This is a genomic window from Pseudomonas sp. NPDC089554, from assembly GCF_050280645.1.
Classification (GTDB): domain Bacteria; phylum Pseudomonadota; class Gammaproteobacteria; order Pseudomonadales; family Pseudomonadaceae; genus Aquipseudomonas.
In genome coordinates this window covers 1-56885 of sequence record NZ_JBNNVR010000018.1, presented here as the reverse complement: position 1 = coordinate 56885, position 56885 = coordinate 1, and the positions used below count along the sequence as shown (strand labels likewise).

Annotated in this window: 48 protein-coding genes and 2 pseudogenes (1 of these 50 running past the window's edge); 21 read left to right on the top strand and 29 right to left on the bottom strand. The window is 65.2% G+C overall.

Features of this window, described 5'->3' with window-relative positions; genetic code table 11:
- From ACQKPE_RS08305 to ACQKPE_RS08260, 10 genes are all read left to right on the top strand, one after another.
- Positions 1–1550 carry the 3' portion of a TonB-dependent receptor family protein gene (locus ACQKPE_RS08305; protein WP_427664831.1) on the top strand. The gene continues 442 nt to the left of window position 1, outside the view, so the window shows 1550 of its 1992 coding nt (coding positions 443–1992); its start codon lies off the left edge, out of view; its stop codon occupies positions 1548–1550.
- Positions 1551–1607: 57 nt separating this feature from the next.
- The gene (locus tag ACQKPE_RS08300) at positions 1608–3338 is read left to right on the top strand and encodes an ABC transporter substrate-binding protein (RefSeq protein ID WP_427664830.1); all 1731 of its coding nucleotides are present in this window, start codon (positions 1608–1610) and stop codon (positions 3336–3338) included.
- Positions 3335–4267: an ABC transporter permease gene (locus ACQKPE_RS08295; protein ID WP_427664828.1), complete on the top strand. Its 933-nt coding sequence runs from the start codon at positions 3335–3337 to the stop codon at positions 4265–4267. Before ACQKPE_RS08300 ends, ACQKPE_RS08295 begins: the two co-directional genes overlap by 4 nt.
- Positions 4264–5673 (top strand): acyl-CoA dehydrogenase family protein, encoded by a 1410-nt coding sequence (locus ACQKPE_RS08290; RefSeq protein WP_427664827.1) that lies wholly within the window; start codon positions 4264–4266, stop codon positions 5671–5673. The genes ACQKPE_RS08295 and ACQKPE_RS08290 overlap by 4 nt, the downstream gene beginning before the upstream one ends.
- Complete coding sequence (locus ACQKPE_RS08285; RefSeq protein ID WP_427664825.1) at positions 5670–7016, top strand: LLM class flavin-dependent oxidoreductase; 1347 nt, start codon at positions 5670–5672, stop codon at positions 7014–7016. The genes ACQKPE_RS08290 and ACQKPE_RS08285 overlap by 4 nt, the downstream gene beginning before the upstream one ends.
- Positions 7017–7054: 38 nt before the next feature.
- Positions 7055–8110 (top strand): NADP(H)-dependent aldo-keto reductase, encoded by a 1056-nt coding sequence (locus ACQKPE_RS08280; RefSeq protein ID WP_427664824.1) that lies wholly within the window; start codon positions 7055–7057, stop codon positions 8108–8110.
- 19 nt (positions 8111–8129) lie between these two features.
- Positions 8130–9014 (top strand): ABC transporter permease, encoded by an 885-nt coding sequence (locus ACQKPE_RS08275; RefSeq protein ID WP_427664822.1) that lies wholly within the window; start codon positions 8130–8132, stop codon positions 9012–9014.
- A complete protein-coding gene (locus ACQKPE_RS08270; RefSeq protein ID WP_427664820.1) occupies positions 9011–10669 on the top strand; it encodes a dipeptide ABC transporter ATP-binding protein in 1659 nt (552 codons plus the stop codon). Before ACQKPE_RS08275 ends, ACQKPE_RS08270 begins: the two co-directional genes overlap by 4 nt.
- Before the next feature lie 101 nt (positions 10670–10770).
- On the top strand, positions 10771–11973 hold the full coding sequence (locus tag ACQKPE_RS08265) for an acyl-CoA dehydrogenase family protein (protein WP_427664818.1): 1203 nt from the start codon (positions 10771–10773) through the stop codon (positions 11971–11973).
- 59 nt (positions 11974–12032) lie between these two features.
- Positions 12033–13868, top strand: a complete 1836-nt coding sequence (locus tag ACQKPE_RS08260) for an ABC transporter ATP-binding protein (protein WP_427664816.1) — start codon at positions 12033–12035, stop codon at positions 13866–13868.
- A gap of 10 nt (positions 13869–13878) precedes the next feature.
- Here the strand turns inward: ACQKPE_RS08260 and ACQKPE_RS08255 are convergent, their stop codons facing one another.
- The 11 genes from ACQKPE_RS08255 to ACQKPE_RS08205 form a co-directional block, all read right to left on the bottom strand.
- Entirely contained in the window at positions 13879–14982 is a 1104-nt protein-coding gene (locus ACQKPE_RS08255) for a sigma-54 interaction domain-containing protein (RefSeq protein ID WP_427664815.1), read from the bottom strand.
- 8 nt (positions 14983–14990) lie between these two features.
- On the bottom strand, positions 14991–16211 hold the full coding sequence (locus tag ACQKPE_RS08250; protein WP_427664814.1) for an acyl-CoA dehydrogenase family protein: 1221 nt from the start codon (positions 16209–16211) through the stop codon (positions 14991–14993).
- Positions 16212–16390: 179 nt separating this feature from the next.
- The gene (locus tag ACQKPE_RS08245) at positions 16391–16606 is read right to left on the bottom strand and encodes a hypothetical protein (protein ID WP_427664812.1); all 216 of its coding nucleotides are present in this window, start codon (positions 16604–16606) and stop codon (positions 16391–16393) included.
- Positions 16607–16736: 130 nt separating this feature from the next.
- Positions 16737–16952 carry a type II toxin-antitoxin system PrlF family antitoxin gene (locus ACQKPE_RS08240; RefSeq protein WP_427664810.1) on the bottom strand — a complete coding sequence of 72 codons (216 nt, stop codon included), beginning with the start codon at positions 16950–16952 and terminating at the stop codon, positions 16737–16739.
- Positions 16953–17211: 259 nt separating this feature from the next.
- The gene (locus tag ACQKPE_RS08235; RefSeq protein WP_427664809.1) at positions 17212–18444 is read right to left on the bottom strand and encodes an MSMEG_0569 family flavin-dependent oxidoreductase; all 1233 of its coding nucleotides are present in this window, start codon (positions 18442–18444) and stop codon (positions 17212–17214) included.
- Between the two features lie 18 nt (positions 18445–18462).
- Positions 18463–18789, bottom strand: coding sequence for an MSMEG_0570 family nitrogen starvation response protein (locus ACQKPE_RS08230; protein ID WP_427664808.1), 327 nt, complete (start codon positions 18787–18789; stop codon positions 18463–18465).
- A gap of 1 nt (position 18790) precedes the next feature.
- A complete protein-coding gene (locus tag ACQKPE_RS08225; protein WP_427664806.1) occupies positions 18791–19777 on the bottom strand; it encodes a sll0787 family AIR synthase-like protein in 987 nt (328 codons plus the stop codon).
- Positions 19767–20330 (bottom strand): MSMEG_0567/Sll0786 family nitrogen starvation N-acetyltransferase, encoded by a 564-nt coding sequence (locus ACQKPE_RS08220; protein WP_427664804.1) that lies wholly within the window; start codon positions 20328–20330, stop codon positions 19767–19769. The genes ACQKPE_RS08225 and ACQKPE_RS08220 overlap by 11 nt, the downstream gene beginning before the upstream one ends.
- Positions 20331–20343: 13 nt before the next feature.
- Positions 20344–21435 (bottom strand): MSMEG_0568 family radical SAM protein, encoded by a 1092-nt coding sequence (locus tag ACQKPE_RS08215; protein ID WP_427664802.1) that lies wholly within the window; start codon positions 21433–21435, stop codon positions 20344–20346.
- Positions 21428–22372: a Nit6803 family nitrilase gene (locus tag ACQKPE_RS08210; protein ID WP_427664801.1), complete on the bottom strand. Its 945-nt coding sequence runs from the start codon at positions 22370–22372 to the stop codon at positions 21428–21430. Before ACQKPE_RS08210 ends, ACQKPE_RS08215 begins: the two co-directional genes overlap by 8 nt.
- Positions 22373–22448: 76 nt before the next feature.
- On the bottom strand, positions 22449–22931 hold the full coding sequence (locus ACQKPE_RS08205) for an MSMEG_0572/Sll0783 family nitrogen starvation response protein (RefSeq protein WP_427664799.1): 483 nt from the start codon (positions 22929–22931) through the stop codon (positions 22449–22451).
- Between the two features lie 237 nt (positions 22932–23168).
- Between ACQKPE_RS08205 and ACQKPE_RS08200 the strand changes: the two genes are divergently transcribed.
- Positions 23169–25070, top strand: a complete 1902-nt coding sequence (locus tag ACQKPE_RS08200) for a sigma 54-interacting transcriptional regulator (RefSeq protein ID WP_427664797.1) — start codon at positions 23169–23171, stop codon at positions 25068–25070.
- Positions 25071–25174: 104 nt separating this feature from the next.
- Here ACQKPE_RS08200 and ACQKPE_RS08195 read toward each other — a convergent pair whose 3' ends face one another.
- The 3 genes from ACQKPE_RS08195 to ACQKPE_RS08185 all read right to left on the bottom strand — a co-directional run bounded on the left by ACQKPE_RS08195 (position 25175) and on the right by ACQKPE_RS08185 (position 29294).
- Complete coding sequence (locus tag ACQKPE_RS08195; protein WP_427664795.1) at positions 25175–26659, bottom strand: PepSY domain-containing protein; 1485 nt, start codon at positions 26657–26659, stop codon at positions 25175–25177.
- Positions 26659–28809 carry a TonB-dependent receptor gene (locus ACQKPE_RS08190; RefSeq protein ID WP_427664794.1) on the bottom strand — a complete coding sequence of 717 codons (2151 nt, stop codon included), beginning with the start codon at positions 28807–28809 and terminating at the stop codon, positions 26659–26661. Before ACQKPE_RS08190 ends, ACQKPE_RS08195 begins: the two co-directional genes overlap by 1 nt.
- Positions 28810–28889: 80 nt before the next feature.
- Positions 28890–29294, bottom strand: a complete 405-nt coding sequence (locus ACQKPE_RS08185) for a DUF2946 family protein (protein WP_427664792.1) — start codon at positions 29292–29294, stop codon at positions 28890–28892.
- Positions 29295–29490: 196 nt separating this feature from the next.
- Here ACQKPE_RS08185 and ACQKPE_RS08180 point away from each other — a divergent pair, with 196 nt between their 5' ends.
- On the top strand, positions 29491–29964 hold the full coding sequence (locus tag ACQKPE_RS08180) for a MarR family winged helix-turn-helix transcriptional regulator (protein ID WP_427664791.1): 474 nt from the start codon (positions 29491–29493) through the stop codon (positions 29962–29964).
- Here the strand turns inward: ACQKPE_RS08180 and ACQKPE_RS08175 are convergent.
- The 5 genes and pseudogenes from ACQKPE_RS08175 to ACQKPE_RS08155 form a co-directional block, all read right to left on the bottom strand.
- On the bottom strand, positions 29951–30970 hold the full coding sequence (locus ACQKPE_RS08175; protein WP_427664789.1) for a zinc-dependent alcohol dehydrogenase: 1020 nt from the start codon (positions 30968–30970) through the stop codon (positions 29951–29953). The two genes, ACQKPE_RS08180 and ACQKPE_RS08175, sit on opposite strands and share 14 nt — an antisense overlap.
- A gap of 4 nt (positions 30971–30974) precedes the next feature.
- Positions 30975–31406, bottom strand: coding sequence for a PaaI family thioesterase (locus tag ACQKPE_RS08170; protein ID WP_427664787.1), 432 nt, complete (start codon positions 31404–31406; stop codon positions 30975–30977).
- Between the two features lie 139 nt (positions 31407–31545).
- Positions 31546–32445: an alpha/beta hydrolase gene (locus ACQKPE_RS08165; RefSeq protein WP_427664857.1), complete on the bottom strand. Its 900-nt coding sequence runs from the start codon at positions 32443–32445 to the stop codon at positions 31546–31548.
- Positions 32446–32503: 58 nt separating this feature from the next.
- Entirely contained in the window at positions 32504–33439 is a 936-nt protein-coding gene (gene choX, locus ACQKPE_RS08160; RefSeq protein ID WP_427664786.1) for a choline ABC transporter substrate-binding protein, read from the bottom strand.
- Positions 33440–33596: 157 nt separating this feature from the next.
- Positions 33597–34863, bottom strand: a pseudogene (locus ACQKPE_RS08155) (OprD family porin).
- Between the two features lie 340 nt (positions 34864–35203).
- Here ACQKPE_RS08155 and mqo point away from each other — a divergent pair.
- From mqo to ACQKPE_RS08120, 7 genes are all read left to right on the top strand, one after another.
- On the top strand, positions 35204–36847 hold the full coding sequence (gene mqo, locus ACQKPE_RS08150; RefSeq protein WP_427664784.1) for a malate dehydrogenase (quinone): 1644 nt from the start codon (positions 35204–35206) through the stop codon (positions 36845–36847).
- A gap of 182 nt (positions 36848–37029) precedes the next feature.
- Entirely contained in the window at positions 37030–37596 is a 567-nt protein-coding gene (locus ACQKPE_RS08145; protein ID WP_427664782.1) for a TetR/AcrR family transcriptional regulator, read from the top strand.
- A complete protein-coding gene (locus tag ACQKPE_RS08140; protein WP_427664781.1) occupies positions 37593–38804 on the top strand; it encodes a multidrug effflux MFS transporter in 1212 nt (403 codons plus the stop codon). The genes ACQKPE_RS08145 and ACQKPE_RS08140 overlap by 4 nt, the downstream gene beginning before the upstream one ends.
- 197 nt (positions 38805–39001) lie before the next feature.
- A complete protein-coding gene (locus tag ACQKPE_RS08135) occupies positions 39002–40342 on the top strand; it encodes a cytochrome C (protein WP_427664779.1) in 1341 nt (446 codons plus the stop codon).
- Between the two features lie 4 nt (positions 40343–40346).
- Positions 40347–40838 (top strand): sorbitol dehydrogenase, encoded by a 492-nt coding sequence (locus ACQKPE_RS08130; protein ID WP_427664777.1) that lies wholly within the window; start codon positions 40347–40349, stop codon positions 40836–40838.
- Entirely contained in the window at positions 40835–43057 is a 2223-nt protein-coding gene (locus tag ACQKPE_RS08125) for a GMC family oxidoreductase (protein ID WP_427664775.1), read from the top strand. The genes ACQKPE_RS08130 and ACQKPE_RS08125 overlap by 4 nt, the downstream gene beginning before the upstream one ends.
- Positions 43058–43478: 421 nt before the next feature.
- The gene (locus tag ACQKPE_RS08120; RefSeq protein ID WP_427664773.1) at positions 43479–44363 is read left to right on the top strand and encodes a hypothetical protein; all 885 of its coding nucleotides are present in this window, start codon (positions 43479–43481) and stop codon (positions 44361–44363) included.
- Between the two features lie 178 nt (positions 44364–44541).
- On the opposite strand, the gene ACQKPE_RS08115 is transcribed toward ACQKPE_RS08120, so the two are convergent.
- The 9 genes from ACQKPE_RS08115 to ACQKPE_RS08075 form a co-directional block, all read right to left on the bottom strand.
- Positions 44542–44814: a DUF3077 domain-containing protein gene (locus ACQKPE_RS08115; RefSeq protein WP_427664772.1), complete on the bottom strand. Its 273-nt coding sequence runs from the start codon at positions 44812–44814 to the stop codon at positions 44542–44544.
- A gap of 16 nt (positions 44815–44830) precedes the next feature.
- Positions 44831–45079, bottom strand: coding sequence for a hypothetical protein (locus ACQKPE_RS08110; RefSeq protein WP_427664770.1), 249 nt, complete (start codon positions 45077–45079; stop codon positions 44831–44833).
- A gap of 357 nt (positions 45080–45436) precedes the next feature.
- Entirely contained in the window at positions 45437–46990 is a 1554-nt protein-coding gene (locus ACQKPE_RS08105; protein ID WP_427664769.1) for a methyl-accepting chemotaxis protein, read from the bottom strand.
- Between the two features lie 25 nt (positions 46991–47015).
- Positions 47016–47783: a class II aldolase/adducin family protein gene (locus tag ACQKPE_RS08100; protein WP_427664768.1), complete on the bottom strand. Its 768-nt coding sequence runs from the start codon at positions 47781–47783 to the stop codon at positions 47016–47018.
- A gap of 14 nt (positions 47784–47797) precedes the next feature.
- Positions 47798–48784, bottom strand: a complete 987-nt coding sequence (locus ACQKPE_RS08095; protein WP_427664766.1) for a ketopantoate reductase family protein — start codon at positions 48782–48784, stop codon at positions 47798–47800.
- A gap of 52 nt (positions 48785–48836) precedes the next feature.
- Positions 48837–49628: an ABC transporter ATP-binding protein gene (locus ACQKPE_RS08090; protein ID WP_427664764.1), complete on the bottom strand. Its 792-nt coding sequence runs from the start codon at positions 49626–49628 to the stop codon at positions 48837–48839.
- Entirely contained in the window at positions 49628–51427 is a 1800-nt protein-coding gene (locus ACQKPE_RS08085; RefSeq protein WP_427664762.1) for an ABC transporter permease subunit, read from the bottom strand. Before ACQKPE_RS08085 ends, ACQKPE_RS08090 begins: the two co-directional genes overlap by 1 nt.
- The gene (locus tag ACQKPE_RS08080; RefSeq protein WP_427664760.1) at positions 51424–52461 is read right to left on the bottom strand and encodes a branched-chain amino acid ABC transporter permease; all 1038 of its coding nucleotides are present in this window, start codon (positions 52459–52461) and stop codon (positions 51424–51426) included. Before ACQKPE_RS08080 ends, ACQKPE_RS08085 begins: the two co-directional genes overlap by 4 nt.
- Before the next feature lie 100 nt (positions 52462–52561).
- On the bottom strand, positions 52562–53710 hold the full coding sequence (locus ACQKPE_RS08075; RefSeq protein WP_427664758.1) for an ABC transporter substrate-binding protein: 1149 nt from the start codon (positions 53708–53710) through the stop codon (positions 52562–52564).
- A gap of 927 nt (positions 53711–54637) precedes the next feature.
- Here ACQKPE_RS08075 and ACQKPE_RS08070 point away from each other — a divergent pair.
- A complete protein-coding gene (locus ACQKPE_RS08070) occupies positions 54638–55918 on the top strand; it encodes an OprD family porin (RefSeq protein ID WP_427664756.1) in 1281 nt (426 codons plus the stop codon).
- 56 nt (positions 55919–55974) lie between these two features.
- Positions 55975–56598 (top strand): NIPSNAP family protein, encoded by a 624-nt coding sequence (locus tag ACQKPE_RS08065; RefSeq protein ID WP_427664754.1) that lies wholly within the window; start codon positions 55975–55977, stop codon positions 56596–56598.
- A 9-nt stretch (positions 56599–56607) separates the two neighbouring features.
- On the opposite strand, the pseudogene ACQKPE_RS08060 reads toward ACQKPE_RS08065, so the two are convergent.
- Positions 56608–56885: pseudogene (locus ACQKPE_RS08060) on the bottom strand (hypothetical protein); the annotation flags it as partial.

Genomic DNA, 56885 nt, shown 5'->3' with positions numbered 1-56885 from the left:
TGGGCAGCTTCGGTTGGCGCAAACAGCAACTGAGCACCGGGGGCGTGGAGGGCAAGGCCGACTACTACATCAGCCTGAGCAATTCCGAACGCGATGGTTACCAGGACTACACCTTCACCAAGGCCAAGGGCGTGGTGTCCAACTTCGGCTACCGCTTCAACTCCAAGCTCGACACACGCCTGATCGTGCGTTACCGCGAGCAGTACCACGAGAACCCCGGCACCCTGACCCGCGCGCAGCTGAAGGACGATTCGTCCCAGGCCAACCTGACCACTGTGGCGCAGCGCGGCGACTCGACCAAGAATGGTTCGATCTGGGTCGGCAGCAAGACCACCTACACCTTCGATGACGACTCCCAGCTGGAGCTGGGGCTGGTCTACCACAACTACCGGCAGATCCTCAGCGAGAAGAGCCTGGTCACGCCCAACCACTGGCAATGGCGCGATTTGAACACCTCGCTGCGCTACCTGCGCAGCGACCAGTGGTTCGGCCACCAGAGCAACACCACCTTCGCCTTCAGCAACACCCTGCACGACCGCGCCGAGGTCAAGACCTACAGCGGCACCACCCGGGCGCTGCTCAAGGACACCCGCTTCAGCGGCTCGTTCGACACCGTGTTCTCGGTCGGCAACGACCTGGAGCTGACCGAGCGCCTGTGGCTGAACAGCGGCCTGTCGCTGGTCAACATCTTCCGCGATGTGGACGTGGAGTTCTCCGATCGCCCCAACGTCAGCCCGTTCCCGCAGCACTACAAGTACGACAACTGGAGCCTCGCGCCACGCCTGGGCCTGCGCTACTACCTCACCCCGGATATCCAGCTGTTCACCAACGTCAGCCGCTCCATCGACCCGCCCAGTGCCTGGTCGATCTCACCGTCCGGCCCCACCAACAACTACACCAAGACCCTGGTGGAGCAGAAGGCCAACACCTTCGAAGTGGGTATCCGCGGCTCCCACGGCATCTACAAGGGCAGCCTGGCCTTGTATCGCTCGTGGGTGCACAACGAGCTGCTCAACGTCGAGGTGATTCCCGCCGCTGGCCTGAACCCGGCGGTGACCTCCACCAACAACGCCAGCCCGACCATTCACCAAGGTGTCGAGGCGGGGCTGGATGTAGAGCTGTGGCAGAACGGCAATGGCGACAACCTGGTGCTGCGCCAGGCCTACACCCTGAACGATTTCTACTACCGCAACGACGACACCTTCCACGCCAACGAACTGCCTGGCCTGCCCAAGCATATCTACCAGGCGGAGCTTAAGTACCAGCACGCCAGTGGCTTCTACGCCGGGGTGGATGTGCGCAGCGCATCGAGCACCCCGGTGGACTATGCCAACAGCTTCAACGCCCCGTCCTACGTGGTCTGGGGCGCGAAGATCGGCTACGAGGCGCCGGGGCAACGCTGGCAGGTGTTCCTCGACCTGAGAAACCTCACCGACGAGGACTACGCCACCGCGGTGCTGCCGACCTACAACGCCCAGGGCCGCGATGCTTCGTCGCTGTACGCCGGCGACGGCTTCGGCGCCTTCACCGGCGTGGCGTTTCGCTTCTGACCTTGCGGCGGCGCGGGGTTGCGCCGCCGTTCACCCGCTTCATCAGGAAAATGCGTCATGCAACGAATCGTAAGTGGAGTTTCGCGCAAGGTGGTCGGCGGGCTGGTTGCCGTGCTGGGGGGCTTGCTGCTGGCCGGCTGCTCGCCCAGCGAGGCACCCAAGGCGGCCTCGAGCGGCGCACAAGCAGTGGTGGTCGATGGCGTGCTCAGCTACCCGGCCAGCGACTACCAAGAGCAGGCACCCGGCAAGCCCGGCGGCACCTTGCGCGCCTCGGTCACCCTGGATACCGGCACCTTCGACGTGCACGCCATTTCTCACGGCAACGTGCAGTGGCTGGGGCGCATCCTCTACGACGGGTTGGTCTACCAGGACGAGCAGGGCGCCATTTCACCCTGGCTGGCCAAGGCCTGGGAAATTTCCACCGACGGCACCGTCTACACCTTCCACCTGCGCGATGACGTCACCTTCAGCGACGGCACCCGGTTCAACGCCGAGGCGGTGCGGGTGAACCTCGAGCACATGCGCGACCCGGCCACCAAGTCACCGCTGGCGGCGGCCTACATCGCCCCCTACCTGCGCGGCCGGGTGGTCGACGAGTACACCTTCGAGGCGACCCTGCGCGAGCCTTACTCGGCGTTTCTCGACGTGCTGGCGCAGTCCTGGTTGAGCATGATCTCGCCCAAACAGATTCTCGAAGACCCCAAGTCCATCGCCGAAAAACCCATCGGCAGTGGCCCCTTCGTGCTGCACAGCTACACCCGCGAGCAGGGCGCAAGCTTCGTGCGCCGCGAGGACTACCACTGGGCACCACCCGTTACTCGTCACCAGGGCCCGGCCTACCTCGAACGCATCGAGCTGGCCTTCGTGCCGGAGTCGATGATCCGCTACAGCTCGCTGCTTGCCGGCCAGCACGACTTCACCCTGGATGCGCCCACGCAGAATGCCGCTGCGATCCGTGCCAACCCCGAGCTGGTGCTGCACAGCCGCATCCGCAAGGGCAACCCGTTTCGCAGCGTGACCTTCAATGCCGAGCGTTTCCCGTTCGATGACGTGCGGGTGCGCAAGGCGCTGACCCAGGCCATCGATCGCGAAGGCCTGGCCTGGGTCAGCGGTTTTGGTGAGTACCAGGCCAAGAGCGACTTCCTGGCGATCAACACGCGCTTCTACGACCCCTCCTTCACTGATGCCTTGAAGTACGACCCGCAGGCGGCCGCACGCCTGCTCGACGAAGCCGGCTGGAGCGCGCGTGATGCCGATGGCATTCGCATAAAGGACGGCCAGCGCTTGAGCGTGAGCCTGTTGATGAGCGAAAACCCGGCGTTCCCCAGCAGCGTTGCCGTGGCGATCCAGTCCGATGCGCGCAAGCTCGGCATGCAGATCGACCTGAACGTGTTGCCCCTGGTGCAGACCACCGAGCGCCGGTATGCCGGCGACTATCAATTGCTCGGCGGCGGCTACTGGCACAGCAACACCCCGGACGGGCTGTTCATGCTCTACCACAGCGCGTCGATTCCCACCGACAAGCTGCTGGGGCAGAACGTCGGGCGCCTGCGCGACGAAACCCTCGACCGCCTGCTCAGTGACGCGCGCCGCAGCGTCGACCCGGTGCGCCTGCAACAGCTCTATTCGCAGGCCCAGCAGCGCCTGACCGAACTGGTGCCGGCCGCGCCTTCCTACGAAAGCCACCACATCGTCGCGCACCACGCCTATGTGAAGGGGTTGATCTTCGACACCTCGCACAACACCCCGTTCTTCACCAGCGTATGGCTGGACAAGGAGCAGCCATGAGCCTCCTGCAACCTGTGCTTTGGCGGCTGCTGTCCGGGGTGTTGGTGCTCTGGGGCGCAGCGACCCTGACTTTCGTCGGCCTGAACCTCACCGGCGGTGACCCGGCGCTGGCCATTCTCGGCGGCCCGGAGGCCATGCCCACGCCGCAGGTGCTGGCGCAGGTGCGCCAGGAGTACGGCCTCGACCAACCCTTGCTGGTGCAGTACGGCCAGTACCTGGGGCGGTTGGCCCAGGGCGATCTGGGCGAGTCCTATCGCCTGCGTATTCCGGTCACCCGGGCCATCGGCGAGCACCTGGGCGCGACCTTGCAGCTGGCGTTTCTCGCCGCCTTGCTGGCGGTGCTGCTGGCCATCGTCGTGGCCGTGCTCACGGCGCGGCGCGGGCGTTGGGTCGGTTCGCTGTCGTCGGGTAGCGAGCTGGTGCTGTCGTCGATGCCGTCGTTCGTGCTCGGTATCCTGCTGCTGCTGGTGTTTTCCTTCCAACTGCGCCTGCTGCCGCCGAGCGGCTCCAGCGGCTGGCGCACCCTGGTGCTGCCGACCCTGACCCTGGCGCTGCCGCTCGCGGCGGTGTTGACCCAGGTGCTGCGCCAGGAGCTCGAAGAAATCCTCGAACAGCCCTTCATCATGATGGCCCGCGCCCGCGGCCTGACCGAGGCCGGTGTGCGTCTGGGCCACGCCCTGCGCCATGCGTTGATTCCGCTGGTGACCTTGTCCGGTTTCATCCTCGCCAGCCTGCTCGGCGGTGCGGTGATCACCGAGACCCTGTTCGCCCGCCAGGGCGTCGGCCGGCTGATGCTCGAGGCGGCCAATACCAAGGACGTGCCCATGGTGCTCGGCATCACCCTGCTGGCGGCGCTGATCTATGTGCTGGTCAACCTCGTCGTCGACCTGCTGCTGCCGCTGATCGACCCCAGGGTGAACCCACGATGAGCATGAACAGCGAGACCGCCCTGGTCTATCTGCGCGCCTTGTTCGACGAGGACAGCGCCCCGCCAGCCCTGCAACTTTCCGCTACCCGCAAGGACTCCGAGATGATCTTCAGCCAAGCCGATACGCCCCCTGTGGCGCTCGATGAGCCGGTCGCAGCGCCCAGTGATGCGCAGCTGCTGGCCATCTTCCAGCCGGTCTTCGACCGCATCGCCGAGGGCGCCATCGACCGTGAACAGCACCGAGAGCTGCCTTACGACGCCGTGAACTGGCTGCGCGAGGCAGGCTTCGCTCGCTTGCGCGTGCCGCAGCGCCATGGCGGCTTCGGTGTCAGCCTGGAGCAGCTATTCCTGCTGGTCAGCCGCTTGGCCGAGGCCGACTCCAACCTACCGCAGATTTTCCGCGCGCACCTGGGCTTCGTCGAAGGCCGCCTCAACGACGAGGACGAGCAGGGCAATGCCCGCTGGTTCCAGCACGTGGTCAACGGTGAGCTGTTCGGCGCGGCGATGGCCGAGCGCACCGAGACCACTGGCAACAGCGTCAACCTGAGCGAGCACGGCGAAGGCTGGCGGCTGGACGGCGAGAAGTACTACTGCACCGGCACCCTCTACGCCGACTGGATCGCCGTCTCGGCCAACCAGGGCGAGGAGCACGTGGCCATCGCCGTGCCCACCACCGCGCCCGGGGTTACTCGCCTGGATGACTGGGACGGCTTCGGCCAGCGCCTGACCGCCAGCGGTACCACACGCTTCGAGCAGGTCGACGTCGACAGCGCGCAGGTCTTCCGCCGCTTCAAGCTCGGCGAGGGGCGCAGCGATTCCTACATCAGCGCCTTCTACCAACAGGTACACCTGGCGACCCTGGCTGGCATTGCCCGTGCCGTGCAGCGCGACGCCATCGCCTTCGTCCAAGGCCGCACGCGCACCTTCGGCATTCCCGGGCAGTCCAGCCCCCGTCACGACCCCCTGGTGCAGCGTGTGGTCGGGCGCCTGGCGAGCCTGGCCTTTGCCAGCGAGGCGCTGGTCGAGAAGGTTTCGCGCAACCTCGACCAACTGTGGCAGGCCTGGCGCGCAGGCATGGCCACGCCGGAGCAGTACGCCGAGGCCGACATCCATACCTTCCAGGCGCAGCAGGTGGTCATCGGCCAGGTGCTCGAGGCCACGACCTTGCTGTTCGAGGTCGGTGGCGCCTCGGCCGCCAGCGCCGCGCGCCGCCTCGACCGGCACTGGCGCAACGCCCGCACGCTGGCCTCGCACAACCCGGCGATTCTGCGCGAGGCCTACCTGGGCGACTACTACCTCAATGGCACCGTGCCGAGCAAAGCCTGGGCCGAGCGCTTCGCCGAGGCCAAGGCCAAGGACTCGGCGCAACAGGCACAGCCCGCCGTCAACGAAGGAGACCTGGCATGAGCACTGGCAAGCGGCAGATGAGCATCGGCATGAACATCCTCGGCTTCGGCGCGCATTCCGCTGCCTGGCGCGAGGCTGAGGCGCCCGCCAAGGCGTTGACCGACCTTGCCTACTTCACCGAGATCGCCAAGGTGTCCGAGCGCGGCACCCTGGATGCGATCTTCCTGGCCGATGGCCCGGCGCTGGCGGGGGATGTCGCGCAGCAACCTTCGGGGCGCCTGGAGCCGACCGTGCTGCTGACGGCCATCGCCTTGGCCACCCGCCATATCGGGGTGATCGCCACCGCCTCGAGCACCTTCAACGACCCCTACAACCTGGCGCGGCGCCTGGCCTCGGTGGACCACCTCAGCGGTGGGCGCGCGGCCTGGAACGTGGTCACCACCTACAACGACGCCGCCGCGCAGAACTTCGGCCAGGCCGGTTCCGCGCTGCATGCCGAGCGCTATGGGCGGGCCGAGGAATTCGTCGAGGTGGTGCGCAAACTCTGGGACAGCTGGGAAGACGACGCCATCGTCGGCGACGTGGCCGCAGGGTTTTTCGCCGACCCGGCCAAGGTGCACACCATCGACCATGTCGGCGCGCACTTCTCGGTACGTGGCCCACTCAACGTGCCGCGCTCGCCGCAGGGGCGGCCGGTGATCGTCCAGGCCGGTTCGTCCGAGGGCGGCAAGACCCTGGGCTCGCGCTACGCCGATGCCATTTTCACCACCCAGACCACCTTGGCCGACGGCCAGGCGTTCTACCAGGAGATGAAGCAGCGCGCCCGCGCCTGGGGCCGTGACCCCGAGCAGCTGAAGATCATGCCGGGGCTGTCCACGGTGATCGGCAGCACCGAGGCCGAGGCCCAGGCACGTTTCGACCGGCTCAACGCCTACCTGGGCGATAACACCCTGGCCCAGCAGATTGCCTTTCGCATTGGCATCCCGCTGGCCGAACTCGACCTGGACGCCGAGCTGCCCTGGCAGCGCATCGGCCCGGTCAGCGAGTTCAAGGGCTCCCATGGCTTCCTCGAAGCACAGCTGAACCTGGCGCGCCGCGAGAGGCTCAGCGTGCGCGAGCTGTCCCGGCGCATCCTGGTCGGCCATCGGCTGCTGGTCGGTACGCCGGAGCAGGTCGCGGACACCCTCGAGCAGTGGTTCCTGGCCGGCGCCGCCGACGGCTTCAACATCATGCCGGACATGTTCCCCTCCGGGGTCGAGGTGTTCGTCGACGAGGTGGTGCCGCTGCTGCGCAAGCGTGGGGTGTTCCGCCACGAATACACCGGCACCACCCTGCGCGAGCACCTGGGGCTGGCGTATCCGCGCAGCCAGTACCAACGCCACCCGCACGCCGCCTCGGCCTGAACCGACCCCGACAACCGCCCTTGCGTGAGAACCCACCCATGAAATACCGCCCACTCGGCAACAGCGACATCCAGGTCAGTGTCATCGGTCTCGGCACCATGACCTGGGGGCACCAGAACAGCGAACGCGATGCCCACCACCAACTCGACTATGCGCTGTCCCAGGGCGTCAACCTGGTGGACACCGCCGAGATGTACCCCACGCCCACCCGTGGCGACACCTGGGGCAGCACCGAGCGCTTCATCGGCACCTGGCTGGCCAAAAGCAAACGCCGCCAGGACATCGTGCTGGCCAGCAAGGCCGTAGGCCCGGCCCGTACCCCGGCGCAGCAGCACATTCGCGATGGCCGCTCGCGCCACGATGCGAAGAACCTGCGGGCCGCGCTGCTGGGCAGCCTGGACCGCCTGCAAACCGATTACCTGGACCTCTACCAACTGCACTGGCCGGACCGCAGCACCAATTTCTTCGGCCTGCGTGACTACCCCTGGGTCGAGGACGAGGAAAGCGTAGCTATCGAAGAAACGCTGGCGGCCCTGGCCGAGCTGGTCAAGGAAGGCTTGGTGCGTCATGTGGGTGTGTCCAACGAAACGCCCTGGGGCGTGGCGCAGTTCCTCAAGGCCGCCGAGCGCCAGGGCTTGCCACGCATCGTCAGCATCCAGAACCCCTACAGCCTGCTCAACCGGCTGTATGAGGTCGGCCTGGCCGAGTTCAGCCACCGTGAAGGCGTGGGGCTGCTGGCCTATTCGCCGATCGCCTTCGGCGTGCTCAGCGGCAAGTACCTCGACGGCGCACAGCCCGCCGGTGCACGGCTGTCGGAGGGTTCGCCCTATGGCCGCTTCGCCCGTTACACCAGCGAGCAATCGCAGCAGGCAGTACGCGCCTATGTGGAACTGGCGCGCAGCCGCAGCGTTTCACCGGCGCAGTTGGCACTGGCCTTCGTCGCCAGCCGGCCCTTCGTCAGCAGTGCGCTGAGCGGCGCCACCAGCCTTGCGCAGTTGCAGGAGAACCTGGGCAGCCTGGCGTTGCCCCTGGACGACGAGCTGCTGGCAGCGCTGGACGCCATTCATGCGCGCCTGCCCAACCCGGCGCCTTGAGCCAGTGGAGAAGCCTGCGATGAGTCTTTCTTCTTCCGATGCGCTCAACGGCCTGCGCCCCAGCGCCCGGCTGCGTTTGCCGGGCTGGTCGCTGCTGGCCCTGCGCCGCCCTGGGTTGCTGCTGGCCGGGCTGTTCGTGGCGCTGCTGGTGCTGGCCAGCTGCGAGCCGAGTTGGCTGGTGCACAGCGACCCGCTGGCTGCCAGCGCCCGCGATGCCTTCCGTGCGCCCAGCGCGGCACATTGGTTGGGCACCGACGAGAATGGCCGCGATGTGCTGGCGCGCTTGGTGCACGGCGCCCGCGCATCGTTGCTGATGGGCGTTGCGGCCACGCTTATCGCCTTGCTCGGCGGGGCGCTGCTGGGGTTAGCCGCAGGCCTTGGCCAGCGCTGGCTGGATGCGACGATCATGCGTTTCATCGATGTGCTGCTGGCCTTTCCCGACCTGCTGCTGGCGCTGCTGATCATCACCTTCTGGGGCCAAGGCCTGCTCAACGCGGTGATCGCCATCGGCATCGCCGGCATCCCGCGTTTCGCCCGCATGGTGCGCGCGCAAACCCTGGTGGTGCGCCGTGCACCTTATGTCGAGGCGGCACTGACCCTGGGCCTGTCACGGGGGCGGGTGACCCTGCTTCACGTACTGCCCAACGCGGTCAAGCCGATCCTGATCCTGGCCACCATCAGCGTCGGCGGCAATATCGCCGCTGGCGCTTCGTTGAGTTTCCTGGGCTTTGGCGCAGCACCACCGGCGTCGGAGTGGGGCGCCATGCTGTCGGTGGGGCGCAACTTCCTGGCCAACGCCTGGTGGCTGGTGGCCGCGCCCGGCATCGCCGTGACCCTCACCGTGGTGGCCATCACCGCACTGGGCCGCGCCCTGCTGCGTCATAGCGAGGGCAAGGCAACATGAGCGAATCGATTGACGAAACCCGTCCGCTGATCGAGGTCAGCGACCTGCACGTGGGCTTCGCTGGGGCCGCACCGGTGGTCAAGGGCGTGTCCCTGCAGCTGTACCGGGGCGAGTGCCTGGCGCTGGTCGGCGAGTCCGGCTCGGGCAAGAGCGTCACCTCGCGCACCTTGGTCGGCCTGGCCGGGCAGGGCGCGCGGGTCCAGGCCGCGCGCTTGCGTTTCGACCAGCACGACCTGCTCAGTTGCCGCGCCCGCGACTGGCAGGGCATCCGCGGTGGGCGTATCGGCTTCGTCATGCAGGATGCCCTCGGCTCGCTCGACCCGCTGCGCCCGGTAGGCCGCGAGATCGACGAAGCGCTGCGCCTGCACACCCGGCTGAACCGCGAGCAACGTGAGGCGCGGGTCATCGAGCTGTTGCGATCGGTGGGGGTGCCGCAGCCAGAGCTGCGTGCCCGTCAGTACCCGCACCAGCTGTCCGGCGGCCTGCGCCAGCGTGCCCTGATCGCCTCGGCGATTGCCTGCGAGCCGGACCTGCTGATCGCCGACGAACCGACCACGGCGCTGGACGCCACGGTGCAGGCCCAGGTGATGGACCTGCTGGAATCGCTGCGCAGCAGCGAGCGGGCGATGCTGGTGGTCAGCCACGACATGGCCGTGGTGTCGCGCCTGGCCGACCGTGTGGCGGTGATGCGCAATGGCGAGATCATCGAGCAGGGGCCGGTTGGGCAGGTGCTGTATGCACCGCGCGAGGCCTATACCAAGTCCCTTCTGCGCGCTGCGGCGGCGGTGCACGTGCGCCGCGACCCTGCGCTGAGCAGCGACAACAGCGATGCCTTCGCCGAGCGACCCACCGTGGTCGAGGCGCGTGGCCTGAGCAAGCGTTTCGTCGGCCCCGACGGCCAGTCGCGCACGGTGGTCGAGCCCACCTCGTTCAGCCTGCGCGCTGGCGAGACCCTGGGCATCGTCGGTGAGTCCGGTTCGGGCAAGACCACCCTGACGCGCATGCTGCTGGCGCTGGAGCGACCCGACAGCGGCCAGGTGCTGCTGCGAGGCCAGCTCTGGCACAGCCTGTCGGGCGCCCAGCAGCGCCTCGAGCGCAGGCGTATCCAGGTGGTGTTCCAGGACCCGCTGAGTTCGTTCGACCCGCGCTACACCGTGCAGCGCGTGCTCGACGAAGCCCTGGCCGTGGCCGGTGTGCCCCGTGGCGAAGCGCGCCGCCTGCGCGCCGAGGCGCTGCTGCGCCTGGTGCAGCTCGACCCGGCGCTGCTGACGCGACGGCCAATCGAGTTGTCCGGCGGCATGCGCCAGCGCATCGCCATTGCCCGCGCGCTGGCCGCCGAGCCGCAGGTGTTGGTGTGCGATGAGCCGGTGTCGGCGCTGGATGTCTCGGTGCAGGCGCAGATTCTCCAACTGCTCGCGCAGCTCAAGCAGCGCCTGGGCCTGGCTTGCCTGTTCATCTCCCACGACCTGGGCGTGGTGCAGCAGGTCAGCGACCGCGTGCTGGTGATGAAGGACGGCGCGGTGGTGGAGAGCGGCCCGGTGCGCGAGGTGTTCGCCCGGCCCCAGCACGCCTACACCCGCACGCTGCTGGCGGCGATCCCGTTCCTGTACATCCACGAGGAGCGCGGGGTCCGCGTCGATGCGATCGCCCATTGAGCGGCGTCGGCTGCCCAGACATGACCATGAGAAAGAAACTAAGACCGGGGACCCAGCGCACTGTCGCGTCGCTGCTGTCCCCCCGCATTGGAATAGTGGATATGAGCCTTCAGGCCAACAACATCACCGCCAACCAAACCCTCAGCGTCGACGACCTGCGGCGGCTTGCCGGCATTCGCTTGGGCACGATCGCCGAGGGCGTTGCCGAGCGCGAGCGCCAGCGGGTCTTGCCGCACCAGCAGGTGCGTGACCTGGCCGCCGACGGCCTGCTGACCTGGCGCATTCCCCAGGCCTATGGCGGCAGCGGCGCCAGCGTGCGCGAGGTGGTGCAGTTCGTCATCGATCTTGCGGCGGTGGACTCCAATATCGCCCAGGCGCTGCGCCCAAGCTTTTCCTTCATCGAAGGCCTTCTGGTTCGCGGTACGCAAGAAGAGCGCGAGCGCTGGTTTGCCCGCTACCTGGCAGGCGAGGTGTTCGGCAACGCAGGCTGGGAGATCGGTGGCGCCAACGGCGCGATCAGTGCGCGCATCGTGCGCGAGGGCGAGCACTACCGGGTCAATGGCAGCAAGTTCTACAGCACCGGTTCGCTGTATGCCGACTGGGTCAGCGCCGTGGCGCTGGATGAACACCAGCAGCCGGTGTCGTTCATCCTGCCGCGCGAGCGCGAAGGGCTGGAGCTGGTCGATGACTTCGACGCCATGGGCCAGCGGCTGACCGCCAGTGGCACCACTCATCTGCACGGTGTCATCGTGCATCCGCACGAGATCCGCACGCGCATCACCGAGGAGGGCCAGCGCTCCATTGTCCCGCCGTTCTTGCAGGTGTTTCTCGCGGCGGTGGAGGCAGGCATCGCGCGCAATGCGCTGAACGACGCGGTGCAGTTCGCCCGCGAGCATGCCCGGCCGATCAAGCACAGCACGGCCACGCGCTCGGTGGACGACCCCTACGTGCAGTTCTCGGTGGGCGAAATCTCGGCCCGCGCCTTCGCTGCCGAGGCCCTGGTACTGCGCGCCGCCGAGAGCATCGATGCGGCATGGGCCGAGGGGCTGTCCGAGCAGGCGATCACCCGCGCGGCGGTGGACGTGGCGCAGGCCCAGTACCTGGCGGTGGAGTCGGCGCTCAAGGCTGCCGAGCTGCTGTTCGATGTCGGCGGCGCCTCCACCACCGGGCGCGCCCACAACCTCGACCGCCACTGGCGCAATGCACGCACCGTGGCCAACCACAACCCGCGCCACTGGAAGGCCGCCGTGGTCGGCGCCTGGCAGCTCACAGGCACCCAGCCGCCGACCTCCGGGCTGTTCTGAGGGGTTAGCCACGCACCACCTGTCACGACATCCTTCCTATCCGCAAGGACAGCCACACCATGAGTGTTTTTCGATTCATCCCCCAACCCCCGAGCGCCATGCGCGACTGGAACATTCGCAGCCTGCCGGATACCCCCTTGAGGTTCGTGCTGTTCTTCGTCGGGCACTACAGGCCCTGGTACCTGGCCATCCTGCTGCTGCAAATGGCGGCGGTGGTCTGCACGCTGCTGGTGCCATGGGCGCTGGGGCAGGTCGCGCGTCTGGTCAGCGAGGGGGTGGCTGCCGAGCAGGCCTGGCAGGTGCTGCAATGGCCGGTGTTGTCCTTCAGCGCCGTGGTGCTGCTCGAGGTGCTGTTCACCCGTGGCGCCACCGGGGTGCATATTCGCGTGTTGCCGCAGCAGCGGCGTACCGTGACCCACGCTGTGTTCGCCTACCTGCAACAGCATTCGCACCGTTTCGTCAGCAGCGAGTTCGCCGGGGCGCTGGCGCACCGGGTGTCCGAGGTGGCGCTTGGGGTCAACCAGGTCCTCAGTATCCTGTTGTTCGACCTGATCCCGCTGGTGGTGACACTGAGCCTCGCGACCCTGCTGCTGTGGACGGCTTCGTCGCTGCTGGCGGCCTTCATGTTCGGCTGGTCGGTGCTGTTCATCCTGGCCTGCTACCACCTGGCCAAGCGCAGCCACCCGCTGGCCCAGCAGTATTCCTCGGCGCGCAGCACCAGCACCGGCAAGGTGGTGGATGCGGTGACCAACCTCACCAACATCCGCCTGTTCGCCCGCCACGCCTACGAGCATCGCTACCTGGGCGACTTTCTGGAGCGCGAAGTGGGCGCGGCTTATCGCTCGTTCGACTACATGGAGAAGATCCGCTGGTTCCAGTCGGTGTCGGGCATGCTGCTGAAGGTCGGTGTGCTGCTGTTGTCGCTGTACCTGTGGCGAACCGGGCAGATCAGCATCGCCACCTTCGTCATGTCCACCAGTCTGTCGCTGCTGATCATCAACGACGTGGCCAGCCTGTCGCGGCGTTTTCTGGAGTTCTTCGAGGCCACCGGCAATATCGCCAACGGCGTGCGCACGCTGGTCCGTCCGCATGAGGTGGTGGACAAGCCTGGTGCCCATGAGCTGAAGGTGAGCCGGGGGCGGGTGGAGTTTCGCAATGTGAGGTTCGGCTATGCGCCGGACAAACCGATCTTCGAACAGCTCGACCTGGCCATCGAGGCCGGGCAGCGAGTGGGGTTGGTGGGCGCGTCCGGCTCGGGCAAGTCGACGCTGCTCAACCTGCTGCTGCGTCTGTATGACGTGGACGACGGCCAGGTGCTGATCGATGGCACCGATGTGCGTGAGGTGACCCAGCATTCGCTGCACCAGCAGATTGGCCTGATCCCGCAGGAGCCTGGGCTGTTCCACCGCAGCATCCGCGAGAACATCCACTACGGCCACCTGGATGCCACGCCGGACGAACTGGCGGCGGCCATCCAGCGCGCCGGTGCCAGTGCCTTCATCGAAACCATGGACAAGGGCTACGACGCCCTGGTCGGTGAGCGTGGGGTAAAGCTTTCCGGCGGCCAGCGCCAGCGCATCGCCATTGCCCGGGTGCTGCTCAAGAATGCGCCGATCCTGGTGATGGACGAAGCCACTTCCAGCCTGGACTCGATCACCGAGCGCTTCATCCAGGACAAGCTGGACGAGATCATGGACGGCAAGACGGTGATCGTCGTGGCCCACCGTTTGTCCACGGTCGCTCACCTGGACCGTATCGTGGTGTTCGACCGGGGGCGTATCGTCGAGGATGGTAGTCACCAGGAACTGCTGGGCAAGCGTGGTTACTACCATCGCCTGTGGAGCCGGCAATCCGATGGAATGTTTGCCGAGCAGCAGCCCGCCGAGGTGGGTTAAGTGTCCGCCCCTATATCGATAACTGCACAGCCCGATTGGCGTGCACCTGCACCTCTGGCCGGCGCCGGTTGACCACCAGCTCGCCGATGGCGATCAGCCGCGCGCGGGTGACGTTGCGGCTCAGCCCCAGCAGGCTGGCGGTGTGCACCTGGTTGCAATGGCAGAAACGGTAGGCGGCGCGCAGCAGGCTGTCCTCGATCTTTTCGTGCAGGCCGCCGGCCTGCTCTTCGAACAGGCGGTGGAAGGCGCGCAGCAATTGTTCGTCGACGCTCTCGACCACGGCGGCCGCAGGTTGATCGTGGCGCTCGATGCGCAGGTGCGACAGGCGCAGGTCGTCGTCCTGTACCAGCCCGTTGCGGCACACCAGCAGGGTGTGGTGGATGACGTTCTCCAGCTCGCGAATGTTGCCCGGCCAGTCGTAGCCCACCACCTTGCGTTCGGCCTCCGGGGTCAGGCGCACTTCGCCGTAGCCGAGGCGGTTGCAGTAGGTCCTGATGAAGTGGCGGGTCAGCGGCAGGATGTCGCCCGGCCGTTCGCGCAGCGGGTAAAGCTGCAGGCTGACCACGTTGAGGCGGTAGTACAAATCCTCGCGAAAGTTGCCGGCGCCGATGGCTTTGTCCAGTTGCACGTTGGTGGCGGCGACCACGCGCACATTGATCGGGATGCTCTTGCGCGAGCCCAGGCGCACCACTTCGCGCTCCTGCAACACGCGCAGCAGCTTGACCTGGATGGCCATCGGCAGGTCGCCGATCTCGTCGAGGAACAAGGTGCCGCCGTTGGCTTCCTCGAACCAGCCGGCCTTGGCGGCGAGGGCGCCGGTGAAGGCGCCTTTCTCATGGCCGAACAGCTCGGCCTCGACCAGCGATTCGGAGAAAGCGCCGCAGTTCACCGCCACGAACGGGCCGTCGCGTCGACCGCTGAGGTTGTGGATATGGCGCGCGACCAGCTCCTTGCCCGTGCCGGTCTCACCGATGATCAGGACGCTGGCCTCACTGGGGGCGACCTGTTGCAAGTGGGCGAGCAGCGCCTGCGATCTAGGGTCTTCGAAGACCTGTGCGGTCGCCCGGATCGAGGTAGCCAGTGTCGGCGAGGGGGGGAGGGTCAGCAGTTGCATAGGCATCTCTACGAATAGAAAGAAGGTGTAGGGCGTGTCTGGCTCAGGGCCCACTCACCCAGCTCGTGGAGCTTGTAGTCCACTGGGTCGTGCAGGCTCTGGGTACGCAGGTTGCGCCAGTAGCGGTCCAGGCGTAGCGAGGCATGGGTGGCGCGGGCGCCGGTCACTTCGAACAGGCGGTTGCAGATATCCAGTCCGGTGCGCGCGGCCGCCACCTTGGCCGTGGCGATGGACAGCGCCAGCTGCGCACGCTCCTCGGCGCCCAGGGCGTGTTCCTTCTGCCAGGCCGTGTCGAGCTGCTCGGCGGCGCGTTCCACCAGCAGCCGTACGCCTTCCAGGCTCACCCAGAACTCGCCGTAGTGACGCAGCACGTAAGGGTCTTCGCTGACGTGCTGGGCCTTGGAGCGGAACCACGGACGACCCTCCTTGAGGGTGTACTGGCGCGCCTCGTCCAGCGCCCCTTCGGTAATGCCGAGGAAGATATGGGCGAAGTGCAATTGCGCGATCAGCGGGCGCAGACAGGCGAAGGGCGTGCTCAGCGGGCCGGGGTCGAGCAGCAGCTCGTTCTCTTCCACCCGCACGCGTTCGAAGGTGGCGCTGCCGCTGTCGGTCTGGCGCTGGCCCATGTTGTTCCAGTCGTCGTGCAGGGTAATGCCGGTGCGCCCGGTGGGGATCGCGGCGATCAGCAGCTTGCCGCCCGCGCTTTCATCGACCGCGGAGGCGATCAGCATTTCCGAGTCGCTGGCACCGGAGCAGAAGCTTTTCTTGCCGGAGAATTCGCGCCAGCCATCGAAGGTCTTGACCACCGTGCGGGTGTCCAGCGGGTTCAGCGCATTGCCCCAGAACCAGTGCTTGCGCGCCGTCTGCTCGAACCAGGGTTGCCACTGGTCGGGGCGGGCGAACAGGCGCACGGTGGCCAGCATCAGGTGCTGGAAGCCGAACACATGGGCCACCGAGCTGTCGACCTTGGCGAACTCGCGAACCACGCCGAGGGTCTCGCTCCAGCTGGCGCCGAGGCCGCCGAACTGAGTGGGGATGCTCAGCGCCAGCAGGCCGCTCTGGCGAATGGCATCGCGTTGGGCCTTCGGGGTGCCGCCGGCTTCATCGCGTTCCACGGCGGTTTCGGCGAATTCGCCCGCCAGTCGCTGGGCGGTCTGCAAGGGGCTGAGCACGGAGGCTTGCTGGTGGGTTCTCACTGACGGGTCTTCCTGACGGATGATGTGGCTCATGCGCGCTCCTCGGGCGATCGCGCATCGGGGAGTGCGATACGGTTGAGGTCCAGGTCGGCCAGGGTGGCGAAGGCGGGGTGTTGGCGAAGATCGATAGGCATGTTCCACATCCGAAAATGTCGGCGATAGACAATGGCTGCGTGGGTGGTTGACTCCTTATAAAGGTATTTGCTTATTACTCAAACGAAGAAAAATAAATATTGATATTCGATTTGGTTTTTTTCTGGTAGCGCCACTGAGATTCGCCTTGCGTTTAGCCTATTGAATCTTCCTGCTTCAGGACCAAGTGCAGGAGCAACTGTCTTGTTCGCAGCCGCAAGGTTTTCGCGATGCCTGTGGGAGCGGCCTTGTGTCGCGATAGGGCTGCAAAGCAGCCCCTGCACGTTCAGCATCATCTCCAAAATCCTGGGGCCGCTACGCGCCCCTCTCGCGACGCAAGGCCGCTCCCACAGGATTGCGTTGTTCTTCAGAACGGGGCGGTCGATGTTGGGCTTGCCCGCGAACGGCCACAAAATAGGTCTTGGCTTATTCGTCATCCGCCGATAAATGGGCGTCTAGATCGACCGTAACGTCACCTACCAGTGAATGGATTCGCGCCAAAAGGTTTGAGCTCACGGCTTGGAGATGTTCGGGATGGTTGGTGATGTCGCGTGCTAGAAAGCTCAGGGTCTCGTCGTCGGGGCGGACATTGATCTGGTAGTGGTCGGGCAGCATGAGTGCCATGTCGAGTGTTTTGGCCATGATGTTACGGTTCCAAATCAGTTGCAGTGGCATTCATGTTAATGCGGATGCATCGGTAAGTAAGTGCAGATGCACTACGTGCTCTATAAAGGGCCGGACAACGAGATCTGGCTGCGCCTATACCATGCTGGGCGAGCATCCCGCGCTACGGTCTGAACTCGCTGGCCGAAGTGGTCGGCTGGGCGCGGCCGGAGGTGGTGCCGCCGCGCAATGGCCGCACCAGCAAGGCCTTGAGGGCCTTGGGTTACCCGGTGAGCGTCTACTGAGCCTGCTGCCGCCCGGCCAAGTGCCCAACCACATACTCGGCATCCCGCGCCACGCCACTGAAACGCCCGGAACCCCAGGTGTGCAACCAAGGCAGACCGAGGAAGTACAGGCCCGGCAGGCTGGTAACCCCACGTTTGTGGCCGGGGTACCCGCGGCCACTGAACACCGGCGCATCCACCCAGCTGAAGTCAGGCCGAAAACCGATGCACCAGATGATGCTGGTGATGCCCGAGCCTTCCAGTTCCAGCGCGGTGGCGTCGTGTTCCGGGCGCCATTGCGGCTCGTAGCGGCTGGCCGCCGGGGCGTCGATGCCGTGCTCGGCGATGTACTTGTCGATGCTGGCGTTGATGCGGTTGTACACGGCATCGGCGGCATCCAGGTTGGCGGCGAGGTCGTCTGCAAAGCGCAGCACGCTGCCGTCGAGCGATTCCAGGCGGCCGAACAGCTGCATGCCCTCTTCGGCGAAGCGGCGCAGGTCGATGTCGCGCCCGCCGTCGCGCCCGGTGACGTAGTGGTTGGTGTTGTCGCGCACGCCTTCACGCAGTGGATGGCGGTCGACATCGATGTCGTAGTAGCCCATCTGCGCCAGCCAGTCGACCACGTCCTTGCCGCGATAGAAGCGCGCGCAGCGCGGCGCATCGCCCACGGCCAGGAACACCTTGCGCCCGGCCAGGTGCAGGTCTTCGGCGATCTGCGCGCCGGACTGGCCGGAACCGACCACCAGCACCGCACCTTCAGGCAGCGCCTGGGGGTTGCGGTACTGCTCGGAGTGGATCTGCTGGATGCCGCTGGGTAGGCGCTCGGCCAGGGTGGGGATGATCGGCGTATGGTAGCCACCGCTGGCGACGATCACTTGGTCGGCGCTGAAGTCGCCGGCGCTGGTGTTGAGCAGGTAGCCGCCCTCGGGGCGAGCAGTCAGGCGCTGCACTGCAACGCCTTCGCGCACCGGGGCGTTGACCTTGGCGATGAAGGCGTCGAGGTAGTCGATGATCTGCGCTTTCTTCATGAAACCGTGCGGGTCGTCGCCGCTGTAGGGGTGGCCGGGCAGGCTGCATTGCCAGTTCGGCGTGACCAGGCAGAAGGCGTCCCAGCGTTGGCTGCGCCAGGTGTGGGTGAGGCTGTGTTTCTCCAGCACCAGGTGGTCGATGTCCTGCTGTTGCAGGTAGTAGCTGGCCGAAAGCCCGGCCTGGCCGCCGCCGACGACGATTGCACGATAGTGGGTCATGGAGGGTGTCCTCAAGGTTCAGATGTCGCCGAAGGCGGCGTAGTTGACGGGGCTGGCGCCGTATTGGCGGATGTCCAGGACGGTGACGCACTGCTGTGGGTCAGGGTATTGCCGGGCGCGTATGCGCAGGCCGCCGAGGCTGTCCATGGCCGAGCTGCAATAGAAGCCCTTGACCTCGCGCACCCGTTCGGAGGCGGCGTTCAGGGCGTTTTCCGCCAGGCGCATGAAGTGCTCCAGCGGGTAGCTTTGGCCGACTGCGAAGTATTCGTGGACCGTGGTGGACGGCGAGTAGGTGTCGGTTTCCTGGCCGTCGGGCCAGCGCAGGCGGATGTTCACGGCGGGCATGTCAGGGTTCCTCGGGGTAGCTGAAGCCGGTAAAGGGATGGGTGTGCAGGTTCCAGAATTGCTGGTGTTGCGGGCCCAGGCTGACGTGCAGGCGGGCGCTGTCGTCGATCTGGCCGATGGCGACGCAGTGCAGGCCCTCGAAGGCGAAGGCGGTTTGCACCTTGGGCAGGTCCTCGGCGGCCAGGGTCAGCAGGAAGCCGTAGCTGGGGAAGGCTTGCAGCCAGCGCTCAAGCGGCGCGTCGGCGGGGCGGGGCAGGCGGTCCAGGTCGAGCTGGGCGCCGCAGCCGGTGGGCTCGAGCAGCATCAGCAAGGTGCCGAGCAGGCCGGCGTTGCTGATGTCTTTGGCGGCCAGCAGCAGGCCGGCTTCGGCCAGGCGCGGTATCACATCCAGCTTGGCCCGCAGGCGTTCGCCAGGTACGCCTTCGAAGGCTTTCCAGTAGGGCGCCTCGCCGTGCCATTGGCCGTCCAGGTCGACCACCATGGCCAGGCACTGGCCAGGCGCGACGTGCAGGGTCGACAGCAGGCGCCTGGCCCAGCCAGTGATGGCCACGGCCAGTGCCGCCGGGTTGCCAGGCGCCTGGCTGGTATGCCCGCCGGCCAGGTGCAGGCCGTAGGCCTGGCAGGCATCGCGGATGCCCAGAAGGATCTGTTCGGCGGCTTGTTCGTCGTGGTGCCAGTAGGCGTTGACCACTGCGCTGGCGCGCCCGCCCATGGCAGTGATGTCGCTGACATTGGCCATCACCGCCGACCAACCGGCGAACCACGGCGCCTGCTCGACGAATTGCGGCAGCATGCCTTCGATGGCCAGCAACTGGTATTGGTCGCCGCAGCGGATGGCCGCGGTGTCGTCGCCGGGCAGTGCATACAATGCGTCGCGCTCGCTGCCCGTGGCAGGCAGCACCCGCGCCGGGTGCTGGATGGCCTGTTTGGCGCGCATGGCGGGGATGTCGGCCAGGCGCGCGAGCAAGGTGGGAAGGTCAGTGTGCATGGTGTGCCACCTGCGCGCGCAACAGCGCCACTTGGCGCGTCATGAAGGGATAGTCGGCAAGCCTGGCCTGCATCAGCACATGGGGCTGGCCGAGCAGCTCGAGGGTTTCGAGGCTGTCCCAGTGCAGGCTGTGGAAATAGCTTTCATTGGCCTGTTGCACAGTGGCCAGGAAGGTCTCGCAGCCCAGGTCGATGGCCCGCGCAACCGCTTCGTTGACCAGCGCCTTGCCGATCATCGCGTGGCGCCGGTAGCGCCGCTCGACGCACAGCCGACCGCCGTACCACACGCCGGGGGCGGTGGAGTAGATGCGCACGGCGCCGATGACCTGCTCGGGCATGCCGCACTGGTGCGCCACGGCGACGATGGCGATGGCCTGGAAGTCGCGCTCGTCCTTGTCCTGCTCCAGCAGACGCTGCTCGTCGGAGAACACCGCCCGGCGCAAGGCGTAGTAGCCGCTGCGCTCCCAGGCCTCGCTGGCCGGTTTGACCCGCAGTTCGCCAGCGAGAAAGTCGTTGAACGTATCGTGGGTCAGTGCGAAGGCGAGTTCGGCCATGGCAGGGCTCCTGTCACTCGTGGTTCTTGAGCGCCGAGCAGGCGCCGCATTTGGCGCAGCCGGCATTGATACGTTCCGAATGCAGCCCGTGGCGGCGTAGGCTGGCGCCGATGCGTGGGTACAGGCGCTGCATGAACGCGCTGTCGGGCTTGGGGTGGTGGGCCAGCGGGGTGTTGTCGATCGGCACGAAGGGCACCACGAAGGGGTACACGCCCATGGCCGCGAGGCGCTCGCTCATCTGCGCGATGGCGTCTTCGCTGTCGCCGAGCCCGGCGAGGATGTAGGTGCTGACCTGGCCGTGGCCGAACACCTTGACCGCTGCTTCGAAGGCGCTGAAGTAGCGCGACAGCGGCACCTGCGCCTTGCCCGGCATGATGCGCTGGCGCACGGCGTCGGTGACCGCTTCCAGGTGCATGCCCAGCGACACCACGCCGCTGTCTTTCAGGCGAGTGAACCAGTGGTCGTGGTCTGGCGGTTCGCACTGCGCCTGGATCGGCAGGTCGACGGCGGCGGTCACCGCGGCGGCGGATTCGCACAGGATCGCCGCGCCACGGTCAGGGGTTTGCGGGGTGCCGGTGGTCATCACCATGTGCTTCACACCATCGAGCTGCACCGCCGCCTTGGCCACCTGGGCCAGTTGCGCCGGGCGCTTGCGGGCGATGGTCTTGCCGCTGGCCAGCGACTGGTTGATCGCGCAGAACTGGCAGGCGGTGGCGGCATCGTTCATGCGGATGCAGTGTTGCAACAAGGTGGTGGCCAGCACGTCCTTGCTGTGCAGGGTGGCGATCTTCCAGAAGGGCACGCCATCGTCGGTGCTCAGGGCGTAGAAGTTCGGCACGCCCGGCATCTGCACCTGGCCGACTTGCAGGCCTTCGCGAAAGATCAGGGCTTGGCCGCCGCTGGCATCGGGCACGGCGCTGTAGGGCGAATCCAGCGAGGCGCGGTTGAGCATCGGCACCATGGCGGTACGCTCGCCGAAGGTCAGCGCCTTGTGGTCGGAGGGGCCGGCGCCGCCCTTGCGGCTCAGGCCATCCGCGCCCTGCCAGCGCACGCCGTGGCATTGCAGCTCGGCCAGCAGGTCGCTGGCGATCACTGGGCTATTCATGCTCGGCCACCTCGCGGCGCTCGTGCACGTGCAGGGCCGGGCGGCGGTCGATCAGCAGGCTGAGCAGTTCCGGGCGGCTGTAGTGGCCCACCGAGTCCATCATGCGCTTGCGCTTGTCGATCAGCGCCAGGTCCAGGTCGGCGACGATATAGCCTTCGCCTTCGGTCTTGCGCGCCAGTACCTTGCCTTCGGGGCTGATGATGGCGCTGAAGCAGCCGCCGGAGATCGGCTCGCGGGCGCAGCCGGTGTCGGCCATGATGCGGTCTTGCTGCTGCTCGTCCAGCCAGGCGGTGGCGTTGACCACGAAGCAGCCGCTTTCCAGGGCGTGATGGCGGATGGTCACTTCCATTTGCTCGGCGAAGATCGGCCCCACCAGCGAACCTGGGAACATCGCCGCGTGGATCTGCTCGCCATCGGCCATCAGCGCGTAGCGGGCCAGCGGGTTGTAGTGCTCCCAGCAGGCCAGGGCGCCGATGCGGCCCACGGCGCTGTTGCAGGCGCGCAGCCCCGAGCCATCGCCTTGGCCCCAGACCATGCGCTCGTGGTAGGTGGGGGTGATCTTGCGCCGATGCTGAAGCAGGGTGCCGTCGGCATCGAACAGCAGTTGCGCGTTGTAGATCGTGCCGCCGTCGCGCTCGTTGATGCCGATGCAGGCGACGATATTGGCCTCGCGGCAGGCGTCGGCGATCTGCCGGGTGGCGTCGCTGGGCACGCTCACCGATTCCTCGAGCAGCTTCAGGTGTTGCGCGCCCATGGCGAAGGGCGGCTGCACGAAGGAGAAATAGGGGTAGTAGGGCACCACGGTTTCAGGGAATACCGCGAACTGCACGCCTTCGCGGCCCAATTCCAGCAATTGGCCGCAGAGTTTGTCGACGGTGGCCTGGCGTGAGTAGAGCACGGGGCTGAACTGAACGGCGGCGGCGCGGATGACGGGCATGGGCTGGGGTCCTTGGTTGGGGCGGTAGAAGGTGTCGCCGCTGCGCAGCGCTCGCTGCACAGCGGCGTGCAGGGCGTCAGGCGGTCCAGGTGTCGATGATCAGCGCGCCTTCGCGGCGCATCAGCAGGCGCAGGTCCATGACATCCAGCGGGTTGATCGGGCGAATGCCTTCGATCAGGGCTTTTTCGGTCTGGCCATACAGCGCTTGCAGGGCGAAGCGGCAGGCGTACACCTCGCCGCCTTCGCTCATGAAGGCCTTGAGCTGGTTGTTCACCGCCAGGTGGCCGGGGAAGGCTTCGGTGCCCAGGGTGGGGAAGCCGCGTTGCACGCCCAGTTGCACGCCTGGCCCGTACAGCAGCACTTTGGTTTCGAAGCCCTTGCGCAGCAGGCGCTTGGCTTGCAGCAGGTTGACCAGGCCGATGGAGCCTTCGAAGGCGATGGTGTGGAAGGTCAGCAGCGCTTTTTCGCCCGGTTCGGCTTTGACGTCTTCGAAGACTTTCTCTTCGTAATTGACCAAGAAATCGCCGTCTTGGTAGTGGGAAATGTCCACGGTAGGCATATCGTCTTCTCCGGTTTTTATCGCTGTGGTGATCGCCGGTGCGGCGGATCGTTGCGAAGGAGAATTGCGAAGGGCGTGCCAGGCGGTTGCAGGTTTTTTTAACGTGGACTAAGGGTTTGATTTCACTGGAAATACGTATCTGATACGGTTTTTCGACGATGATCTGAGCCTGTTCGCGCACTACGCAAACGCGTAGAACTACGATTATTCGTAATGTGGACTGCGAGATTTCGTACGATGTCCGAGACCGATTACCTCAGTGGATGGGCGGACCTGGCCTACGCGTCGCGGCACATGGTGTTCGAGCACTGTGCCGATGCCATCGCCTTGCTCGACCCCTACGCCGACCGTTTCAGCGACCTCAACATCGCCACCTGCAAACTGTTCGGCTACCCGCGCCAGGAGTTGTTGCTGCTGCCGGTGAGCAAGCTGTTCGGGCACCAGTTGGCCGACCTGATCGTGTTCAGCCAGGCAGTGCTGGAGAAGGGCCAGGGCTGGAGCGACGAGCTCAGTTGCAACTGCAAGAGCGGCGAGCGCATCGAGCTCGAGATCAAGGCCACCGCGTTGCAGGTAAAGGGCCAGACGCAAATCATTCTGGTGCTGCGCGAGCAGAGCCAGCAGCGCTACCAGCAGGACCAGGCCGAAACCGAGCGGGCCATGCGCGGCGGGCTGCTGGAGTGGCGCAACATCCTCAACCTGTTCAAGGAAACCGAGCGCGACAACCAACTGCTGCTCAGCGCCGTGGGCGACGGTATCTACAGCATCGACAACCAAGGCCTGGCCACCTTCGTCAACCCTGCCGGTGCGCGCATGCTCGGTTGGGAGCCGGCCGACATGATCGGCAAGAACATCCACCGCATTCACCACCACAGCCATGCCGATGGTTCGCACTACCCGGTGGAGGACTGCCCGATCTACCGCGCCGTGCACGATGGCGTGGTACACGAAGGCCGCCAGGAGGTGTTCTGGCGGCGCGATGGCAGTTGCTTCCCGGTGGAGTTCACCAGCACCCCGGTCATCTCCGACAGCCGCCTGGTGGGCGCGGTGGTGGTGTTTCGCGACATCACCGAGCGGCGCACCACCGAACTGCAACTGCAAACCGCACTCGAGGAACTCAAGCAGCTCAAGGCGCGGCTGGAGGAGCAAAACGCCTATTTGCAGGAAGAAATCCACATCGAGCACAACTACCGCGAGATCGTTGGGCAGAGCGAGCCGATCCTCAAGATCATCAGGCAGATCGACGTGGTGGCGCCTACCGACGCCAGTGTGTTGATCCACGGCGAGTCGGGCACCGGCAAGGAGCTGATCGCCCGCGCCATCCACCAGGCGAGCAGACGCAGCAAGTACCCGCTGATTCGGGTGAACTGCGCGGCTATTCCGGCCGAGCTGTTCGAAAGCGAGTTCTTCGGGCATATCCGCGGTGCGTTCACAGGCGCAGTGCGCGACCGTGTCGGGCGCTTCGAGCTGGCCGATGGCGGTACGTTGTTCCTCGACGAGATTGGCGAGATCCCGCTGGACCTGCAAAGCAAGCTGTTGCGGGTGTTGCAGGAAGGCCAGTTCGAACGGGTGGGCGAGGAGCGCACGCGCAAGGTCGATGTGCGCATCGTCGCGGCCACCAACCGCAACCTGCGTGAAGAAGTGCAGGCCAAGCGCTTTCGCGAAGACCTGTATTTCCGCTTGAACGTGTTCCCGATCCAATCGCCGGCCTTGCGCGAGCGGCCGATGGATATCGCGCCGCTGGCCATGCATTTCATCAGCGAAGTGGGCCGGCGCCTGAACCTGCCGGGCAAGCGCCTGCGCACCGTGGACATGGAACGCCTGCAACGCTATGCCTGGCCGGGCAATATCCGCGAGTTGCAGAACGTGATCGAGCGGGCGTTGATTACCGCCCAGGGCGATACCCTTGCCATCGACCTGCCCGATGATGTGCCCAGCAGCCGTATGCCGCGTAGCACGCCTACACAGGCGACGATACTGACCGACGAACAACTGCGTGCACTGGAGCGCGACAACACCCTGGCAGCGTTGCAGGCGTGTGACGGCAAGCTGTTCGGCAAGGATGGCGCGGCGCACCTGTTGGGCATCAAGCCGACTACATTGGCTTCGCGGCTAAAGCGGTTGGGGATCGGCGGCGACTGAAGCAACCCTGTAGGAGCGGGCTTGTCGGATCGCCGCACCGCCGCGAACCGGGGGCAGAGCCCCGGCCATGCACCGCGCTGACTGCTTCGCGGGCAAGCCCGCTCCTACAGGGTTTTGCGTCGTTGCCCAGGGCGCAATCGCCGCCACCCCAGCACCACCCCACTCAACGATACCACCAGCCCACCCACGCTGAACGTGATGATCAGCCCTTCACGCAGCAGCGGCCGTTCCAGCAATGGCTGCCAGTCCCAGCTATGCAGCAGGTTGAACAACCAGCGGCCATTGCGTTGCGCCTGGTCGTGGCTGGCGACCAGCTCGCCGCTGGCAGGGTCCAGGTATATCCAGGTCGCGGCCGGGTCGGCGAAGCGCAGGCGCAGCACCGGTAGTGGGCGAGTCTGGAAGCCATACATGCTTTGTGGGTCGCGGGCGAAGTAGTGGAAGTCGTAGCGGGTCTGCCAGTCGACCTCGGGCGTGAGCTGCGGTGCGATGGCTTGTGCCGCTGCCAGCAAGCGTTCGCGGGGGAACTGGCTGGCTACCGGCATCCCAGCCTCGAGCACGCGGCTGCTGCCGGCCGCATTGCGCGCCACCAGGTAGGTGCTGTCGGCCAGGCGCCGCCAGTACAACTCCACCGGCACGAAGCCCGGCTCGTCTTGCAACGCGGCCAGCGCCTGGGCGACTGGCTGGCTGAGGTCCGCCGCACGCAGCGGCCCTTGCTGCAAGGCCTTGAGGTCGAGCCGCGAATCACTGGCGGTAAGCCCCCACGGGCGCATCGACATCAACCCGCTGAACACCCACAGCACCAGCAGCACCCCGAACAACAAGCCGCCGATATGGTGCCAGCGCAGCCAGCCGCCGCTGTATGGGCTGCACGAGCCGCTGCGGTAGCGCTTGCGCACCCGCAGGCGCAGGGTGCCGACGACCATGCCCAGCACCGCCGTCACGCTGCCGACCAGCGAAAGCCCGATCACCAGCACGCGCCAGCCGTTGTCGAAGCCGAACCCACCGCGCAGCGGGTAGAGCCAGTGCAGCCAGGCGCCGACCCAGTTCCAGGCGCGCTCCTCGGAAGTGGCATCGCGCACCACCTCGCCTGTGCGCCCCGACAGGTACAGCCAGGTGCCGTCTGCATCGTCCACCTGCACGCGGTGCAGCGGGCGTTCGGCGTCGAGGGCGCGCGAATGCGTCCACATGTCCTCGTCCAGGGTGCCCTGGTAGGTCACTGGCGCATCGCCTGCGTACTGCCGGGCGCTGGCCAGCGCCCAGGCATCGTCGACCTTGGACAGGGGCGCGCCGCTGGCCGCGTCGAAGGCCAGGCGACGGCCGTCGGCAAGCTCCAGCAGGTAGTGCGGCTTGCCTGCCAGGCTGGTCAGGCGCAGCCCCTTCAAGGGCTGCTGCGCCCAAGCTTGCGGCAGCTCGGCGCAGCACCCTGGCGGCAGCGCAGGCAGGTGGGCCAGGCGCTCGGCGGGGGTCAGCTTGGGGTAGCCGACATACAGCATCACCACCCCAGAGACGAACCACAGCGCCATGAACGCGCAAGCAACGATGCCCAGCCAGCGGTGCCACAGGTACAGCTGGCGCTTGAGGGCCTTCATCAGTAGCGCCACTGCACAGCCACTTCCAGGCTGCGCGGTTCACCCACGTAGTACTGGACGTTGCTCTGGTGGATGAAGCGCGCATACACCTCATCGGTGAGGTTGCGCAGGCGTGCGCTCAACTGCACATGCTGGTCCAGGTCGTGGGTCATCGACAGGCCGTACACCGTGTACGAAGGCACCCATGCGGTATTGGCCGTGTTGGCGTAGGCGGCGGAGACGTAGCGGGCGTCGGCACCCACTTGCCAGCCAGGGGCCAGGTCATAGGTCAGCCACAGGTTGGCCACGCGGTCGGGAATGTTCACTGGGTTCTTGCCCTTGCGCGAGTACACCACGCCGCCAATGGTTTCGTTGAACTCGTCGTATTCGGCGTTCACCCAGGCGAAGTTACCGGCCGCCAGCAGCTTGGACGTGACCTTGAACGAGGCCGCCAGCTCGATGCCGGTGGAGGTCTGCTGGCCGGCCTGCTCGGTGGTGTTGGGCACGGTCGAGGAGGGCACCGAGATGTTCTTGCGCACGATGCGGTAGGCGGCGGCGGTGGCGGTGCCGCGCCCGTCGAGGAAGTCCAGCTTGCTGCCGACTTCCACCTGGCGCCCGGTGCTCAGGTCGAGGTCGCCGACCTGGCCGATCGAGGCGCTGGTCAGCGTGCCGCCTGGGGGCTCGGCCGAGGTGCTGTATTGGGTGTAGAGGCTGATGTTGGAGGTGAGGTCGTAGACCAGGCCCAGGCGCCCGGTGAAGGCGTCCCAGCGCCGGTCCAGCTTGGCCCGCGCGACATGGTCGAACAGGTCGAAATCGATATGGTCGTAGCGCAGCGCGGTGACCAGCGACAGTTGGTCGGTCAGGCGCGTGCGGTTCTCGACGAAGGCCGCCGAGGTGTCGGTGGTGGTACTGCGGCCCTTGGCGCGCGGCGCGTCCATGCCGGGGATGTCGAGGAAATCGCCCGGGTCGAAGCTGCCGGGGTCGACGGTGTCGAACGCGCCCCTGGACAGCGGGTAGTTGGTCTGCTGGTTGCGGCTGTAGTCGACCCCGAAGGCCCAGTCGCTGGCAAGGCCGAACAGGTGGCCCAGGTGGGTCAGCTCGATGCGGTTGCCGTTCACTTCCTGGTCGTGGCGCTGGCGAAAGCCACTGGAGCGGCTGATGGCGCTGTTGTCGGCGTTGTAGCGATACACCTCAAGGTTGCGGTAATCGCGCTGGCCGTTGTAGTGGTAGAAGGTGTTGCGCAGCGCGGTGCTGTCGTCGAAGCGGTAGTCGGTGATCGAGCGTAGCCAGCGGGTGCGCTGTTCATAGCGGCCGTCGTCGACGTTGTAGTTCTTGAAGCGGTTGCTCTTGTCGATCTTCAGGGTGCCGAGCGCCGGTTGCAGCACTGGTGTGCCCCAGTACGGGCTGTCCTCTTTTTCTTCCAGGTATTCGATGGCCAGGGTGTGGGAGAGCTGGTCGTTGATGTCGCTGAGCAGCGAGAAGGCCAGGTTGCCGGCCCCGTTTTCCTGGCGGTCGATGTAGCCGTTGGTGTGGGTGCGGCTGTAGTCAAGGCGCGCGTAGTGGCGTGGCCCGTCGCCGCTGTTGAGCGCCTGGTTGGCGCCCACCGAGGTTTCCCAGGTGTCGTAGCGGCCATAGCTGACACGCCCTTCGAAGCTGTCGGCGTCGCGGCTGGCCAGGCGCGTGATCATGTTCAGGCTGCCGCCGACCGCACCGCTGCCATTGAGGAACGACGAGGGGCCGCCGAGCAGCTCCACGCGGTCGTAGATCCACGCGCCGACCGGCCGCGCAGCGGCGCCGTATTGCACGTTGATGCCGTTGAACAGCTGGCTGATCTGCGCACCGTTGAAGCCGCGGTACGCCACGAAGCCACCGAAGCCCGGCGGCGCGGAGGCGTTCACCCCGGGCAGGGCGTTGGCGGCATCCTGAAAGTTGCGCGCGCCGATGCGCTCCATGGTTTCACGGTCGGCCACGCTGACCGAGGCCGGGTTTTGCCGGGCGCTGAGGTTCAGGCGCGAGCCGCTCTCGACAGTGCGGTCGAGGTTCAGGCGGGTGCCTTCGGGCTCATCAAAGGTGGCGTTGACGTTGCTGTCGGGCAGGGTGACGGGGGCATGCTGCGCCCAGGCGCTGGTTGCGCTGCCAACGAGCAGCGCCAAAGTGGTCATGCGGAACATTCGAATGCTTCCTGGCTGAAATCGATAGCGGCACGCGCGCGGCCGAGGATGCGGCGGCGAGGCGTGGCGATGTCAAAATGTCAAAGCGCGGGAAGCAGGGCGGGGGAGGCGCGAGGGTTGACTAACGGCCAACGTTGCTTGGGTAACGGCGGGGCGGGCTGCCTGGGCAGGGGGCGGGTGGTTTCGCCGGCAAGCAGGGCCAGCAGGCCGAAGAGCGCGGCCAGCAAGGTGGCACTGAACAGGCTGGTGATCATGCAGTCGGCGCCGCTGGGCATTGCCATGTCGCCGCTGTCGTGACTGCCGCCGTGGTGGCTGCTGGATGCGGCACCGCTGCTGTCCGTGGCACACCAGGCTGCATCGCCCAGGCCACTCAGTTGCAGGCCGGCCATCTGCCCATGGCCCACGGCACACAGCAACGAGCTGAGCAGGATGCTGAAATACAGCACCCAGGCAACCTGCGATCGTGTTTGGCGGGCCAGCTTCATCGGCAATGCTCGGATGGAGTGGGGAAGGGTATAGGCGAGCGGATTCTACAGCGTTTGTATCGCCTGAAAAGGCCTGTTCTGAGGTTAGGACGATTCGCGGGGGACGCTAGGAATTTACACGCGCCGGTTCGGCCTGGGCAGTTGTTCAGGCGCTACGGAAAACCGTAGGCTTCGTCACAGCCCAGTCGAGGACACCATGGTTATCGAAAAAAAGATCAACACTGCCGCCGTGCGCATGACATCGCTGGACCCGCTGGACCACGCGCTGGAACTGCTGCACTTCGGCTTTCGCGGGCTGACGGTGGAGGCCGACGCTTACCTGGCGACGCTGGGGCTATCGCGGGTGCACCATCGCATCCTGTACGTCATCGCCCGCGCCGAACACCTCAGCGTGGGCGACCTGGCAGCGACGCTTGGGGTCAGCAAGCAAGCGGCGCACCGCCCGTTGTCGCACCTGTTCGAACGTGAACTGGTGGGCTACAGCCGCGAACCGGGGCGGCATCGCTTCAAGCTGCTGGCGCTCACCGAGGCGGGCCAGGCGGTGGAGCGCAGTGCCACGGAGCTGGAGCGCAAACTGCTGCGCGAGGCGTTCGCCCAGACCGACGAGCAAGGCCAGCAGGCCTGGGAGGCGGTGATGCTGTCGCTGGCCGGGCACCTCAACCGGCCGTGATGCGCTCGCGCACCACGATGCACTTGGCCAGTGGCTGTATCAGCGCCTCGGGCGCTTCCTGCCAGGGCACCACGGTCGGGCTCACCAGCAAAGGGTCGCAGCGCCCGCTGGCGACCAGGTCGAACACTTTCGGGATGTGCGGGCGTACGTTGCACACCCCCACCGACAAGGTCACATCGCGCAGGTACATGCCGAACAGCGGGATCTTCGGGTCTTCGAAGAGGATGCCGATGCACGAGCAGTGCCCGCCGGGGGCCAGGGCCAGCAGGCCACGGTGCAGGGCCTGCGGGTCACGGGTGGCGCTGACCACCAGGTCGTAGCGCTCGTCCAGCACCGGCTCCAGTTCCACGTTGGCACCGCTGCGTACGGCCAGCTCGCGGCGGTAGTCGTTGTCGTCGAGGTAGTCCACGCTCGCAGCGCCTGCCGCGTTGGCCATCTGCACGGCCAGCACGCCCAGGCTCTCGGTGCCGCCGACCACCAGCACCCGAGCGTTTTCCCGCGTGGCGAGCGGGCGGCTGGTGGCGACCCAGGCATCGGTCAGGTTGTCGCTGGCGCTGGCCACGGCCAGTGGGTCCAGGCCCGGTGGCAGCGGCACCAGCATGGCATCGGCGAAGGGCACTTCGACCAGCTCCGAAAACAACCCGCCCCAATTACCCCCAGCCGGCACGCCATAGGCTGCCAGGCGCGGCACCGAGGTGCAGGCGGTGCCTCGGCCTGCGCGGCACTGTGCGCATTCGCCGCAGGCGATCTTCCAGGGCACCGAGACCAGGTCGCCACGGCGCACGCTGGCCACCTCGCCGCCCACCTCCAGTACCTCGGCCACGCATTCATGGCCCAGGGCGAAGGGCGGCTTGAACGGGGTGAGGCCTGCGATCAGGCGCCGGTCCAGGTCGCAGGAGGCCGAGGCGATGGGGCGTACCAACGCGCTGCGGGCGCTGGACAGCTTGGGGGAGGGCGCCTGTTCCCAGGCCAGTTGCCCTGGGCCGCGTACGATCAGTGCGCGCATGGCATCACCCCCGAATGACGAAGGTGGTAGTGGCCTTGGCGTACAGCTTGCCGCTGTCGTCGACCAGCTGCGCATCGCAGATCGCCAGGCTGCGGGTGCGTTCCACCACCCAGCCCTGCACCTGGTACACCTGGCCGGCGTGCAGGGGGCGCACGTACTTGACGTTGAGGTCAACGGTGGCGTGAACGGTGTCGGTTTCCAGGGTCGAGAACAACGCCAGCGCCGCCGCGCCGTCAAGGCAGGTAGCGGCGAACCCGCCATGCACCGCGCCTGCCGGGTTGAGGTGACGCTCGTCGGGCCGCGCCTGCAGGGTGATGCGCCCTGGCGCCACGTCCACGGCGGTCATGCCCATGGTCTGGCCGATGGAAGGCGCGGGCAGGTCGCCGCGGATAAGGGCATGCAGGGCTTGCAGGCCTGAGGTGGGGGTGTCGGTCATGGATGGCTGCTCCGGTAGAGAGGGGTACGGATGCAAACAGGGACATGACCACGCTAATGGCGCAGAGGTTTTCGGGTCAACAGTATTGATGTGATAAGGGCGGTGGCGATTCTGCCGTATTCATGGCAGAACCGCCACGCTATCGCAGGCTGTGCTCCAGCGCGTCGAACAGCGCCTGGTACAGCGGTTGCACCTCCGGGAGCGCCCGGGCGCGCAGGCAGCCATGCACCAGCCCCGGACCTGGAAAATAGTGCGCAGGTACGCTGGCCGCACGTAGCCGTTGTACGTAGTGCAGGCCGTCATCGCGCAGGGGGTCGAATTCGGCGACGCCGACGAAAGCCGGCGCCAGGCCGCGAAGGTCCTGGGCGTGCAAGGGCAGCGCCAGGGGCTGGTGACGCTGCGAGGGCTCGGGCAGGTAGCTGGCCAGGCAATCGTGCAGGTCCTGGGTCGACAGTAGCGGGGCGTCGGCGCAGGCGTGGCGTGAGGCAGTGTCGTGGTCGCCCAGCGCCGGGTACACCAGTGCCTGCAAGCGTGGCTGCGCTTCACCTGCCTCGCGCAGGGCCAGGCACAGGGCGGCGGCCAGGTTGCCACCGGCGCTGTCGCCCAGCACTGCCAGGCGGCCACGGTCGATGGGTTCATGCAAGGTGCCGTCGCGTATCGCTCGCCAGGCGGCCAGGCTGTCGTCCAGGGCGGCGGGGAAGGGGTGTTCCGGCGCCAGCCGGTAGTCCACCGCCACCACCAGCAGTTGCAGGCGGGCGGCCAGCTCGGCGCAGAAGAACGCATGGGAATCGAGGTCGCCCAGCATCCAGCCGCCGCCGTGCAGGAACAACAGCACCGGCCAACCGCTGGCCGGTGCATCGCCTGACGGCCGGAACAGACGCAGCGGCGCCAGCCCCGGCAACAGCAGATCGCGTACTTGCAAGCCAGGCGGCTGCGCCGGGGTAAAGGCGGCCGCCATGCGCGAATAGGCGTCGCGCTGCGCGGCCAGGCTGGCATCCCGCGCGGCGAAGCTGCGGGTGTGCTCGATGAACGCCGTCATGCCGGCGGAGAGTGGAAAGTGCGATGGGCTCACAGGACTTCCTTTTCCAGCGTGCACGTCATTGGGCTGCCAGCAGGGCCGGTGTGGCGGGCTTGCCATCGAAGGTGGTGACCCCGTCGAGCCAGGCCTGCACCTGCTCGGGGTGGGCCTTGAGCCAGGCGCGGGCGGCCTCCAGCGGCGCGGTGCGGGCCAGGATCGGCTCCATCACCTCGCTCACGCCCTGGCTGGTGAAGCGCAGGTTGTGCAGCAGCTTGGCCACGTTGCTGCACTGCTGCTGGTAGCCGGCGGCGGTCATGATCGAGACCGTGGCCGAGCCTTCGTCGGGGCCGAACGCATCCTCGCTGCCGGAGAGGTACTTCATGTCGATCTGCAAGTTCATCGGGTGCGGCTTCCAGCCCGCGAACACCACCCACTCCTGCTTGTTCACTGCCCGTTTGACCGCCGCGAGCATGCCCGCCTCGCTGGACTCGACGCCTTGGAAACCCTTCAGGCCGAATTTGTCCTCGGCGATCATCTGCGCGGTGATGCGGTTCATGCCGCTGCCGGGTTCGATCAGGTAGATCTTGTTGCTCAACTTTTCGCGAAATTTGGCGATGTCGGCGAAGGTCTTCAGCCCGGCGTCATAGGCGTAGGCCGGTACGGCGTAGGTGGACTGGGCGTCATCCAGGGTGGCGGGGCTGATGACCTCGATCTGCTGTTTGTCCAGGTAGGGTTGCGCCACGGGGCGCATGGTCGGCTGCCAGTAGCCGAGGAACACGTCCAGGCGCTTTTCGGCCATGCCGCCGAGGATGATCTGCTGTGATGCGCTGGTCTGCTTGACCTTGTAGCCCAGCCCATCGAGCAGTGCTTCGGCGACGGCGCTGCTGGCCACCACGTCGGTCCAGTTCACCGAGCCCATGCGCACGTTCTGGCAGGCCGACGGTTCTGCGGCCCAGGCATTGGCGGTGAGGGTGAGCAGTGCGGCGCAGGCGGCTGCGCTAAGCGAGAGCTTCATGACGTTGTCCTTGGTCCATGGCGACGGATAGTTATCGTTATTACGGTCATGTGCCACGCGCGCGCGGCGGCTACCAAGGTACGGTCAGACACGTGGGGAAAATCGCACCCTGGCGACCAGCATTTGCACGCTGGCGACCAAGGTGGAGGGTGCCCGCTTAGAGCAGGGGCAGGCTGTAGCTGAGGATAAGGCGGTTCTCGTCGATATCGCTGGTGAAGTTGCTACGCGCCGTGGCATTGCGCCACTTCACTGACAGGCCCTTGAAGGTGCCGCTTTGTATCGTGTAGGTGAGGTCGGTGTTGCGCTCCCATTCCTTGCCTTCTGCGGCTCGTCCGCGCACGGAAACGTTGTCGCCGCTCAGGTAGCGGGTCATCAGGGTCAGGCCCGGCACGCCCTGCGCGGCGAAGTCGTAGTCGTAGCGCAGCTGCCAGGAGCGTTCGTCGGCATTGCCGAAATCGTTGATCTGCACCAGGTTCACCAGGTAGCCGTCGGCACCTGCGATGTAGGCGAAACCGGTGTCGCCCGCCATGCTCTGGTAGCCAAGGCCCAGCCGGTGCGCGCCCAGCCGGTAGCTGAACATCGCGCCGAAGGCCCGGTTGTCGACATTGCTGCCGCCGGCATCCTGGCTGCTGGCCCAGCGCAGGTCGCTGGAGAGCGTGCCGGCGCGTTTAAGGTCCAGGGTGTGGCCCAGCGTCAGGTAGTGCTGGCGGTAGATGCCATCGAGCTCGGCGTAGTGGTAGCCGGTGGTCAGGGTTGGGCTCCAGCGGTAGTCGAAACCGGCGAAGTCCAGCGCGTCGCTGTCCTTGTGGCGGCCCAGGACGATGTTGCGCGCGGCGCCATTGAAGACCTGCATGCGCTGGTTGTCCGAGGAGTTGCGCAGGTTCACCCGGTCCAGGCGGCCAAGGTTCAGGGTCAGGTCCTTGAACTCGTTGCCTTGCAGCCAGGCGCCGCGGAAGGTCTGTGGCAGCAGGCGGGTGTCGTTGGCCAGGGCGACGGGCAGCGCCGGGAACAGCGAGCCGACCTTCAAGGTGCTCTGCGACACCTTCAGCTTGGCGGTCAGGCCCAGTTCGCCGTACTCGTCCTGGGCGCGGCCCGGTGCCGCCGCGTTCGGGGCTGGCGTCGAGCTTCACCCCGAGTAGGCCCAGGGCATCCAGCCCCAGGCCGACCGGGCCGCTCGTGTAGCCCGACTCGTACCTCAGGATAAAACCCTGCGCCGCTTCCTCGGCCTTGCTTTGCGCCGCCTGAGGTTGGCGAAAGTCGCGGTTGAAATAGAAGGTGCGCAAATCCAGGCGTGCCTTGCTGTCTGCAAGGAAATCGGCATGGGCGGGTGGGCTGCACAGGCCTAGGCCGAGTGTGCAGGCGGCGAGCGAAGGTGTGACGTAGCGACGGTGCCCGCGCGGGGCAGCTCGATGGGGTCGTGGCATGGGGCGGCACTCTCTTGTTGTTGTGTCAGTGTCCGCGGTCGATGCTAGGAAGCCGCCACCTGGCCCGGCAATCGAGTAAAACGCCCGTCTGCGTTGAGTTGGGCTCAAGTGTGCGGGGCTGGGACAACCCGTCGCGTTGCCTATCAGTCGCCAATTTGTTTGTGCTGGCGTTTCAGTTACAATCCGCAACCGTTTCAGCTTGACCTGTCAATCAGATAAAGCTGTTTCGCGCAACAGTTCTCTGGCTGCCGTACAATGATCAACAACAAGCCTGCGCTGAAGAACAGAAATACCGGGGTCAGCCACAGGCCCTCCGTTCCTCACTGACTGGAAGTGATCAATGTTCAAGAAAGCTGGCAAGACCTTGCTGGGTCTGGCCATCGCGGCGAGCTTCATGCAAGCGCACGCCGACGAGGCCAAGAAAGTCGATGTATTGCTGATCGGCGGCGGCATCATGAGTTCCACCCTGGGCGTCTGGCTCAGCGAGCTGGAGCCGAGCTGGTCGATGGAGATGGTCGAGCGCCTCGATGGCGTCGCCGAGGAAAGCTCCAACGGCTGGAACAACGCCGGTACCGGCCACTCCGCGTTGGCCGAGCTGAACTACACGCCGATGGACAAGGACGGCAAGGTCAACATCTCCAAGGCCATCGAAATCAACGAAGCCTTCCAGGTGTCGCGCCAGTTCTGGTCCTGGCAGGTTCGCCAGGGCGTGCTGAAGAACCCGCACTCGTTCATCAACACCACCCCGCACATGAGCTTCGTCTGGGGCGACGACAACATCGCCTTCCTGAAGAAGCGCTACGACGCGCTGCAAGCCAGCCCGCTGTTCCGCTCGATGCAGTTCTCCGAGGACCACGCGCAGATCGCCAAGTGGGTACCGCTGATGATGCAAGGGCGTGACCCGAGCCAGAAGCTGGCCGTGACCTGGAGCCCGATCGGCACCGACGTGAACTTCGGCGAGATCACCCGCCAGTTCGTCGGCCACCTGCAAACCCGCGACAACTTCAAGCTCAAGCTGTCCAGCGAAGTGCAGGAAATCTCCCGCAACGAAGACGGCTCCTGGCACGTCGAGTACAAGAACCTGAAGGACGGTACCACCACCGCGACCGACGCCAAGTTCCTGTTCATCGGTGCCGGCGGCGGCGCGCTGAAGCTGCTGCAGAAGTCGGGCATTCCTGAAGCCAAGGAATACGCAGGTTTCCCGGTCGGCGGCTCGTTCCTGGTGACCGAGAACCCGACCGTTGCCATGCAGCACATGGCCAAGGCCTACGGCATCGCCTCGACCGGCGCGCCACCCATGTCGGTACCGCACCTGGACACCCGCGTGCTGGACGGCAAGCGCGTGATCCTGTTCGGGCCATTCGCTACCTTCTCGACCAAGTTCCTGAAGAACGGCTCGTACCTGGACCTGCTGAGCAGCACCACGATGCATAACGTCTGGCCGATGACCCGCGTGGGCATCGAGCAGTACCCGCTGGTGGAGTACCTCGCAGGCCAAGTGATGCAGTCTGACGATGACCGCTTCGCGGCGCTGCAGACCTACTTCCCAGAGGCGAAGAAGGAAGACTGGCGCCTGTGGCAGGCCGGTCAGCGCGTGCAGATCATCAAGCGTGACGAAGAGAAGGGCGGCGTGCTGAAGCTGGGCACCGAGGTCGTGGCTTCCCAGGACCGCACCATCGCGGGCCTGCTGGGTGCCTCGCCAGGTGCTTCGACCGCAGCGCCGATCATGCTCACCGTGCTGGAAACGGTGTTCAAGGAGAAGGTCGCTACCCCTGAGTGGCAGGCCCGTATTCGCGAGATCGTGCCAAGCTACGGCACCAAGCTGAACGACTCGCCGGCTGCGGTGCAGAAGAGCTGGAACTACACCGCTGAAGTGCTGCAACTGGAGAAGCCTCCGGTTATCGACCAGAGCGTCGGCACGGGTACCGGTTCGCAGTCCACTGCTCCTGTTGAAAGCAAGCCAGTCAACGACATGGCCCTGTAAGGTCCATTGCGTCGGCGAAAGCCACGAGGTCGCTTGACGGCGGCCTCGTGGCTTTTTTGTTGGTGCTTGAACCGATGCTTGGCGGTCTCTGTGGGAGCGTTTCAAGGCTTAATCATGTCGATTGACATTATTACCAATCATGTCGATCATCCTGAATATTCCCGCCGCCACGGACCACCGCCATGAAGGTCAGCAGAGAACAGAACGCCCTGAACCGTGACCGGATCCTCGATTCGGCCAGCCAGCTTTTCCGTGAAAAGGGTTTCGACGGCATTGGCATCAACGACCTGATGCAGGCCGCAGGCCTGACCCGCGGCGCCTTCTACGGCCATTTCCAATCCAAGGACGACCTCATCGGCCAGGCCTGCAAGCAGGGCCTGGCGAACAACGCCGCCTACTGGCGTTCCACCCTCGATACCTCGCCCGACGGCGCCCTGGCGGCACTGGCGAGCTTCTACCTGTCCGACCGCCACCAGCACGCCAGCGCCAAGGGCTGCGTGCTCGCCGCCCTGGCGCCGGATGCCGCGCGCCAGGGGCCTGAAGTGCGCAGCGAGTTCACCCAGGGTGTCGAAGCCTTCCTCGGCATCCTCGAAGAACTGCTCGATGGCGACCGGCAACGGGCCATGGCCACGCTGGCCACCCTGGTTGGCGGCCTGGTGCTGTCACGTGCGGTGGATGACCCTGCGCTCGCCCAAGGCTTGCGCCACGCAGCGCAGCACGCCGTGAACCAGCAAGGAGCGAAGGCATGAGCCAGGTCGAATCGCCACGCCGGGCCAGCGCCGGCCTGCTGTTTCTGCTAGGCGGCCTGGCGGCCCTGGGCGCGCTGTCGACCAACATCATGCTGCCGTCCTTCCCGGCCATCGCCCAGGCGTTGCAGGCTGACGCCCAGGGCATGGGGCTGATCCTCAGCAGCTTCTTCATCACCTTCGCCCTGGGCCAGTTGCTGGTCGGGCCCTTGGCCGACACCTTCGGCCGCAAGCCGCTGGTGCTCGGTGGGCTGCTGGTGTTCGTGATCGGCAGCGCCCTCTGCGGCTTGGCCGAGTCCCTGCCGGTATTGCTTGCCGGGCGCGTGGTCCAGGCCCTGGGCGTGTGTGCGGTGTCGGTGCTGGCGCGGGCGATTGCCCGTGACCTGTTCGATGGCGAGGCGCTGGCCAAGGTGCTGGTGTTCACCATGGTCATCATGGCCTCGGCGCCGGGTTTCTCGCCGCTGATCGGCGGTTTGCTCGACACCGCGTTCGGCTGGCGTGCAGCGTTCGTGTTCGTCGGTGCGCTCAGTGTGTTGGTGGGGGGGCTGTACGTTGTGCGGGTCGGCGAAACCCTGCCGTGGATCATGCGCTCGCCCATTTCCCTTGGCATGGTCGCCCGTGGCTACCTTGGCCTGCTTGGCGATTGGCGTTTCACCCGCCCGGCCCTGGCAGTGGGCTTGGTGATCGGTGCGCTGTATGCCTTCTTCGCCAGCGCGCCGGGCGTACTGATGGGGCAGCTGGGGCTGTCGGCCTTGCAACTGGGGGTGTTCTTCGCGCTCACCGTGCTGGTGGTGTTCGCGGCGGGGCTGCTGTCGCCGCGCCTTGTGCATCGCTTCGGCGCCGCTAAGGTGATGCCGGCAGGGGCTGGGTTGGCGTTGCTGGGCGCGTTGTTGCTGATGGCCTGGGCGCACAGCCTGACGCTGCTGAGCTTCTCGCTGGCGATGACGGTGTTTTTGTTCGGCATGGGGCTGGCCAACCCGGTGGGTACGGCGGTGGCGTTGCAGCCGTTTCCCCGCCAGGCCGGGCTGGCCTCGGCGCTAATCGGCTTCTTGCAGATGGGCATGGCGGCGGTCGCGTCGTCGTTGGCGCTGTCGTTGCCGCAGTTGGCCAGTGTGTCCTTGGCCCAGGTGCTGGCGCTGGCCACGGGGGCGGCGTTGGTGCTGTTCCTGCTGCCGGCGGCGCGGGAGAAGGTAGCGCCGGTCGCGAGCTGAAGCCGCTCTAGATCGAAGCAAGACGCAATTAGACAATGTTAGCGTAGTATTTATCCCTACCGTTTGTCGGATATCCCTGACGGGTTCAGCGCGAGGTCTAGCCTGCATCGTAGCGTCAGGGATAACGCTGAATATTCGGTCCATGAAGGGCCTGTACGCCTCGTCGTCCCGATGCATTACCTGCTGAGGAGACGATAATGAAAATAACCCTGAAACACTTGGCGTACCTGGGGGCGAGCTTCACCAGCGTGTTCGCCGTGGCCGACTCTGCCGGCCCACCCGTTCTATCCCCCACCATCCCCTTCGACGTCACCGCCAACCCCCCCTTCACCCTGGAGAACCTGCAACACGACTTCGATGTGCTGTCGTGGCAGACCTTCGTCGCCCTCAACTGGCCCGCCAATGCCGATGGCAGCGCCAACACCTCGGCGAAGATCGGCGCGCCCGGCCAGACCGTGTGGGAATCGTGGAAAGAGAGCTACGAGATCTTCCTGCCCCAAGGCCAGAAACCGGTCGCCTGGGACCAGCAGGCGCCTGTACCTGCGGCCTGCCAGGGCAAGGGTGACCTGCCCGTGCTGCAACAGATGGGCAAGGTTGCCGGGGTGCTCGACGAATTCATCCAGCCCTTCAAGACCGGCCCATTGGTGGACCAGAACGGCACCTACACGCGCAACGCGATCATGGTCAACCAGCCGATGTTCAACGACATCGTCAACAATGGCCTGTACAGCAAGGAAGGCCAGCAGGCGTTCTTCAGCAAGGCCGACAACCGCATCGCCTTCTCCTGCGGTTCGCAGAAGGCCCAGCAGGTGGGCTCGATCATGGTCAAGTCGGCCTGGAAGGTGCTTGGCGGCAATGACAACCCGCAGGAATTCCACGCCGTCGACGCCCTGGTCTACACCCCCGGCAATGCCGACCCGAACAAGGGCGCGGTGATCCCCGAGTCGTGCAGCGCGCAAAAGGTCGGGCTGGTTGGCCTGCACATCGTGCACAAGACCGAAGGCGCGCCGCAGTGGGTGTGGTCGAGCTTCGAGCACGTACGCAACGTGCCGGAAAAGACCACGCCGATGAACGAGCGCAAAGGCCCCTACCTGTTCTACGACGCCCAGGCCAGCGACCGCCCGGTGAACGAGCCGCCAGCGCAACCGTGGGACCCGTCGAAGAAAGCCACGCCTTCGCAGATCGTGCGGGAAATTCCGCTCACCGCCGCTACCCAGCAGCTCAACGCACAGTGGCAAGGCGCGCTCAAGGGCACGGTTTGGGCCAACTACCACCTGATCAGCACCCAGTGGCCGACCGACCCGGCCGATGACTGCCAAGTGCCATCGCCGACCAACCCGCTGGGCACGCCTGCACCGACCTTCCTGGCCAACGCCACCCTGGAAACCTACAACCAGGGCACCACGCCGCAGGCCTCGTCCAGTTGCATGGAATGCCACAACAACGCAACCACCCGGGTGACCCAGTCTCCGCGTACCAGCTTCGCCGATTTCACTTTCCTGCTTGAACGTGCCCAATCCACCGGCGCCAAGGAGTGATGCCATGAGCGACCAGAACCTGCAGAACTTCATCAACCTGTCCGCCGTGCTCACTGGCCTGTCGGCCAAGCTGCTGGCGCCTTCCGTCGACCCGATCAACCTGCCGCCGCTGTTCTTCTCCACCGCCCAGCAAGGCATGGGCACCGCCGCGTTCAGCAACCTGCTGGAGCTGTACGCCAGCATCCAGAGCCAGCCGCCTGCGCAAATCGCCAGTGCCGTGCTGGGCAATGCCGACCCGCAGATCGCCCAGGGCGCACGCTCGATCATGAAGCTGTGGCTGCTCGGCAGCTGGTACCAGCCGTATGACCAGGGCAGCGCGCATACCGGCGATACCACTGTGGTATCCGACCAGGCCTACAAGGAAAGCTGGGCGTGGAAGATCGCCCAATCCCACCCCATGGGCTACAGCCAGTACCACTTCGGTTACTGGGCCGAGCAGCCACCGACCCTCAAGCAATTCACCGGTGTCGACGCCAAGGAAGGGCAGCAGCCATGAGCAATGTACAAACCCAGAACATCGAAACCGCCGATGTGATCGTCGTGGGCGCCGGCATGGCTGGCAGTGTCATGGCCTATCAGTTGGGCCTGGCCGGCTTGAAAGTGCTGGTGCTCGAGTCGGGCCCGGCCATTCCGCCGAACCGCAGCGAGTACCTGGAGCGTTTCTATACCGCTGTGCTCAAGGCGCCCGAGGCGCCGTACCCACCCGAGCAGACCGAGCAGACCCCGGCCACCCAGTTCGCGCCACGGGCGACCATCCAGGACTTGATCACCGCTGGTAGTACCGATCCGAACAAGGTGCAGAAAAGTTACCTGGTGCAGAACGGGCCGCAGCTGTTCGCCAGCACCTACGAGCGAGTAGGTGGCGGCACCATGTGGCACTGGATGGGCACAGCGTTGCGCCTGCTGCCCAACGACTTCCGCATGAAGACTGTGTACAAGGTCGGCGTCGACTGGCCGATCAGCTACGACGACCTGCAAACCGCCTACTGCCGTGCCGAAGAAGAGATGGGCGTGTCCGCCGATGTCGCGTCGCAGACCTACCTGGGCGTGACCTTCCCGCAGGGCTACGAATACAGCATGCACGGCATTCCGCCGTCGCTGGTCGACCAAGGCCTGGGCAAGAACGTCACGGGCACTCAATACCAAGGCATCACCCTCAACGTTCGGCAGACCCCGGCCGGGCGCAATTCGCAGAGCGACAATGGCCGCCGGGTGTGCGCCGGCAACACCAGCTGCACGCCGATCTGCCCGATCCAGGCCAAGTACGACGCCACCGTGACAATGGCCAAGGCGCTGGACACCGGCAACGTGCGTATCCTCTACCAGACCGTGGCGAGCCAGGTGCAGGTCGATGCCAATGGGGTCACCGGCATCGATTTCATCCAGTACCAGAACAATGGTACGCGCCAGAACGGCACGGCCCAGGGTAAGCGCTACGTGATCGCCGCCCACGCGATCGAGACGCCGAAGCTTCTGCTCAACTCCATTAGCCCACTCACCCCCAATGGGGTTGCCAACAGCAGTGGCCAGGTCGGCCAGTCGCTGGCCGACCACCCGGTATACCTGGCCTGGGGCCTGATGCCCGAAGGCAAGCCGCTGTTCCCGTTCCGCGGGCCGCTGTCCACCTCGGGCATCGAGGACATGCGTGATGGCCCGTTCCGCAGCCAGCGTGCGGCCTGGCGTATCGAGATCGGCAACGAGGGGTGGAACTGGTCGACGAACGATCCGTACACCACGGTCTGCGATTTCATCGACGGTACCAACAACGGTCGCGCCAACCCCGGGTTGCAGGCGTTGTCCGGCGAGGCGTTGGTGCAGCAGCTCAACAGCGTGCTGACCCGCCAATTCCGCCTGGGCTTTCTGGTCGAGCAGGTCGAGAAAGACCCCGACAAGTCGTTGTGCCGGGTGCAGAGCGCCGAAAAGCTCACCGACGGCCTGGGCCTGCCTCGGCCGCAGATCAGCTACGAACTTTCCGACTACACCAAGGAAGGCTTCAAGCAGGCGCGCCTGGCGGCTACACACATCATCACCGAGCTGATGGGCGCCACCGAGCTGACCGACCTGAACCCTACGCTTGAGCCCGGCTCGCAGACCGTGTTCGAGTATGGTGGCCAGAACTATGCGTTCTACGGCGCAGGCCATTTGATGGGTACCTACCGCATGGGCTCTGACCGCACCAAGTCGGTGGTGGACAAGGACCAGCGCAGCTGGGACCACCCCAACCTGTTCCTGGTCGGCGACGGCGTGTTCCCCACCACCGGCACCGCCAACCCCACCTTGACCATCACCGCGCTGACCTTCCAGGCCGCCGATGTGGTGGCCAGCGACCTGCTCAAGCGCACGGTGCAGGTCCAGGCCAACCAGGCCTGGCAGGGCACCGGTATGCAGGTCAATGGGCAGAGCTGGCAGCTGGCGGTGTACACGGGTGGGCAGTGGATGTCCAACCCGGGTATCGGAATGGTCGATGCGGCGGGCAGCACGAAGTTGATGGGCCAGGCCGGGTATACCATGCCGGGTCAACCGGATGGGGCATTGATAGGGCGTATCGGCAGCAACGGCACGCCGTTCCTGGTGGGCAAGCAGGTGCAATTGCCGCGTGGCCAGCAGGGGGAGTTGCAGCTGTGCATCAATGACGACCTGAATGGGCGTTATGGGGCGGGCCTGACAGATAACGTCGGCAGCCTGACGGTGGAGGTGCGGTTCGGGTCGGTGTAGGCCCCTTAGTGCCGCTCTGTAGCTGTGTGGGAGCGGCCTCGCCGGGGCGCCGGACCGGTCGGAAAGGGCCGCGCAGCGGCCCCAGCACTTTCAGTAGCACTACCGAAAACCTGGGGCCGCTTTGCGGCCCTTTCGCGACACAAGGCCGCTCCCACGAGCTGCAGCACACCATTATTTGATCGAGCAGCATGAAGACTGGGCCAAGAAATTGCGGATGCGCAGCCTTGCATGGTGGCTTTTTGCCTTCTGCGCTCACCGCGAAGTTATTCGGCCATTCTCTGGATCAATTCACACCCACTCAAGGAGGAGTTCCAACATGAACACGCCTGCGCTTGTGTGCCTCGTTGGTCTACTCGCTGTAACCGTTAGCGGGTGCGCAACCCACAAGAACGCAAGGGCGCTTGAGGCAGAGGAACGCCTCTTGATCTACTCGGAGAGGCCACTCGATAACACGCCTACTGCTAGAAAAATAAAGGTTATGTGTGCGGAGCCCAGTCCGGATGCTTTAAAGACTTTGGCAGCCTCTATGAATGTGGAGAAGCAAGAGGTAGCGACTATCGCAGCAGCGTATTCAGAGGCTGGCGCAAATATAGGGCTTCGCACCCACACGATTCAGTTGTTGCGAGACCAATTGTTTGCAATATGTCAGGGGTTCGCGAACGAGGGAATATCCGCGCCAGCCTATCAAATGATGCTGACTCGAAACCAGCGGAACACGGTAGCGCTGATGGCAATTGAGCAATTGACTGGGGTGTTGAAAACACCCTCCGTTAAGCTTTCAGGAAATGCATCCATCGGTCCAAACAAGGAACTGATTGAGCTCAATAAAAAACTCAAGGCCGCAGCCGAAGAAAAGATGAAAGCTGTCCCGGCTGCAGACAAGGATAAGCCAGAAGCGCTTGCTCTTAAAAAAGAGATTGAAAGCTACGATGCTGCAATTTCCAAGGCAGAAAAGGCTATTGTCGCTGCTGCAACAGCGGCGGATGCTCAAACTGTCCAGGGCGCAGGGGTTGATCAAAATACCGTATCAGCAGTGACGGCCACGGTGAAGAGTATTACGGATCAAATACTAGGCCAGAATGATAATTTTTATGTGTGCTTGGATGCCTATCAGACAGCAAGGCAGTACGGGGTGCCCGTGCCGACAGCACTTGATACTCGATGCAAGAAGATTTTTGCTGATGAGTCTACCTCCGCGAAATTCTATGCGCTGAAAGGTGACAGAGCTTTGGATGGCACGCTAGTCAATGGTTTGATTAAAGAGGCTGTTGGTGAAGAACAAGCGAAGAAACTGATAACACCTTGATAAGCTATCTCCGATGGCACCCGTTTCAACGCAATGTGGGCAAGTGCAGATACATTTCCGACTGCACTTAGTGATAGGGAAGGCCGCTACAGCATCAATCTAGTGGGGCCCGCAAAAAATTGGGTTTGTAGCAAGGGTGGGGATTTCGCCCTTGCTACTTTTTGCTGACCAGGTTCGGTTAGTGCGACCTGTTCCTGGCAATCTCGATGTCATCCATGATCGCCTTGGCAAACGCACTCAGGTAATCCGCTGCACCCAGCAACTTGTGGTCATTCTCCATATCGCCTTCGCGTACCAAGTGTTTGATATAGCCCAGCAGCACTGAAACCTGCTCATAGGCATCATCGAACGGCACGCCGGGCGTGATTCTGAACAGGTGCGTGGAGGCTTCACCGGTCTCGCAGAAGGTCTCGACGCCGATAGTTACGCCGGTTTTCGTCTCGTCATTCATTCCGTCGCTCCTTCTTTCACAAGCGTGAAAGGGCGTGCTCGATCAGTGCCCGGGCGGTGTCTGCCGAGCGACGGGCTTTGGCCAGGCTGTTCAGGCCCGGCAGGTCGATATTGGCGTGGCAGTATTTATCGAGGGCTTCAGAAATCCTCAGCAGCAGGTCATCGGCAACGGCGAGCGCGTCAGGTGGGATGAGGTCGACGTGGATCACAGAGGGGAGGGGGGTGACCAGCTTGAGGTGGGGCGGGTCGGGGACGATTTTTTTCATACGGATACCATACCGAGTTCTAGCGTCGTCCTTCTGCTTCCACGCATAAGGGTGACAGCTGCACGCGGGGTGGAAGACCTGGCGTATGGCGAACCCGGCAGACCCGAAGGTCTCCCGCGCACAAACTGTCATGACGACAGCCATCAACATTGCCAGGCTTCCACACCCGATCGCCGAACCATTCAGCGACCGGGTGAGCCTAGAGGGCAGGGTTTCCCCGCACAATCAGACGACGCTCGACAGGTTGCGTAGGGTATTTCTCCGAGGATTACAGTGATAGTAGGGCTTGGCTGAAGCTGCCGTAGGAACCTTCGTAGATACTGGCTTTGAGATCGCAAGGCACTACGCGTAACACTCTCATCCCCGCAAGAACCGCTGCGCCAACCACAACTGCGACTCCGCCAACTGGTGCAGCGCCTGGCTGATCTCGCGGCTGCGTCCGGCCTGCTGGCGGGTGCGCTCCGTGGCGTCGGCCACCTCGCCCACCTGCTGGTTGATCTGCTCAGCCACCTGCCCCTGCTGCTCGATAGCCGCCGCCATCTGCAAGCTCATGCCGCTGATTTGCGCCACCTCTGCGCAAATACGGGTAAGGGCATGGCGGGTCTGCTCCACGTCGGTACTCACCTTTTGCGCCGCCTGTTCACCCTGCTGGGCGGTGGCCAGGGCGTTGCTGCTGTCGTGGCGCAGGGTCTCGATGGAGCGCTGGATCTGCTCGGTCGACTCGCGCGTGCGCGAGGCCAGGCTGCGCACCTCGTCGGCCACCACCGCGAAGCCGCGCCCGGACTCGCCGGCACGCGCCGCCTCGATCGCAGCGTTCAGTGCCAGCAGGTTGGTTTGCTCGGCGATGCCGCGGATCACCTCGGTAATGCTGCCGATGGAGGCGATAGCTTCGGCCAGGCTACCCACCGCCTGACTGATCTGCTCGACCGAAGTACGCATCGACTGGGTCGAGCGTTGGCTGTCGTCGGACAGCCCCTCGCCGTCGCGGGCCAGCTGGTCGGCGTTCTGTGCGGCCTGGGCGGTGTCTTGCAGGTTGCGCGAAAGCGCCTGGATGGTCGCGCTCATCTGGTTGATCGCGGCGGCGGTCTGCTCGGTTTCGCGCACCTGGTGGTCCAGTTGCTCGGCGGAGTACTCCACCACGTCTGCCGAGGTCTGCGCTTGCTGGCGCAGCACCACGCTGTTGATGCAGATACGCGACATCACCGTGGTCATGCGGGCGCGCTGGCTGTCCATGGCCATTGCCAGCGAGGCGGTGCTGCCAGCCTGCTCGCCATACAGCGGGGCCAGCAGTGGGTCGCTGTAGGCGTGTGGATGCTGGGCCAGCAGGCTGCGGACCAGGCGGCGCTGGCGCAGGGCGGGTTGTACGGCGGCTAGCGACGTCAGTGCCAGCAACGCCACGCCCAGCGCCACAGGCAGCAGACCTTGCACGGTGGCCAGCAGCACGGCCAGGCCCAGCAGCAGTTGCAGGCCATGCCCGGTCAGCAGGGCCAAGAAGCGCTGCCCAAACGTCCAAGGCGCCTGACCGCGAGCCAGGCGCGCATACAGTGCCTCGGCCCGACGTACTTGCGGAGCTTCGATGGGCTGGTACACGGTGCCCAGCGCCGACAGCTTGCCCTCGTCGAACAACGGCACCACGTACAGGTTGCGCCAGAAGCGCCCGCCCTGTTTGTGCCGGCCCACCACCGGCGCCGTCCACGGCACCCCGGCGTGCAGCGCCTGCCACATGCTGGCCAGCAGTTGCGGCGGCATGGCCGGGTCGTTGATCAGCTCATGGGGCTTGCCGAGGAGTTCTTGCTCGGCGTAGCCAGTCATGTCCTGGTAGGCGGCGTTGCAACTGAGCAGCGCGCCCTTGGGGTCGAGCCGGGAAATGGCGGGCTCGTCGAACCCGGAAACGGAAGCAGGGGCTTGCATGGCACGACTCCTTCGCAGCGACCGGTTACCAGGCCATGGCCCGCTCGGCGCGCATCTTGCGCACCATCGCGTCATAGAACTTGGTAGCGAAGCCGCTCTCGCGGATCAGCATGGCGGTAAGGCCTGCGCACTTCTCGGCGATGCCTTCGTCCATTGGGTTGTCCTCGCCGCCCAGGGCACCGGCGGCGCACTGGTTCTCGGCGGCGCGCTGTACGGTCCAGAGCAGGAAGAAGGCCTTCTCGATGGTGCTTTCGCCCACCGCGATGCCGTGGTTGCGCAGCACCAGCACGTGCTTGTCGCCCAGGCTCTGGATCATCCGCGCCTTCTCGTCGTCGAACAGGGTGATGCCTTCGAAGCTGTGGTAGCCGATGCGTCCATACAGCTGCGCGCCATAGAAGTCGTCGTGGGTGAAGCCGCGTTTCTTCTGCACCACGGCGCTGATGGGCGTGGTGTGGGTGTGGATCAGGCAGTGCAGGTCGTCACGGGCGCCATGCACCGCGCTGTGCAGGGCGAAGCCTGCGGGGTTGCCGTCGTAGGGTGAGTCTTCGAGCTTCTTGCCGTGCAGGTCGACCTTGAGCAGGTTGCCCGGGGTCACCTCGATGTAGTTCAGGCCGAAGGGGTTGACCAGGTAGTGGTGGTCGGGGCCGGGCAGGCGCGCGGAGATGTGGTTGAAGATGGTTTCGGTCCAGCCGAAGTAGTCCACCAGGTGGTAGCAGTAGGCGAGCTTGACGCGCTGGGCCCACTCCTGGTCGCTGCAATGGGCGGGTTGGGTGAAGTCGTTGGGCTGGGTCATGTGAGGCTTCCTGTTCAAGAGGCGAGGGCGCCGCGAAAGCGCGCCAGGCTGAGAATGTCGAGGGTGGTGGGCATGTGCAGGCCCTGGTAGCCGGCCAGTTCCACCACCGCATCGCCGATGGCGGCCAGCTCCAGCGGGCGGCCTTGTTCGTGGTCTTGCAGCATGGAGGTGCGCACTTCGCCCATGCCGGCGCCCAGTTCCATGAAGGTCTGTGGGTCGAAGTCGATGCGTGCGCCATAGGCGGCTGCGGTGAGCAGGGTTTCTTCGAGCACCTTGCGCACCACTGCCTGCAAGCCGGGCTGGCTGTACAGCTGCGCCAGGGTCGCGCCGGTGACCACCGACAGAGGGTTGGAGGTGAGGTTGGCGATGATCTTGGTCCACAGCGGGTCGCGGATGCGCTCGGTGGCGCGGGCCTCGATGCCGGCACTGGCGACCAGCGCACGCACCCGTTCCAGGCGCTCGCTCATCTGCCCGTTCGGCTCGCCGAAAATCATCAGGTGCGGGTTGCTCGACTGCACCACGCCGGGGGCTGGGGTTTGCGCGGTGATGAACACCACGCAGCCGAGCACATGGCGCAGGTCGAGGCTGTCGCTGAGCGCGCCCTGGGGGTCGACCGCCTCGACCCGGCGACCGGCGAAGCGCCCCGAGGTGCCATGGAAGTACCACCAGGGCACGCCATTGACCACCGGCACCACCACGGTGTCGGCGCCGATCAGGGGCGCAAGCTCCGGCAGCAGGCCGGCCAGGGCCGGGGCCTTGGTACAGATGAACAGCACGTCCTGTTCACCCAGTTGCTGGCAGCTGTCGCTGGCAGTTACGGCGACATGGTGCTCGCCATCCAGGTCGTTCAGGCGAATGCCGTCGCTGCGCAGGGCCGCGAGGGTCTTGCCACGGGCCAGCAGGCTGACCGGCTGGCCGCTGGCGACCAGGCGCGCGGCGAGCGTGCAGCCGATGGCACCTGCGCCTGCAATGCAGACGCGCAAGGGGTTTGGTTGGGTCATGGTTTCTTTCCTTGAAGTCAGGCGCCCGCTCGCGAGGGCGGGCGCCGCAGGTTCAGGTCGCGAGCATTTCCTGATGCTTGCTGGCCAGGCCCAGGTACGACTCGATCACCCGAGGGTCGTCGGCCAGTTGCGCCGCCGGCCCCTGCATGGCGACCTGGCCGGTCTCCAGCACATAGGCGTAGTCGGCCACGCGCAGCGCGGCGCGGGCGTTCTGTTCCACCAGCAGGATCGACACGCCCTGTTGGCGCAGGGTGGTGATGATGCGGAAGATTTCCCGGGTGATCAGCGGCGCCAGGCCCAGGCTTGGTTCGTCGAGCATCAGCAGCTTGGGCTTGGCCATCAGCGCGCGGCCCACGGCGAGCATCTGCCGTTCACCACCGGACAAGGTGGCGGCCAACTGCTCGCGGCGCTCCCACAGGCGCGGGAACAGCTCGTACACCTCCTTGAGCGTTGTTTCGTGGTCGCGGTGGCCGCTGCGGTGGCGCTGGAAGGCGCCCAGCAGCAGGTTGTCGGCCACGCTCATGCTGCTGAACAGCTCGCGTTTCTCCGGCACCAGGCCCAGCCCGCGAGACACCATCACTTCCACTTCCGGCACCGCCTCGAGGGTGCCGTCAAAGGCCACCCGGCCACGGGAGCCGAGCACGCCCATGATCGCCGAGAGCAGGGTGGTCTTGCCGGCGCCGTTGGGGCCGATCACCGTGACGATCTGCCCCTGGCCGACCCGCAGGCTGGCGTTGGACAGCGCCTCGACCTTGCCGTAGGCCACGCACAGGTCGTTCACTTCCAGCACCGGGTTGCTTGCCAGGTTCTCTGGGCGCTTGGGCTCTTGTATCGGCATGTTCATCACTCCGCACCTCCGAGATAGGCTTCCAGCACCGCCGGGTTCTTCTGCACCTCGGCCGGCAGGCCGAAGGCGATGCACTGGCCGAACTCCATCACCACCACCCGGTCGACCAGGCCCATGACGAAGTCCATGTCGTGCTCCACCAGCAGGATCGCCATGCCTTCGCTGCGCAGGCGGCTGAGCAGCAGGCCCAAGGCTTCTTTTTCCTTGTGGCGCAGGCCGGCGGCGGGCTCGTCGAGCAGCAGCAGGCAGGGGTTGGCGCACAGGGCGCGGGCGATTTCCAGGATGCGCTGCTGACCCAGGGCCAGGCTGCCGGCTTCCACGTGCAGGTACTCGCCCAGGCCCACGCGCTCCAGCTGGCGGCGTGCTTCGGCCAGCAAGCGGGCTTCTTCGGCGCGGTCCAGGCGCAGGGCCGCAGCCAGTACGCCCTTGTTGCCACGCAGGTGGGCGCCGAGGGCGACGTTCTCCAGCACGCTCATCTGCGGCAGCAACTTCACGTGCTGGAAGGTGCGGCTCATGCCCATGCGCGCCACCTTGCGCGAGGGGATGCCGTTGATGCGCTGGCCACGAAACAGCACGTCGCCCGAGGTGGGGGTATCGACCCCGGAGAGCTGGTTGAACAGGGTGCTCTTGCCGGCGCCGTTGGGGCCGATCAGGGCGAGGATCTCACCGCTGTGCACTTGCAGGCTCATGTCGTTGTTGGCCACCAGGCCGCCGAAGCGGCGGGTGACGTGACGGGCTTCGAGCAGCACCTCGCCAGGCGCCGGGGCTTCACGCACCGGCAGTTCGGCAGCATCTTCCAGCTGGCGAGCAGCCTTGGCCGGTTTCCAGGCGCTGGGCACCAGGCGCAGCAGCAGTGGCCACAGACCGCCGGGGGCGCGTTGCATCAGCAATACGATGGCGATGCCGAACACGATCACTTCGTAGTTGCCGGTGCTGCCCAGCAGCTGCGGCAGCAAGTCTTGCAGCCACTGCTTGAGCATGGTCAGCACTCCCGCGCCGAGCAGTGCACCCCATACGCTGGCCACGCCGCCAATCAGCGCCATGAACAGGTAGTCGATGCCCATATGCAGGCCGAACGGGGTCGGGTTGACGAAGCGTTGGGTGTGGGCGTACAGCCAGCCGGACAGTGCGGCGAACAAGGCGGCGATGAGGAAGATCACCATCTTCGCCCGGAAGGTGTTCACGCCCATCGATTCGGCCATCAACTGGCCGCCCTTCAGCGCGCGAATGGCACGGCCTTCACGCGAGTCCAGGAGGTTCTGGGTGATCAGCATGGCGCACAGCAGGATGGCCCAGATCAGGTAGTAGATCTTCTCGCCCTTGTCCAAGCTCCAGCCCAGCAGGGAAATGCTCGGCAGGCCGCTGACGCCGGTGTGGCCGCCCAGCGATTCGAGGGTGCCGAACAGGTAGTACAGCGACAGGCCCCAGGCGATGGTGCCCAGCGGCAGGTAGTGGCCCGACAGCTTCAAGGTCAGGGCGCCGAGTACCAGCGCGACGATGGCGGTGAGCGTCAGGCCCACCAGCAAGGTCAGCCACGGCGAATAACTGGCCCAGGCCAGCCAGCCCGGCAGGTCCTGCACGGTGGTGAGGTAGGCGCTGGTGTAGGCGCCCAGCCCCACGAAGGCGGCCTGGCCGAAGCTGGTCATGCCACCCACGCCGGTCAGCAGTACCAGCCCCAGCACCACCAGGGTGTACAGGCCGATGTAGTTGAGCAGGGTCACGTAGTACGGCGGCAGCACCGCCGGCGCCAGGGCCAGCACGGCCACCAGGGCTAGGATCAGGTAGCGCGGTTTCATTCATCGTCCTCCACGTGACGGCTGGTAAACGAACGCCAGAGCAGGAACGGGATGATCAGGGTGAAGACGATGATCTCCTTGTAGGTACTGGCCCAGAACATCGAGAACGCCTCGATCAGGCCCACGCCCAGGGCGCCGAGGGCGGCCGCCGGGTAGCTCACCAGGCCACCGATGATGGCGCCGACGAAACCTTTGAGGCTGATGACGAAGCCCGAGTCGAAGTACAGCGTGGTGATCGGCGCGATGAGGATGCCCGACAGCGCGCCGATGAAGGTCGCCAGGGTGAAGGTGGCCTTGCCCGCCAGGTTCGGCGAGATGCCCATCAGGCGTGCGCCGAGGCGGTTCACCGCCGTGGCACGCAGGGCCTTGCCGTACAGGCTGCGTTCGAAGAACAGGTACAGGCTGATGATCAGCGCCAACGACACGGCGATCACCCACAGGGTCTGGCTGTTGAAGGTCACCGGGCCCAGGGTCAGGCCGGTGTCGGAGAACGGCTCGGTACGCGCACCCTCGGGGCCGAACAGCAGCAGGGCGATACCGACCATGGCCACGTGCACGGCGATCGACACGATCAGCAGCACCAACGAGCTGGCCGAGGCCAGTGGCTGGAACACCAGGCGATACAGCAGCGGGCCGAGTGGCACCACCAGGGCCAGGGTCAGCAGCGCTTGCAGCGCCATGGGCAGCTCGGCCAGCGGCAAGGTACGCAGCAGGCCGACCAGGGCCAGGGCATAGCCGAGCTTGAGCGCGATGCGCCTGGGGAAGCGCCAGCCATGCTGGGCGCGGCTGGCGTCGAACAGGTCCATGGCGCAGTCGGCCAGGATAAGGGCGAGCAGCAGCCACACCAATGCGGTGGGCTGGCCGGCTTGCAGGGCGGCCATGGTCAACGCGCCATAGGTGACGAACTCACCCTGGGGGATGAGCAGGATGCGCGTGACGGTGAAGACCAGCAGGATCGACAGTGCCAGCAGTGCATAGATGGCGCCGTTGGTGATGCCGTCCTGGCCGAGCAGCAGGGCTATCTGGGAATTCATAGTGGTAACTCTTGATGCGGTGTGGAGCGCGCAGGCCTGCCGGGTATTACCCGTGCCAGTGGCACGGGCAAGCCCTAGGGCGAGTGCCTGGCGCAGGCGATCAGTTGGCGAGCAGGGTCCAGGTGCCGTTCTTCACCTGGATAAGCTCGCGGCCACGCTCGTCGAAGCCGCTGTGGTCGGTCGGCGTCATGTTGTAGACCCCTTGCGTGCCGGCCAGCTCGTGGCTGGCTTCCAGCGCGTCACGCAATGCTGCGCGGAACTCCGGCGTGCCTGCCTTGGCCTTGGCGGCGGCCAGCGGAATAGCCTTCTGCAACAGCAGGCCGGCGTCGTAGGTGTTGGCACCGAAGGTGGCCGGCTTGCTGCCGTTGAGCTTCTCGTAGGCGGTCACGTACTCGCGGGCGATGGCCTTGGAGGGGTGGCTGTCCGGGATATCGTCGAGCACCAGCATCAGGCTGGCGGCGAGGATGGTGCCTTCGACTTTCTTGCCGCCAAGCTTGAGGAAGTCCGGCAGGGCGGCGCCGTGGGTCTGGTACATCTGCCCGCGGTAGCCCTGGTCGAACAGGGTGGTCTGCGGCAGTACCGAGGAGCTGCCGGGGGCGGCCACCAATACGGCGTCCGGGCGGGCGGCGAGCAGCTTGAGGCTTTGCCCGGTGACCGAGGTGTCCTGGCGCTGGAAGCGTTCGTTGCCGACCAGCTTGATGCCATGCTCGGCGGCCAGTGCGCCCATCACCTTCGACCAGTTCTCGCCGTAGGGGTCGGCGGTGCCGATCAGGCCTAAGGTTTTCACGCCACGGCGGGTCATGTCCTCGACCAGGGCCTTGGCGATCAGGTCGTCGTTCTGGGTGGTCTTGAACACCCACTTCTTCTGTTCGGTCATCGGCAGCACCACGGCGGCGGTGCCCACAGGGGCCAGCAGCGGCACGCCGGCTTCGGCGGCGAACTGGATCACACCCATGGCGTTGGGCGAACCGCTGGGGCCGATGATGGCATCGACGTTCTCTTCGCTGATGAGTTTCTTCAGGGCCTTCACGGTGGCGGTCGGGTCGCTGCCGTCATCCAGGGCGATGTACTTCACCTGCTGGTCGCCTGCCTGGGTAGGCAGCAGCGGTACGGAGTTCTTCTGCGGCAACCCTACCAAGGCGATGGGGCCGGTGGAGGAGGTGATGACGCCGACTTTCACGTCCGCTTGTGCCTGTGCAAGGCAAACGGCGCTCAGGAGCAGGGTGGACACGGCTTTCTTGAAGTGCATGACGTACTCCGGGTTGCAAGGCTGTTGGAGAGGCAGTGGTGCACGAGGGCGTCTACAGGTTCGGGTCGACGCAGTGGCTGGCTGCCTTCTTGTTGTTCTTGCGCCTTGGAGGGCGCTGTCGGCGGGTTACCCACCTGACTGGAAAGATCTTTTGCACCTCCCGTGCCAGAAAACCCCGCACCAGCCTGGCCCAGAGGCGCTCTCGAGCGCTGGCAAGGGGCTTTTTCGCGGTCTGGTTGGCTGCATTTCGCCAGTATTTGGCGCTGCACCAAAAAGCCATCCAGGCAGCGTCACAGGTGGTTCGCAGCCTCGCTGATCGAGGGTTTTAGAGGGGGAGAAAATCGATTTTTTTAGCGTTGAATTTTTATTTTTTTGAGCGGTTTTTTTCTGATGTAAGTGTATTTTTCTGTTCGATTATCGGTCACTTCTGCGTCGTAGACCTAAAGTCGAATTTTTCGTCGTCGCAGTCAGATTTTTCTAATTTTCAAATCAAGCAAATGATTTTTAAGGATATTTTTAAATTTAAAGCCAGGTAGGCGCTTAGCGGTGTTGTTACCAAACTGCACGCTTATGTGGCGAAGGGTGGAGAAAGTGCACCGAATTTACACACTTTTTCCAGTGATAATTCAATTGACATTTCACGTAATTATTCCGATTCTTTTCCCACGCGGGCTGCTGCCCGTGAAAGGCAGGTAACCCGGACAGGAACGTCCACTGGCAGGGGCAGTTGCGCCCACCAATCCGGTACCTGCCCATAACAACAATAAAGAGGTGTTCTCCACGTCCAAGCAGCGGCCTTGCTACGACCTTTTTGCAGTAAGTGGTTATAAAAACAACACTGCGGATTAACTGCCAACACGCACTTCGTTCATTAATCTGCTCCCACTCAAATGCGCCGGCGTGCGCATGTAAGAAAGGATCAAGTCCATGTTCCAGAAGAAGAACGGGCTGGTCGGCGGCGTTGCTGCCGCAGGCCTGATGGGGCTCTTCGCACCGAATTTCGCTCACGCGGATTTCTTTGATGATCGACAAGTCAGCCTGGGGCTGCGCAACTTCTACATCGACCGTGATTTCAAACAAAGCGATGCGCCAAAGTCGCGTATTGGCAGTTGGACCCAGGGCTTCGACTTCCGCGCGATTTCCGGTTACACCGAGGGGCCTGTGCAGTTCGGCCTGGATGTGTCCGCGCAATATGCCTACCGCCTCGATGGCGGCGGCGGTCGCGGCCCGGATACCATCATTCCCTACGACGACAGCAAGGGTGAGCAGGTTCGCGACTATGGCCGCGCAGCCCTCACCGCGAAGATGCGTTACTCCAAGACCGAGCTGAAAATCGGCGAGCACCGGCCGACGCTGCCGGTGGCGTTCTACGATGATTCGCGCCAGTTGATCACCACCTACCATGGCTTCCTGGTGGAGTCGAAGGAGATCGACAAGCTCACCCTTACCGCCGGTCGTTTCAATGAGATCAGCAGCCGTGAGTCGTCCAACCGCGAGAAGATGTACCTGTTCAACGGCCCGGACATCCAGCGCCGCAGCGATGGCCTGAACTTCGGCGGCGCCACCTACGCCTTCACCCCGGCGCTCAGTGCCACGTACTTCTATGGCGAGCTGGAAGACATCTACCAGCAGCAGTACCTGGGCGGTACCTACAACGCCGACCTGGGCGGCGGCTATGGGCTGAAGACCGACCTGCGCTACTTCGACAACCGCAAGGACGGCAAGGCGCTGTACGGCGACATCGACAACAGCTCGTATGGCGTGATGACCACGCTGCGCAAGGGCGCACATGCCATTGGTGTGGGTTACCAGCGCATGCTGGGCGAGTCGACCTTCCCGACGCTCAATGGCTATGCGCCGCAACCGTACCTGGTGAACTGGTCGACCATCGCGTTCGTGAAGCCCAACGAGAGCTCCTGGCAGCTGCGCTATGACCTGGACTTCGCGCCCTATGGCGTGCCGGGCCTGAAGCTGATGACCCGCTACATGCGCGGTACCGGTATCGACCGTGGCAACAATGCGTTGGACGAGAACGTCGAGAGCGAGCGCAACATCGTCCTCGGCTACGTGGTCCAGAGCGGGCCGCTCAAGGGTGTTGGGCTGGAGTGGCGCAACATCGATGTGAAGACGCGCTACGGCAATGGCAGTGCTTCGGGGGCTGACTACAAGGAAAACCGCCTGATCACCACCTACACCTTCAAGTTCTAAGGCGCTTGCCGGGCCGACCTTGGTGTCGGCCCGCAGGTGCTGTGTGCGAGACGAACATGCGACTTTATGAATTGATCACCTTCACCGTGCGGGTGCGTACGCCGGCGCTGGCCATGGAGCGCCTGCGCCATAGCCTGGAACAGGCGGCTGCGGGCTGTACCTTGATGGGTTGCTGGGCTTCGGAAATCGGGCCGCTGAACCAGGTTGCGGTACTGCGCGGGTTTGTCGACGAGGCTGCGCGCCAGGCCGAGCGCGAGCGTTTCTTGCTGGCGCCTGATGCCTTTGGTGTCGAGGAATATCTGCTGGACATGAAGGTCGAGAATTACACGCTGTTTCCGTTCCTTGAGCCGCTGGCGCCTGGTGGGCATGGGCCGTTCTACGAGCTGCGCGAGTACAACCTGGTTCATTCGGGGTTGGCGCCTTGCATGGCGGGGTGGGAGACGGCCATCGGGCCGCGGACTGGCGAGGGGTATTCGGCGGTGTATGCGGCGTTCTATGCCACCGATGGGCGTGTGCCGCGGTACTTGCATATCTGGCCGTATGCGACCCAGGAGCAGCGCTTGGATGTGCGGACGCGGGCGGTGAAGGATGGGGTTTGGCCGCCGGAGAATTCTGGGCCGTTGTTACGTGAAATGCATTCCACTTTGTACCTGCCGGCGGGGTTTTCGCCGTTGCATTAGTTTTGCGCTTTACCTCCACGCTCCACATTTGCGCCCGCAGGCTTTTCGCGGGCTTTTTTTCATTAGCAGCTTGCTGTTGCTGTTGCTGTTGCTGTTGCTGTTGCTGTTGCTGTTGCTGTTGCTGTTGCTCCGGCGAGCGCGCAGCGCCTCGCAACCGCTTTTGACCTTGCTCTTCGTGCGCGAGAGTTCAGACGACACAAATTGCGACTTACAGGAGGCCGAACGGAGGCGTCTGGAGGGCCATGGCGCGCAGCGCCCTTCGGCGTAGCCGAAGTCGCGAGATGTAG

Coding starts and splice junctions, on each gene's coding strand:
- ACQKPE_RS08230 (WP_427664808.1), bottom strand. CDS start 18,789: ATGCCCGCCGTGAACATCCGCCTGCGCTGGCCCGACGGCCAGGAAACC.
- ACQKPE_RS08135 (WP_427664779.1), top strand. CDS start 39,002: ATGAAAATAACCCTGAAACACTTGGCGTACCTGGGGGCGAGCTTCACC.
- ACQKPE_RS08165 (WP_427664857.1), bottom strand. CDS start 32,445: ATGACGGCGTTCATCGAGCACACCCGCAGCTTCGCCGCGCGGGATGCC.
- ACQKPE_RS08075 (WP_427664758.1), bottom strand. CDS start 53,710: ATGCACTTCAAGAAAGCCGTGTCCACCCTGCTCCTGAGCGCCGTTTGC.
- ACQKPE_RS08080 (WP_427664760.1), bottom strand. CDS start 52,461: ATGAATTCCCAGATAGCCCTGCTGCTCGGCCAGGACGGCATCACCAAC.
- ACQKPE_RS08295 (WP_427664828.1), top strand. CDS start 3,335: ATGAGCCTCCTGCAACCTGTGCTTTGGCGGCTGCTGTCCGGGGTGTTG.
- ACQKPE_RS08190 (WP_427664794.1), bottom strand. CDS start 28,809: ATGTTCCGCATGACCACTTTGGCGCTGCTCGTTGGCAGCGCAACCAGC.
- ACQKPE_RS08095 (WP_427664766.1), bottom strand. CDS start 48,784: ATGACCCAACCAAACCCCTTGCGCGTCTGCATTGCAGGCGCAGGTGCC.
- mqo (WP_427664784.1), top strand. CDS start 35,204: ATGTTCAAGAAAGCTGGCAAGACCTTGCTGGGTCTGGCCATCGCGGCG.
- ACQKPE_RS08200 (WP_427664797.1), top strand. CDS start 23,169: ATGTCCGAGACCGATTACCTCAGTGGATGGGCGGACCTGGCCTACGCG.
- ACQKPE_RS08215 (WP_427664802.1), bottom strand. CDS start 21,435: ATGAATAGCCCAGTGATCGCCAGCGACCTGCTGGCCGAGCTGCAATGC.
- ACQKPE_RS08130 (WP_427664777.1), top strand. CDS start 40,347: ATGAGCGACCAGAACCTGCAGAACTTCATCAACCTGTCCGCCGTGCTC.
- ACQKPE_RS08270 (WP_427664820.1), top strand. CDS start 9,011: ATGAGCGAATCGATTGACGAAACCCGTCCGCTGATCGAGGTCAGCGAC.
- ACQKPE_RS08235 (WP_427664809.1), bottom strand. CDS start 18,444: ATGACCCACTATCGTGCAATCGTCGTCGGCGGCGGCCAGGCCGGGCTT.
- ACQKPE_RS08220 (WP_427664804.1), bottom strand. CDS start 20,330: ATGGCCGAACTCGCCTTCGCACTGACCCACGATACGTTCAACGACTTT.
- ACQKPE_RS08245 (WP_427664812.1), bottom strand. CDS start 16,606: ATGATGCTGAACGTGCAGGGGCTGCTTTGCAGCCCTATCGCGACACAA.
- ACQKPE_RS08205 (WP_427664799.1), bottom strand. CDS start 22,931: ATGCCTACCGTGGACATTTCCCACTACCAAGACGGCGATTTCTTGGTC.
- ACQKPE_RS08140 (WP_427664781.1), top strand. CDS start 37,593: ATGAGCCAGGTCGAATCGCCACGCCGGGCCAGCGCCGGCCTGCTGTTT.
- choX (WP_427664786.1), bottom strand. CDS start 33,439: ATGAAGCTCTCGCTTAGCGCAGCCGCCTGCGCCGCACTGCTCACCCTC.
- ACQKPE_RS08065 (WP_427664754.1), top strand. CDS start 55,975: ATGCGACTTTATGAATTGATCACCTTCACCGTGCGGGTGCGTACGCCG.
- ACQKPE_RS08240 (WP_427664810.1), bottom strand. CDS start 16,952: ATGGCCAAAACACTCGACATGGCACTCATGCTGCCCGACCACTACCAG.
- ACQKPE_RS08255 (WP_427664815.1), bottom strand. CDS start 14,982: ATGCAACTGCTGACCCTCCCCCCCTCGCCGACACTGGCTACCTCGATC.
- ACQKPE_RS08250 (WP_427664814.1), bottom strand. CDS start 16,211: ATGAGCCACATCATCCGTCAGGAAGACCCGTCAGTGAGAACCCACCAG.
- ACQKPE_RS08125 (WP_427664775.1), top strand. CDS start 40,835: ATGAGCAATGTACAAACCCAGAACATCGAAACCGCCGATGTGATCGTC.
- ACQKPE_RS08285 (WP_427664825.1), top strand. CDS start 5,670: ATGAGCACTGGCAAGCGGCAGATGAGCATCGGCATGAACATCCTCGGC.
- ACQKPE_RS08070 (WP_427664756.1), top strand. CDS start 54,638: ATGTTCCAGAAGAAGAACGGGCTGGTCGGCGGCGTTGCTGCCGCAGGC.
- ACQKPE_RS08180 (WP_427664791.1), top strand. CDS start 29,491: ATGGTTATCGAAAAAAAGATCAACACTGCCGCCGTGCGCATGACATCG.
- ACQKPE_RS08210 (WP_427664801.1), bottom strand. CDS start 22,372: ATGCCCGTCATCCGCGCCGCCGCCGTTCAGTTCAGCCCCGTGCTCTAC.
- ACQKPE_RS08260 (WP_427664816.1), top strand. CDS start 12,033: ATGAGTGTTTTTCGATTCATCCCCCAACCCCCGAGCGCCATGCGCGAC.
- ACQKPE_RS08275 (WP_427664822.1), top strand. CDS start 8,130: ATGAGTCTTTCTTCTTCCGATGCGCTCAACGGCCTGCGCCCCAGCGCC.
- ACQKPE_RS08185 (WP_427664792.1), bottom strand. CDS start 29,294: ATGAAGCTGGCCCGCCAAACACGATCGCAGGTTGCCTGGGTGCTGTAT.
- ACQKPE_RS08090 (WP_427664764.1), bottom strand. CDS start 49,628: ATGAACATGCCGATACAAGAGCCCAAGCGCCCAGAGAACCTGGCAAGC.
- ACQKPE_RS08110 (WP_427664770.1), bottom strand. CDS start 45,079: ATGAAAAAAATCGTCCCCGACCCGCCCCACCTCAAGCTGGTCACCCCC.
- ACQKPE_RS08170 (WP_427664787.1), bottom strand. CDS start 31,406: ATGACCGACACCCCCACCTCAGGCCTGCAAGCCCTGCATGCCCTTATC.
- ACQKPE_RS08280 (WP_427664824.1), top strand. CDS start 7,055: ATGAAATACCGCCCACTCGGCAACAGCGACATCCAGGTCAGTGTCATC.
- ACQKPE_RS08085 (WP_427664762.1), bottom strand. CDS start 51,427: ATGAAACCGCGCTACCTGATCCTAGCCCTGGTGGCCGTGCTGGCCCTG.
- ACQKPE_RS08195 (WP_427664795.1), bottom strand. CDS start 26,659: ATGAAGGCCCTCAAGCGCCAGCTGTACCTGTGGCACCGCTGGCTGGGC.
- ACQKPE_RS08225 (WP_427664806.1), bottom strand. CDS start 19,777: ATGCACACTGACCTTCCCACCTTGCTCGCGCGCCTGGCCGACATCCCC.
- ACQKPE_RS08265 (WP_427664818.1), top strand. CDS start 10,771: ATGAGCCTTCAGGCCAACAACATCACCGCCAACCAAACCCTCAGCGTC.
- ACQKPE_RS08300 (WP_427664830.1), top strand. CDS start 1,608: ATGCAACGAATCGTAAGTGGAGTTTCGCGCAAGGTGGTCGGCGGGCTG.
- ACQKPE_RS08105 (WP_427664769.1), bottom strand. CDS start 46,990: ATGCAAGCCCCTGCTTCCGTTTCCGGGTTCGACGAGCCCGCCATTTCC.
- ACQKPE_RS08100 (WP_427664768.1), bottom strand. CDS start 47,783: ATGACCCAGCCCAACGACTTCACCCAACCCGCCCATTGCAGCGACCAG.
- ACQKPE_RS08115 (WP_427664772.1), bottom strand. CDS start 44,814: ATGAATGACGAGACGAAAACCGGCGTAACTATCGGCGTCGAGACCTTC.
- ACQKPE_RS08175 (WP_427664789.1), bottom strand. CDS start 30,970: ATGCGCGCACTGATCGTACGCGGCCCAGGGCAACTGGCCTGGGAACAG.
- ACQKPE_RS08145 (WP_427664782.1), top strand. CDS start 37,030: ATGAAGGTCAGCAGAGAACAGAACGCCCTGAACCGTGACCGGATCCTC.
- ACQKPE_RS08290 (WP_427664827.1), top strand. CDS start 4,264: ATGAGCATGAACAGCGAGACCGCCCTGGTCTATCTGCGCGCCTTGTTC.